We start from the raw sequence: 54,972 nt of genomic DNA on the forward strand, positions 1-54,972 counted from the left end.
GCGGATCTTGTCGGTTTCATTGCCCAGCAGGATGTCGATCAGGTGGCCGGCGCCGAACCATTCCTCGGTGCGCAGGATTGCAGACAAGGCCATGCGGACGGGCGTGGTCCCATCGAACACTTCGGGCGGGGCGTCACACAGATCGCACTTGCCGCAAGGTTCGGCCTGTTCACCGAAGTAGCCCAACAGAGTCTGACGGCGGCATACCAATGCTTCGGCCAGACCCAATAGAGAATTCAGGCGTGCATGGTCGGCCATGCGACGTTCTGGCGGGGCCAACCCTTCGTCGATTTGCGAGCGGCGCAGGCGGATATCGTCGGGGCCAAACAGGGTCAGAGTTTCGGCAGGGCCACCGTCACGGCCCGCACGACCGATTTCCTGATAATAGGCCTCGATGGATTTAGGCAGGTCCGCATGAGCGACCCATCGAATGTCGGGTTTGTCGATGCCCATGCCAAAAGCCACGGTGGCAACCACGATCAACCCGTCTTCGCGGGCAAAGCGGGTTTCGACGATACGGCGATCCTCGGCCTCCATTCCGCCATGATAGTGGCAGGCAGAGTGACCTTCCGCGCGTAAGGCTTGCGCGAGCACTTCGGTTTTGTTGCGTGTGCCGCAATAGACGATGCCAGATTGCCCTTTTCGGGCACTGGCAAAGTCGAGGATCTGTTTGCGGGGGCCATCCTTGGCCCCAAAGGCAAGGTGGATATTGGGCCGGTCGAACCCGCGTAGAAACTTGTTGGGGGGCGTGCCGTCGAACAGTTTCTCGACGATCTCGTCCTGCGTTTCGGCATCTGCGGTGGCGGTGAAGGCGGCGAGGGGGACGCCCAGTGTGCGGCGCAGTTCTCCGATCCGCAGATAGTCTGGCCGAAAATCATGGCCCCACTGGCTGACGCAATGGGCTTCATCCACGGCAATCAGACTGACGTTGATCCGGCGCAGCATCCCCAGCGCCGACCCTGCCGCCAGACGTTCGGGGGCCATGTAAAGCAGCTTGAGCCGCCCGGCCTCCAGCGCTTCCCACACGGCATCTGTTTCTTCGGGCGTGTTGCCTGAGGTCAAAGCACCTGCTTCAACGCCGGCCTCTTGCAGCCCGCGAACCTGATCGCGCATCAGGGCGATCAGCGGGGAAATCACCACCGTCACGCCATCCCGCATCAACGCAGGCAGTTGGAAACACAGGGATTTACCGCCGCCCGTCGGCATGATCGCCAGCACGTTTTCACCTGCGGTCACGGCATCGACGATCTCTTCCTGCCCGGGACGGAAGTCGTCGAATCCAAAGACATCTCGCAGCATCGGTGCGGCGTCGAACATGTGCGGGGTTGCCCTGTTTTAAGGTTTATCTGCTCTTAAGACAGGACAATCACATACTAAGATTCGGTGAACAAGAGGGATCAGACTCAGCTCAGGGCCAGAAAGAGTTCCGGCAGGACGTAGCTTCGCAGTGAAATGATGATGATCAACACGACCAGTGGCGTCAGATCGATGCCGCCAAGATCGGGCAGCACTTTGCGAATAGGGCGATAAATCGGCTCCAGAATCCGATTCAACCCGTACCAAATCTGGGCAACGAATTGCTGGTGAAGGTTCAGAACCTGAAAGTTGATCAGCCAGCTCATTATGACCTGAATCAAGACGAACCAATAGGCGATGCTCAATACCAAGTCGATCGGGCCGAAAATTGCCATCATATTCGTATTCTCCAAGTCACGTTTCGCGAGAGGTAGTAGCTAGCGCGGCAAAGAGCAAGTGTGCGCTAACAGAACCCTTGCGAAATAGGCCAAAGACCCGTCTTATGAAAACAACGATAAACAGGGGCAGTCATGGCAGAAATTTCCAAGCGCAAGCGCATTTGGGGTTGGTGGTTTTTCGACTGGGCCAGTCAACCGTATCATACATTGCTGGTTACCTTTGTCTTTGGTCCCTACTTCGCCGGAGTTGCGGCAGAGTATTATCTGACGTCAGGTCTGGATGCTGATGCGGCCGATGCGCGGGCGCAGACGGTGTGGGCGAATTGCATGACCATCATTGGGTTGATCATCGCCTTTGGCGCACCGTTGATGGGGGCCATGGCGGATGTTTCGGGTCGCCGAATGCCATGGATTTTCGCGTTTTCGGTGATGTATGCGGTGGGGTCCGCCGCGCTTTGGTACACGATGCCCGACGGGTCGAATATGTGGCTGATGTTGTCGGCCTTTGGTCTGGGCTTTGTTGGCGCGGAATACGCTCTGATCTTCATCAATTCGCAGCTGCCCGATTTGGGGGACGAAAATGAGGTTGGTGAGATTTCGGGGTCAGGATTTGCCTTTGGCTATTTTGGTGGGCTGATCTCACTTGCGATCATGCTGGCGCTGTTCGTCGAGCAGGCCAACGGCAAGACCCTGATCGGGATGGATCCGCTGTTTGGGCTGGATGCCTCAATGCAGCAGGGCACACGTTTCGTGGGGCCATTCACGGCGGTTTGGTTCGTTCTGTTCATGATCCCCTACTTCTTTTGGGTCCGGGATGATGCGCCGACCGACAAAAAAGGCAATGTGGGCGACGCCCTGCGCCTGTTGGTCAAGTCGATTTCCAATCTGCGCCACCGGGTCAGCCTGGCCACCTACCTTGGATCATCTATGTTCTATCGTGACGCGTTGAACGGGCTTTACACCTTTGGCGGTGTTTATGCGCGACTGGTGCTGGAATGGGACCTGATCAAGATCGGAGTCTTTGGTATCGTCAGCGTTCTGGCTGCGGCTGCGTTTTCGTGGGTCGGCGGTAAACTGGACAAGAAATACGGCCCTAAGCCAGTGATTTTGGTGGCTATCTGGGTGCTGATCTTTGTTTGCATCACCATCGTGTCGATGGACCGCACACAGATCTTTGGCATGTCTTTACCCGAAGGGTCCGGCCTGCCTGATCTGGTGTTCTTTGGCTGCGGGGTTCTGATCGGCGGTATGGGCGGTATTCTTCAATCCGCCAGCCGTTCGATGATGGTGCGTCACACCGACCCCAAAGCCCCGGTCGAAAGCTTTGGGCTTTATGGATTGTCGGGGCGTGCCACAGCCTTTGCCGCCCCCCTGCTGATCGGAATAGCCACAACTGTAACCGGCAGTGCAAGACTGGGGGTGTCACCCATCGTTCTGTTGTTTATTCTGGGGCTAATACTGATGCGCTGGGTGAAACCGGAAGGGGATCAGAGCAGATGATTTTATTACGTTTTTTGACAATACTGGCCGCGATTGTTCTGACGAACACTGCTACGGCGCAGCCTCTGGCAAAGCAGTTGTTCGGGGCGCAGAAAGCAAGTTCGCAGCAAAAATCGGCAGCCTTCGGCAGTTATTCGCGTGGATGCGCTGCAGGGTCGGTGCAATTGCCCGAAACGGGACCGACATGGCAGGCGATGCGGCTGTCACGCAATCGCAATTGGGGACATCCTGAGGCGATTGATTATGTGCAGGACCTCAGCAAGTTCGCGGCAAAGCAGCCCGGGTGGAACGGGCTATATGTCGGCGATATCAGCCAGCCGCGCGGTGGGCCGATGACATCCGGGCACCGCAGCCATCAACTGGGTCTGGACATCGATATCTGGATGCTGCCCGGCGACAACATGCGCTTAAGCCGCAAGGCGCGTGAGAATATCTCGTCGATTTCATTGCGCCGATCGAATGGCGCGTTCGTCAACGGTAACTGGACAAAACAACACCATGCTGTGCTGCGTGCGGCGGCCAAGGACAAACGTGTTGCGCGAATTTTCGTCTTTCCCGGCGCCAAGGTTGAGATGTGTAAAAACGAGAAGGGCAATCGTGCCTATTTGCGCAAGATCAGGCCCTGGTGGGGACATCATTATCATTTCCATGTCCGTCTGAAATGCCCACGCGGCTCTAAAGGTTGCGTTAATCAGGATCCTCCGCCAAAAGGGGATGGCTGTGCCGAGGCGCAGCAATGGGTGAAAAACATTCTTAATCCACCCCCACCCGACCCAAATGCCCCAGCGCCCAAGAAACGGCGTGAATATCGATTGGCCGATCTTCCTCAGCAATGCACACAAGTTCTGCAATCCAACTGATCGCCGCGGTATTGCTGGCCGGGGCGGCTTGGGCAGTTGATCTCAAGACACCCAACCACCTTGGCAGTTTCACTTGGCGTCACACGGCCGAGTGGTTTGGTGGGTTTTCTGCCGTCCACCTCTCTGATGATGGCCGCCATTTGATTGGAATGACCGATCGTTCGACACTGATTACCGCACGGGTCGAGCGTAACGATGACGAAATTTCCGACATTCAGATCACTGAAAATTGGCCTCTTATTTCCAGCAGAGGGCGCCATCTGACAGGTCGGGCCGGGGATTCCGAAGGCATAGCCATTGCCCCCGATGGCGCTCTGTTCGTCTCGTTCGAAGGCATCCACCGCGTGGTATATTACCCCGCGCCAGGGACCAAAGCGCAGGTTCTGCCGCGACCCAAGGCGTTTGACGGCTTTGAGGTCAACGGCTCGCTTGAGGCGTTGGCCATTGATCAACGCGGTCACCTTTTCACAATGCCCGAGGAAAATCGAACAGCGACGGGTGATATCCCTGTCTATCGGTGGGACGGTCAGGCGTGGTCGACGCCTTTCGTTCTGCCGCAACGGGGGGACTTTCTGCCAGTTGCAGCAGATTTCGGACCGGATGGCAGGCTTTACGTTTTGGAACGGGATGTCGGTTGGATCGGGTTCCGTTCGCGCCTGCGGCGATGGGAGTTGGACGGTGACACCCCAAGCGCCGAAGAGGTTCTGTTCCAAACTGGGACCGGTGCGCATGACAACCTCGAGGGTTTGTCTGTCTGGCGCGACGACGAGGGCCGCTTGCGGGCCACTATGGTGTCGGATGACAATTTTCTGGCGCTGCAGCGTACTGAACTGGTCGAGTATGCCCTGCCTGATTGACTCGCCCAAAGCAAAGGTCTAGAAGCGCGGCTTGCCTTGGGACGGTCCCTTGGCCAAGTCGCCGCTACCTTGTCAAAACGGGCATCTGAAAATGCAACGCGCTTATATTCCCGGCATCATTGCCATGGCTACCATTGTTGTGGCCTCGAACATTCTGGTCCAGTTTCTTCTGCTGGACGGCCTCCTGACCTGGGGTGCCTTTACCTTCCCCGTGGCCTTTCTGGTCACGGACATCATGAACCGTGTCTACGGCGTGCAGGCTGCCCGCAAGGTGGTATTCGCCGGTTTCGTCACCGGTATCATCTGCTCGCTGATCGGCACCCAGATCATTTTGCAGGGTGACGGGTTCACCTATGCCGCCGTACCGTTGCGGGTCGCGGTTGCGTCGGGCACCGGTTTCCTGATCGCTCAGCTGACCGATGTTGCGGTGTTCAACAGACTGCGCGGCGGTCGCTGGTGGCGTGCGCCGCTGGCCTCGACGCTGGTTGGGTCAGCGCTGGATACGGCGCTGTTCTTCACCATCGCCTTCTCGGCCTCTGTCACAATCTTTGGTGCCGACGCCGACGCGGCAATCAGCTGGGCATGGGAACCCGTTCCCTTCATGCTGACCGGCCCGATGGCACCCCTATGGGTATCGCTGGCCTTTGCGGATTGGCTGGTAAAACTGTCGCTGGCCCTGATCGCGCTGATCCCGTTCAAAGTGATTGTGGCGCGACTGACGGCCCAGCCCGCGTAAAAAAGTGCTTTGCGTTTCGCGCAACTCGTGGCACGATTCCGGGTAACGGAAACAGATTGAAAGGAGGTGATCCAATGTCGAGAAAGGGATTGGAGAGAGGTGTTGGAACAACCGGGGGGATCGCCTGTTAAGGCAGCCCTTGGCGGAGCGCTCGCTTCGGCTGGTCGATTGATCTAACCGACCCAACCTCCTGAGCTTTCGAAGGGCCGTCCCATGCGGGGCGGCCCTTTTTGTTTTTGGATCAGGCTTGTAAGGTCAGCCTCATGTTGCGCATCACCGACGATATCACCCTGCAAGACTGGGAAATGACCGAGAGCTTTGTTCGCTCATCCGGTCCCGGCGGGCAGAACGTGAACAAGGTGTCCACCGCCGTCGAATTGCGGTTCGAGGCGGCGCGCTCACCTTCTTTGCCTGATCCCGTCAAATCGCGGCTCAAGCGTCTGGCGGGGCGACGCTGGACCAAAGAGGGCGCGATCATCATTCAATGCGACGAAACCCGCAGCCAGGCGCGCAACCGCGAAATCGCGCGCAATCGGCTGGCCGAGTTGATCACCCGCGCTATGGTTAAACCCAAGCGCCGTATCGCCACCAAACCCACCTACGGTTCGGTCAAGCGACGTCTGGCGGCCAAGAAAGCACGGTCGGGCGTCAAATCCCTGCGCGGTAAAGTTTCCGAAGATTGATCTGGTATCTTTGCGGCGCATCGCTACTCTGACCCGGCGCAGTTGCAAGAGGACAAGATCATGAGGTTAGAGGGAAAAACCGCCATTGTAACCGGCAGCGCATCAGGCTTTGGTGCCGGTATCGCGCGGAAATTCCTGTCCGAAGGTGCGCGGGTCATGATTGCCGATATCAACGGCGATGCGGCAGAGGTTCAAGCCAATCAACTGGGCCCGAACGCCTTTGCACATCAGGTCGATCTGGCCAACGGCGCATCGGTTGAGGCGATGGCAGACGCAGCCTTTGATCGACTGGGGCATCTCGATATCCTAGTCAACAACGCCGGCGTCACCCACCTTCCCACCCCGCTGGAGGATGTGAGCGAAGAGGATTTCGACCGCGTTTTCAACGTGAACATGAAATCTGTCTATCTGACGGCCCGTGCATTGGTTCCGCATATGAAATCGCGTGGTACCGGTGCGATCCTAAACGTGGCCTCGACGGCTGGCCTGTCGCCGCGTCCGAATCTCAACTGGTACAACGCCTCCAAGGGGTGGATGATCACCGCGACCAAGACCATGGCGGTCGAACTGGCCCCATCGGGTGTCCGGGTAAACGCCATCTGCCCGGTTGCGGGGGAAACGCCCCTGCTCAAGTCCTTCATGGGCGAGGATACGCCCGAAATTCGCGCCAAGTTCCTGTCGACCATCCCGCTGGGTCGTTTCTCGACACCCGAGGATATGGCCAACGCCGCCTGTTTCTTATGTTCCGACGAGGCGAGCATGATCACCGGCACAGCATTGGAGGTCGACGGTGGCCGCTGCATCTGATCCGCTCTTTAATTGGCAAAAAATATCTCGACCGGAGGCAGTGCGCTTGCGTGCTCTTCTGTTCCAACATCTGAAGACGCAATGACCTCCGGACCCCGAAACTTGATCACCGATGTTCCCGGTCTTTTGGTTGGAAACGCTCAGGATGACGCGCTCAAATCCGGCGCAACCGTTCTGACGGCACCCAATCCCTTTACGGCCTCCGTTCACGTGATGGGCGGTGCGCCGGGCACGCGGGAAACCGACTTGCTGGCACCTGACAAATCTGTGTCGCGCGTGGATGCCATCGCTCTGTCCGGTGGTTCGGCCTTTGGCCTGGACGCCTGTTCCGGGGTAGCTGACGCGCTTAGGGCGCAACACCGCGGGTTTGAGGTTGGCAATGTCGTAGTCCCCATCGTTCCGGGTGCAATCCTGTTTGACCTGCTTAACGGTGGCGACAAAGCCTGGGCCGAGAACCCCTATCGCGCGCTGGGGCGTCACGCATTCGAGGGCGCGTCCGATCAGTTCGATCTGGGTACTGCTGGCGCAGGGACTGGTGCCTTGGCTGCCATGCAAAAGGGTGGGCTCGGATCCGCCTCGTTTGTGATGGAAAACGGGGTCACGGTTGGCGCATTGGTTGCTGCCAATCCGCTCGGCAGTGTCACCACGCCGGGTGACCGTCATTTCTGGGCCGCTCCGTTTGAAATCGGCGACGAATTCGGAGGATTAGGGCCTGATTCCAACACGGGTCTTGGTCGTGTCTTGACCAGTCGCAAGGCCAAAGCAATGCGACCCGCCCAGCCGGACAAGGCCAACACCACCATCGCAATTGTTGCCACTGACGCGGCGCTGTCCAAGCCGCAATGCCATAGGTTGGCGGTGGCTGCCCATGACGGAATCGCGCGGGCGATTATTCCCGCGCACACACCAGGCGATGGCGATCTGGTGTTCGGCGTCAGCACAGGCAATCACGACCTTCCAGAGGCTGAACTGGGGCTTCTTGGTCATGTGGCTTCGATCTGTCTGTCGCGGGCCATCGCGCGGGCCGTATTTCTTGCCTCGCCAGCGGCGGGGGATCTTTTACCCTGTTGGTCCGGCTTACATGACTTAAGTTAAGGACGGCCTATATGCCGCAGTGGCACAGTGCCCTCGCGCGGCAATCTGCGCGTTGACTCTTTTTTGCGCCGACGGTCCATTCGGTGCAGCCAATTCGTATCGGAGCAAAAGCTATGAATCGCATTCTCGCGACCGCAATCGTCGGCCTTCTGGCCCTTCCCGCATATGCCGAAGGCGACGCCGAAGCCGGCAAGAAGACCTTTAACAAGTGCAAATCCTGTCACCAGATTGCCGACTCTGAGGGTGAAGTCATCGTAAAGGGCGGTAAAACCGGTCCGAACCTGTATGGGATTGCAGGCCGGACCGCAGGCACCGTCGAAGACTTCAAATATGGCGATAGCATCGTTGCCGCTGGTGAAAACGGTCTGGTCTGGGACGAAACGACATTCGTTGAATACGCAAAGGACCCCAAGGCGTTTCTGAAAGATTATCTGGGTGAAACCTCGGCCAAATCCAAAATGACCTTCAAGCTGAAGAAGGGTGCCGAGGATGTTTACGCCTATATCGTAAGCGTGTCTGGCGAATAAAGCCGCAGACCAAACACCGTTTGAGGTTACAAAAGGCCGCAGCCCCTGCGGCCTTTCGTGCGCTTGATAACCGCGTTGAACAGCGCCAATTTGAAAGCGCGCGGTTTTTCATGCATTTCACGCATAAATTCGCAGAGCCAAGCCGACCCGGTGGCAGCCAATTTCGAATTTCCGGCCCTTCGGGTGGATCGGCAGCAGGAGACGACAGATGGGAATCATGATCCCGGCCTGGGTTGATGGCGAGTTGACCCCAGTGGACAAGCTTGAGGCGCATGAAAAAGGCCTGCGGCACAAGGCGGTGTCGGTCTTTGTCGTGCGCGGGACCGAAATTTTGATGCAGCGTCGGGCTTTAGGAAAATATCACACCCCTGGCCTTTGGGCGAATACCTGCTGCACCCACCCCGATTGGGGTGAGACGCCGTCTGTCTGCGCCGTGCGCCGACTGCGCGAGGAATTGGGAATTACCGGGCTTTACCCGGAATACCGTCACCGGTTGGAATATCACGCTGATGTTGGCAACAACATGATCGAGCATGAAGTGGTCGACATCTTTCTGGCCCATGTGCGCGGCCCGCTGAAGATTGAGCCCAACCCGGAAGAGGTCATGGAAATTCGCTGGATCGATTACCACGATCTTCTGGCCGAAGTGCAGCGCTATCCCGAGCGATTTACACCGTGGCTCAAGATCTATTTGCACAATCACGCCGACACGATATTCGGACCTGATCTGATTATCTCGGCCACCTCCTGACGGCTACGCCTTGCAAGGGCCGCCCAAGCCGCATAGATCAACGCGTCATGGCTAAGCAAAAGACAGACCCGAATTACAAAGTCATCGCCGAAAACCGGCGCGCACGCTTCGATTACGCAATCGAGGACGATCTTGAGTGTGGCATTATGCTGGAAGGGTCCGAGGTTAAATCCCTGCGTGTAGGTGGGACGAACATCGCCGAAAGCTATGCCTCGGTCGATGATGGCGAGCTGTGGCTGGTCAACAGCTATATCGCCCCCTATGAGCAAGCGAAATCGTTCAAACACGAGGAACGCCGTCGGCGCAAACTGCTGGTGTCACGCAAGGAATTGTCTAACCTGTGGAACGCGACCCAGCGCAAAGGCATGACACTGGTGCCGCTGGTTCTGTATTTCAACCACAAGGGCAAGGCCAAGATCAAAATCGGTATCGCCAAGGGTAAGAAGAACCATGACAAGCGCGAAACCCAGGCCAAGCGTGACTGGTCACGTCAAAAGCAGCGGTTGATGAAGGATCATAGCTGATCCTTCATACCTCTCAGAACGCCATCGCAGCTGATACCGCACGTTTCCATCGGTCATAGGCGGCATCACGCTCTTTGGCGGAGAGTTCCGGTTCGAACCGGCGATCCAGCGCCCAGGTTTCCGCAAATCCCTGTTGATCCGGATAAACGCCTGCGCGCATACCGGCCAGCCAGGCCGCGCCCAATGCGGTGGTTTCCTGCATAACCGGTCTGTCGACCTCGGCGCCAAGGTAGTCCGACAATCCCTGCATCGCCCAGTTCGATGCACTGGCCCCACCGTCTACACGCAGGATGACGTCGGTATCTGCACCCCAGTCGCCCTGCATGGCGTGCCACAGATCGCGTGTCTGATATGCGATACTTTCCAGCGTGGCCTTGGCAAACTCGGCACGGCCTGAATTCCGGGTCAGACCGAACACCGCGCCACGGCAATTCGGCTTCCAGTAAGGCGCGCCGAGGCCGGTAAAGGCAGGCACCAGCACGACATGCTGGTTCGGGTCTGCCTTTTGTGCCAGCTCGCCGCTTTCTGGCGCGGATTCGATGATCTGCAATGCATCGCGCAGCCATTGCACGGCAGCCCCGGCCACAAAGATCGACCCTTCCAGCGCATAGGTTCTTTTACCGTCCAATTGATAGGCGATGGTGGTCAACAGGCGGTTCTTCGACTCGACCGGCTTATCCCCTGTGTTCAGAAGAGCAAAACAACCGGTGCCATAGGTGGATTTCATCATGCCGGGTTGGAAGCAGGCCTGACCGATGGTGGCGGCCTGTTGATCACCGGCAACACCAAGAATCGGGATATTTCCCCCAAACAGGGTCGTATTTCCAAAATCCGACGCGCAATCATGCACCTCGGGCAGCATGTTCATCGGCACGTCCAGCAGATCACAGATTTCGGCGCTCCATTCGCCCTTGTGGATGTCGAACAGAAGCGTGCGCGCGGCGTTCGTGGCATCGGTGGCGTGGCTGCGCCTTTCTGTCAGGCGCCAGATCAGAAAGCTGTCGATGGTGCCGAACATCAGCTCTCCGGCCTCGGCCCTTTCCCGCGCGCCGGGCACGGTGTCCAGCAACCATTTGACCTTGGTACCCGAGAAATAGGGGTCCAGCAGCAGCCCGGTCTGGGCGGTCACGTCATCCTCGCACCCGGCCTGCTTGTAGCGCGCGCAGATCTCGGCGGTACGGCGGTCCTGCCAGACGATGGCGTTGTGGATTGGTGCGCCAGTAGCGCGGTCCCAAACTACTGTTGTTTCGCGCTGGTTGGTGATGCCGATGCCCGCGATCTGATCAGAGGTTACCCCGACACTGTCCATAACTTCGCGGCAAACCCGCAGGACGCTGTCCCAGATTTCCTCTGCGTCGTGTTCGACCCAGCCTTCCTGCGGGAAGTGCTGGGTGAATTCGTGCTGCGCGGTGCCTGCGCGCTGCATTTCTGCGTCGAACAGAATTGCCCGCGATGATGTGGTGCCCTGATCAATGGCAAGAATGTAGGTCACGCCTCATGCCCCCTCTTTTGGTTTTGCGGGACTTTAGCGCAAACAATGACGAACGTGCCAGTACGTTCAGACAGGAATGTTGTCGATCAGTCTCACGCCATCTGCCCAGGCCGCAGCAAACAGGCGTGCAGGGCGGTTTGCGTGGGTGAGAGGTTCCAGCGTTTCGGCACATCGCAGTTGAATATATTCTACCTGCTTGAAGCCCGCGGCCAGTAGGTCGATCTCGGCCTGAGCAGCCAAAGGATCAAACGGCGCCCCGTCTTTCAGGGCGGCTGCCAATTCCCGCATGATCCGGTTTTTGTGGGCGGCAATATCCAGCCCCTCGGGCGTCAGTCGCAGATTGCGCGATGACATGGCCAGACCCGAGGGCTCGCGCACTGTGGGGCATCCGACAACTTCGGTCGGAATGTTCAGATCGCGCGCCATTCGGGTCACAATCATCAGCTGTTGATAGTCTTTTTCTCCGAAATAGGCTCGATCTGCCTGCGTTTGCAGGAACAGTTTGGCCACAACTGTGGCAACGCCGTCGAAATGGCCGGGGCGGAACTCGCCCTCCATCACATCGGTCAGGCCCGCGACGGAAACGGTGGTGGCAAAGCCCTGCGGGTAAATCTCTTCGGGTTCCGGGACATAGATCGCATCAACGCCGTATGGGGCCAATTTCTGCGCATCCTCGTTCTCGGTGCGCGGGTATTTTGCCAGATCCTCGGGGTTGTTGAACTGTTTGGGATTCACAAAGATCGTGACGATCACGCGGTCGCAACCTGCCTTGGCGGCCTCAACCAGCGACAGATGCCCCTGATGCAGCGCGCCCATAGTCGGAACCACGCCGATCTCTTCACCCTTCCGCGTCCATTCCGAGGTCAAGGCACGCAGGTCGGCCAGACGGCGAAAGATTGGGGCGGTCATGTCTTGGGTCCTTTGGTCGGGGCCTGATCGGAAAAAACGTGTTCGTCCGCCGGGAATGTTCGGGCGCGCACCTCGGCTGCGTATTCGGCGATGGCGGCTTCGGCCAATGGGCCAAGCTCAGCATAGCGTTTGACGAATTTCGGTTTGAAGGCGGTGAAAAAGCCAACCATGTCGTCGACAACCAGAATCTGGCCGTCGCACCCGGCAGAGGCCCCGATGCCAATGGTCGGGATCGCGATTTCCGCTGTAATCTGATCGGCCAGCTTCTGCGGTACTTTTTCAAGAACGACCGAGAATGCGCCCGCCTCGGCCACAGCACGGGCGTCGGCAAGAACCGCCTCGGCCTGTTCGTCGCGACCTTGAACCTTGTATCCGCCAAGTGTGTTGATCGACTGCGGGGTCAGGCCAATATGCGCCATCACCGGAATCCCGCGCTTGACCAGAAAGCGGATGGTCTCGGCCATTTCGACGCCGCCTTCCAGCTTAACCGCGCCTGCGCTGGTTTCGGACATCAGCCGGGCGGCGTTCCGGAATGCCTCGGAAGGCGAATGCTCGTAACTGGCGAAGGGCATGTCGATGACCATCATCGCACTTTCCAGACCGCGCGACACGGCCTGACCATGCATCACCATCATCTCCATCGTCACGCCCAGCGTCGATTCCAGCCCGTGCAACACCATGCCGACGCTGTCGCCCACCAAAACGAAATCACAATGATCATCCATCAACCGCGCCATCGGCGTGGTGTAGGCTGTCAGACTGACCAGCGGCTCGCCGCCTTTGCGGGCGCGAATATCCTGCGCATTCGGGGCTTTTTTACGGGCGGTGGCGCTCATTGTCGCTCCTCCGGTTGTCATGTTGCAGCGCGGCATAACAGATGGGAGCGGGCTATAGAAACCCCGGTTGCGCGAACATTTCCTTGAATGACCTAAGGTTTAAAGGGAAGTTGGGTGCAGTACGGCCCAAAAAATCGCAGGTTTCCATTTTCAGTGGGGAGTAATTTACATGACAAAGCAGACATTTCGGTCCTTTGCTTCGGTGCTGGCGGTTAGCGCCAGCCTGTTTGGTACACAGGTTTTCGCTAAATCCGACGTTACCATAGCGTTGCAACTAGAGCCGCCGCATCTGGACCCGACCAGTGCCGCAGCGCAGGCCATCGATTCGGTGGTTTACACCAATATCTTCGAAGGCCTTACCCGGTTTATGGGTGACGGATCGGTGGTTCCTGGTCTGGCTGAAAGTTGGGAAATCTCGGAAGATGGCAAGGTCTATACCTTCAAGCTGCACGATGGGGTTACCTTCCACGACGGCACCACGATGGATGCCGAGGACGTCAAGTTCAGCCTAGACCGCGCCCGATCCGAGGATAGCGCAAATGCGCAAAAAGCCCTGTTTGCCGGGATTGAAAACATCGAGGTGGTCGACCCGTTGACCGTCAAGGTGATCCTGTCTGAGCCAAACGGGAACTTCCTGTTCAACCTGGCTTGGGGTGATGCGGTTATTGTCGCGCCCGAAAGCATCGAGGGCATCAAGACCAACCCCGTCGGAACCGGCGCTTTTACCTTTGGTGAATGGGTGCAGGGCGACAGTATCACTCTGAATCGCAACCCGGACTATTGGGGCGATCAGCCTGCGTTAGAGACTGCTACGTTCAAGTTCATCTCGGACCCGACGGCGGCTTTTGCGGCCATGATGGCCGAAGATATCGACGTGTTCGACAACTTCCCTGCGCCAGAAAACCTGCCGCAATTTGAAGCTGATCCGCGCTTTCAGGTGCTTGTCGGTTCGACCGAAGGGGAAACCATTCTGTCCACCAATAACAAGATGCCACCTTTCGATGATATCCAAGTGCGTCAGGCATTGGCCCACGCGATTGACCGTCAGGCGATCATCGATGGAGCGATGTTTGGCTACGGCACGCCCATTGGCACGCATTTCGCGCCACACAATCCGGCTTATGTCGATCTGACCGAGAACTCGGCCTACGACCCCAAAAAGGCCGCCAAGATGTTGGCCGATGCTGGATATGCAGAAGGGTTTGAAACGACGCTGCATTTGCCGCCCCCATCCTATGCCCGCCGCGGGGGTGAGATTGTGGCCGCCCAACTGGCCGAGGTCGGGATCACGGCCAATATCATCAACGTTGAATGGGCTCAGTGGCTGGAATCGGTGTTCAAGGGCAAGGATTTCGGGCTGACCATCGTCAGTCATACCGAGCCTATGGATATCGGGATCTATGCGCGCCCTGACTATTACTTCCAGTATGACAGTACGGATTTCCAGGCACTGATGGACACGCTGAATTCGACGACAGACCCCGAAGAACGCACCCGTCTGCTGGGTGAGGCACAGCGCCTGATCGCAGACGACTACGTCAACGGGTACCTGTTTCAACTGGCCAAGCTGGGCGTGGCCAAGGCTGGAGTTCAGGGCCTGTGGGAAAACGCGCCCACGGCCGCAATCGATCTGACGCAGATCAGCTGGTCCGAGTGACTCAAGGCAGGGGCCGCTGGTTCACGGCCCTTGCATTTAATGTTGTCGAGTGAGCCAAGGATGATTTTGTTTCGTGTCCTGTTTCTGGTTTTTGTGACCGTTGCCCTGGCGGCAACGACTGTGGAACCGGTTGTGGCGCAGAACATTCTGGACAGTCGGTTGGATACACCTATCGGGACGCCAGAGAACCCGCTGGATGTTGGCATCGGTATTAGAATCGATCAGATCACCACCGTTGACCAGAAGGCCGAAAACTACGGTGCCGTGGTTGTGCTGCGTGTTGAGTGGACCGACCCTGCGTTGGCTTTTGACCGGCAAGAGCTGGGGCGCGATTTCCGGGTTTTCAACCCCCCGGCGCTGGCCGATCATGCCGCTGAGATCGGGACGGTGGTACCAGCATTCGTCATTCACAACCAACAATCCAACAAGTGGATTCACGAAGCCGCCGCCTCTCTGCGATATGACGGGCGGGTGTTGTATGTCGAGAAATCCTCGCTGACATTACAGGCCCCACATTTCGATTTTCGGAAATACCCTTTCGACACACAGGAGTTTCATTTCGAGGTCGTTTCGATCTTTCCATCCCAATATGTGTCCTATCATCCGATGAACGAGTTCTCGGGCCTTGGTGACCTGCTGGGCGAAGAAGAGTGGATTCTGGACAATGCGCGGCTTGAAACCTCTCAGGTCACGGGCCTTTCCGGTCAGGACAGCGATCAGGTTGCGCTGATCTTCGAAGGCCACCGGCATCTGACCTACTATGTCATTCGGGTGTTTCTGCCGATGCTGGTGCTGATCTCGGTTGGCTGGGCACTGTTCTTTCTTGATGAATACCGCAAAAGGATCGAAATTGCCGGAGGAAACTTGCTGGTATTCGTAGCTTTCAACTGGGCGATTTCTGCTGATCTGCCAAAGCTTGGATACCTGACATTTCTGGATTTCGTTCTGCAATGCATGTTCCTGATGACCGGGGCTTTGATTGTGTTCAATGTCGCCTTGCGCAGGCTCAAAGTCTCGGGTCGCGAATCCGGGGCGCGCAAGTTGGATAACTACGCCATCAAGTGGATTTACCCGCTGGGTTACGCTGCAATCGTTGGCTATGCAGTTTTTGCCTATCTTCTGGTTCCATAGGTGCTGGACCGGGAGGGCGCGCACCCCTAACGTGGCCTCGATGCTTCGCTATGCCCTCAAACGACTGATATCGCTGGTGATCAGCCTCGCCGTCGCCTCGGTCGTTATATTTGCCGTGATTGAGGTAGCGCCCGGTGATCCGGCGTCATTCATGTTGGGCGTCAATGCGCAAGAGGATACGCTTGCCGCTCTGCGGGCCGAGTTGGGTTTGGATGTATCCAAGGTGCAGCGGTATTTCAATTGGGTTGGCGGGATGATGGTGGGGGATTTCGGAACCTCTTACACCTATCGCACGCCCGTGTCGCAGATGATCGCGGATCGGCTGTGGGTCTCGCTGCCCTTGGCGCTGTATGCGCTAACTCTGTCCACCGCGATTGCGTTTCCGGTAGGCATCTATGCTGCCGCGCGCCGGGGAAGACCGGGCGATCTGACGGTAATGGGGGCAACACAGCTGGGCATTGCAGTGCCGAATTTCTGGTTCGCGATGATGCTGGTCCTAATCTTTGCCATCAACCTGCGCTGGTTCAATGCCGGAGGGTTCGCAGGCTGGGCTATGGGGTTCTGGACCGGAATGCATTCCCTGACACTGCCCGCAATCGCGCTGGCCCTGCCGCAGGCGGCCATTCTGGCGCGAGTCATGCGGTCGTCTTTGTTGGATATATTGGGTGAAGACTTCATGCGTACCGCGCGCGCCAAAGGGCTTTCGCGTCGTCAGGCCCTGTGGCGGCACGGGGTGCGCAACGCGCTGATCCCGGTTCTGACCATCATCGGGTTGCAGTTTTCCTTCCTGCTGGCGGGATCTATTATTATCGAACAGGTCTTTTATCTGCCCGGTCTTGGGCGATTGGTGTTTCAGGCAATCTCGGCCCGCGATCTGATTGTAGTGGAATCCGTGGTAATGCTGCTGGTCTTTGCGGTCATTACCGTGAACTTTCTGGTCGATCTGGCCTATGCAGCCGTTGATCCAAGGTTAAGGAGCCGGACATGAGCCGGAGCCTGATCCTTGGGGCTTGTCTGTCCTCGCTGGTGCTGCTGGCGGCGGCGGTTTCATTTGTCTGGACGCCCTATGACTACGCCGCACTGAACATCCCAGACAAACTGCAGCCCCCCAACGTGCTGCATTGGTTTGGTACGGATCATTTCGGACGCGACATGTTCTCGATGATCATGGTCGGTGCCCGTACCTCGATTGCCGTGGCTTTGGTGGCGGTGGGGATTGGCATGGCGCTGGGCGTGCCTTTGGGCCTGACAGCGGCTGCGCGCAAAGGGTCGTGGCTGGACGAGCTGATCATGCGCGGCAACGATCTGGTCTTTGCTTTCCCGTCTCTGGTCATCGCCATCCTGATCACTGCTGTGTTCGGTGCTGGTGCGATAAATGCGATCATCGCCATTGGCATTTTCAATATCCCGGTTTTTGCACGCATCACTCGCGGCGCAGCGCTATCTCTATGGGAACGGGAGTTCATCCTAGCCGCGCGCGTTTCGGGCAAAGGTGCGGCACGGATATCGGCTGAGCATATCCTGCCTAACGTCGCCAACCTCCTGATCGTTCAGGGCACCATCCAGTTCTCTCTGGGCATTCTGGCTGAGGCTGGCCTGTCCTATGTCGGTCTGGGCGCGCAACCGCCCACGCCAAGTTGGGGCCGGATGCTGGCAGATGCGCAGACAATGGTCAGTTTTTCCCCACATTTGGCTCTGATTCCGGGTCTGGCGATCATTGTCACGGTGCTTGGGTTGAACCTGCTGGGAGATGGGTTGCGCGATTGGCTGGACCCCCGGATCAGGGTGGCGCGCACATGAGTTTACTTGAGATCGAAAACCTGTCGCTGTCCATTCACGGCACGAACATCCTGAAACAGGTCAATCTGTCCATTGCGCCCGGTCAGATCGTGGCCGTGACCGGGGAAAGCGGATCGGGCAAATCGATGACCGCGCTCGCGGTGATGCAGCTTTTGCCGGACGGGGCCAAGACGACCGGGGTCATCCGGCTGAACGGCTTAGATCTGCTGGACCGCGACGAAAACGATATGTGTACTCTGCGCGGTGCCGCGATCGGTATGGTGTTCCAAGAACCTATGACCGCACTGAACCCAGTTAAAACCATCGGCGATCAGGTGATGGAGACCATCCTGATACACAAGGCCATGCCGCCCAGACAGGCGCGAGACCGGGCGGAGGAAGTTCTGACCCGTGTTGGCCTACCGCCGGATCGTTTCCCGCTGTCCCGCTTTCCGCACGAACTGTCCGGCGGGCAGCGTCAGCGTGTCGTGATTGCGATGGCGATCGCGTTGCGTCCCAAGCTGTTGATCGCGGATGAGCCGACCACAGCGCTAGATGTGACAACGCAGGCGCAAATCCTCAAGCTTCTAAAAGGGCTGGTGTCGGAATACGACATGGGGCTGTTGATGATCACCCATGATCTTGCGGTGGTCGCGGATATGGCCGACCAAATTGTTGTTATGCGCCATGGCGAAGTCGTCGAATCCGGGGCCACTGACCACCTGCTACACCACATGCAACATCCATATACCCGTATGCTGTTCAAGGCTTCGGGGTATCAGGTATCCCTGCCCGAACTCGCGCAATCCCGCCCTTTGCTTGAAGTGACAAATGTCATTCGCGACTATCGTCTGCCTCGCAAGGGGCTGTTTGATACACCGGGGCACCACAGGGCAGTGGACCAAGTCAGCTTTACGCTCAATAGCGGAGAACGTCTGGGCCTGGTCGGCGAGTCGGGGTGCGGAAAATCGACCCTAACAAAGGCGATTCTGGGCCTTGAAGAAGTTCAGGGTGGTGACATTCGTCTGGATGGCCAGCCTGTCTTTTCGGGTCACAAACCCAACCTCGCCGTGCGGCGCAAGATGCAGGTGGTCTTTCAGGACCCCTATGGTAGCTTCAATCCACGTCACCGCGTGGCCCGGCTGATCACTGAACCGTTCCATCTGCTCGATGCTCCTGTAATGGGGTCCGAGGGGCAGGACCGGATCGCTGAAATGTTGACAGCGGTGGGTCTTAGCCCGGATGACGCTGGTAAGTATATCCATGAATTCTCGGGCGGTCAGAGACAGCGCATCGCCATCGCCCGTGCCTTAATCATCCGGCCCGAACTGATCTTGTTTGACGAGGCTGTTTCGGCCCTTGATGTGTCGGTCCGGGCCCAGATCCTCGACCTGCTGGCCGAACTATGTGAGGCCTATGATCTGACTTATCTGTTCATCAGCCATGATCTGAGCGTCGTGCGCACCATCACTGACCGCGTTATGGTGATGCGGGCCGGAAAGATCGTCGAAGAAGGCGATACCGAAAGCGTCTTCTCTGACCCACAACACCAATACACAAAAGACCTGATTAATGCCGCGCCAGTGCTGCCAGACATTGGTCGGGATGTGGCGTGAACCACATATTAGAGCCGAATATAGGAGTATCTCATGCCCAGCCCCCTTTGGTTTGATCCAAGCCTGTGTCTGATCGGCGGCAATTGGGTGCCGCCAGCCTCAGAACAAACATTGCCTTTGATCAATCCTTCTGACGGTTCAGAGATCTGCCAGATCGCAAGGGGTGGCGCGCATGATGTTGATGCTGCGGTCAAGGCGGCTCAGACTGCGATTGACGGGGATTGGGGACGAAAGACTGCGCTGGAGCGGGGCCGTATCCTTACGCGTATGGGAAGGATGGTTTTGGAGCGTGTCGAAGACCTGGCCACGCTAGAGGCCATGGATGTCGGCAAGCCCCTGACGCAGGCACGCGCAGATGCGGTTGCGTTGGCACGGTATTGCGAATTCTATGGTGGGGCCGCGGACAAGGTCATGGGCGAGACCATCCCGTATCTGGATGGCTACACCGTCTATACTTTACGGGAACCGCACGGCGTGACGGGGCATATCGTGCCGTGGAACTATCCGATGCAGATCATCGGGCGGTCGGTTGGGGCTGCGCTGGCGATGGGCAATGCCTGCGTTCTGAAACCTGCGGAAGAAGCTTGCCTGACCGCGCTGGCCTTTGCGCATCTGGCGCAAGAGGCCGGTTTGCCCGCCGGTGCCCTGAACGTCGTACCCGGGTTGGGGGCCGAGGCGGGGGCGAGTTTGGCGGGCCATCCGGGCGTGCACCATGTCTCGTTCACTGGGTCAGTTGCCACTGGGGCGCTGGTGCAGCAGGCAGCGGGGCAAAACGTGGTTCCTGTGACGCTGGAGCTTGGGGGGAAATCACCTCAACTGGTGTTTGACGATGCTGACCTGGATGCTGCCCTGCCGTTTTTGGTCAATGCGGGGGTTCAGAATGCCGGACAAACCTGCTCTGCCTCGTCACGTATTTTGGTACAGCGCGGGGTTTATGATCAGGTCAAGCAACGCATGGCAGCGGCTTATGCATATTTGACCGTTGGTCCCGCGCAGGATGATCTGCGCGTTGGCCCGCTAATATCGGGCCGTCAAAAAGAGATCGTGTCGGGCTTTCTGGCCAGGGGCGCAGACCTGACTGTCGCAGGGCAAGGTCGGATTGTAGACGGTGCCCCGTCTGAGGGGGCCTATGTTGTGCCGACGCTGTTTGCGGACGTTCCGCCCGATCACGGTCTGGCCAAGGATGAGATTTTCGGCCCGGTTCAGGTGCTGATCCCATTCGACACTGAGGAAGACGCGGTAAAGATCGCCAACAGCACCGAATACGGGTTGGTTGCGAGCATCTGGACCCGCGACGGGGCACGACAGATGCGGCTGGCAAAGCAACTTCGCTCCGGTCAGGTGTTCATCAACAACTACGGTGCGGGTGGTGGCGTAGAGCTGCCCTTTGGTGGTGTCGGAAAATCCGGACACGGCCGCGAGAAAGGGTTCGAGGCCCTTTATGGCTTTTCACAGTTGAAAACGGTCGCGGCGTGCCATGGTTAGAGCCTAAACGATCACCTCGATTGCCTCTTGCGCGCCTACGCCGAACACTCGTTTGTAGCGTTCGATCTGATCCTTCGGTCCCATCGCCTTTTCCGGGTTGTCCGACAGTTTCACGGTCGGCTGGCTATTGGCGGACACAGCCTTGCAGACCAGTGAGAACGGCGCCAACGCGTCGTTTGGCACGAGTCCGCGGAAGTCGTTGGTCAGCAAAGTGCCCCACCCGAACGAGACTTTGGTTCTGTGGGCGAATTGAGTGTGCAGTTCCCGAATTTTGTCGACATCCAGACCATCCGAGAAAATCACACGCTTTTCCAGGGGGTCTTCTCCTCGAGACTGCCACCACTTGATAGCGGTTTCCGCGCCTGTTGCGGGATCACCGCTGTCGATGCGAATGCCGGTCCATCCGGCCAGCCAATCGGGCGCGCGATCCAGAAAGCCCTGCGTGCCATAGGTGTCCGGCAGAATGATGCGCAGATTGCCGTCATGTTCGTCGTGCCAGTCGCTCAGCACGTCATAAGGCGCTTGCGCCAGTTCGGCATCGTCTTTGGCAAGGGCACTGTAGACCATCGGCAGTTCGTGCGCGTTGGTGCCGATGGCCTCAACTTCGCGCCGCATCGCGATCAGACAGTTAGATGTACCAGTAAAGGACGGTCCCAGACCCTCGATCATGGCCTGCACGCACCAGTCCTGCCAAAGAAAGCTGTGTCGACGCCGGGTTCCGAAGTCAGCGATCCCAAGCCCGTCAATATCCCGCAGTTGTTCGATCTTCTTCCAAACGCGGGTCATGGCCTGGGCATATAGCACTTGCAGCTCAAACCGCCGCATGTTGTTCAGCACCGCGCGCGAGCGCAGTTCCATCAGAACCGCAAGCGCCGGGATTTCCCACAGCATGACCTCGTGCCATTTGCCCTCAAAGGTCAGCTCGTACTGATCGCCCTTCCGTTCCAGGTGATAGGGCGGCAGGCGCATGTTTTCGAACCATTCCATGAAATCCGAACGGAACATCTGGCGTTTGCCATAGAATGTATTGCCCCGCAGCCACGTGCTTTCGCCCCGGCTGAGGCTAAGCGACCGGATATGATCCAATTGCTCGCGCAGTTCGCCTTCATCGATAAGTTTTGCCAATGGGGTGTGATTCGACCGGTTGATCAGGGAAAAAGCCACATCTGTTTGGGGCTTATTTCGAAACACTGACTGGCACATCAGCAGTTTGTAGAAGTCCGTGTCGATCAAAGACCGTACAATCGGGTCAATCTTCCATTTATGATTGTACACGCGTGTCGCAATATCGACCATGGGGAACTCCTGCGATTTCCGTTGTTAGATCAATCAGTGCGTGGAATGGCAAGAGTCGCTGGAATGATGACAATGACAAGGTCAGGTCACATTGCGAGCATATTGTGTGTTCTTTTCACAGTTTAGTGAAAAGAAAGGGATGGTTGAACGAGGTTAATTTGGTGAATGGTTCTCGAGTACGATTTTGACATCGTTGTTAACGAACAAGCGGATGAGGAAACCGGTTCCGAGCAATTGGACCAGTGCGCCACACGCGCGCGATTCCGTCATGTGAAAACGGCTGACGCGCTCAGATCGGCGTCACCTAAGATTCGTTTGATTTTTCAGGAAGCCGGGTTCGATCTGGATTCGACTGACAGCGACATTATGCACGGGTATTACCCTACACGGGATGTAGCCGAACGCGAGCGGATTTTGCGCGCGTTGTTCACGAATATTCGGGAACTTGGCATCAGTGGCGAATATTGCGGTGAGTTCGATTTTCATCGCTTTTTGGACAATGTCAAAACGGCCAAACCGCGCAACGATCAGCGCCCAAAAGTCGAGAATTGGACGCCGAACCCGCGCTACAAATCACCTGCAACGCCCGAGCGCCGCACATTGCCCGGACGAATTGGCGTTGCATTGGGACTGGCGGTGATCTTGTTCGCAGTGCTCAGGTATCTTGCCGAAAAAGGCGCTACGCCTTAGATCAGCGCAACACCGGCGTCACGCATCGCGGCCTTGGCGGCTGCCAATGATCCATCCATGTCGATCGCCCGACATGCGTCCATGCGCACGGTGACATCAAATCCCAAGCGGGCAGCGTCAACAGCCGAAAAATGAACACAGAAATCTGTGGCAAGCCCAACTAGGGTCAGTTTGGTGATCCCGCGTGATTTCAAGTAACCTTCTAAACCGGTCGGTGTCTTTTGGTCGTTCTCAAAAAATGCGGAATAGCTGTCGATACCTCGTCGAAAGCCCTTGCGAATGACAAGATCGGCATGGGTCTTCAGGTCCGGGTGGAATTCCGCACCTTCGGTGCCCTGCACACAGTGATCTGGCCACAAGACTTGAGGCCCGTAATGCATGTCGGTTGTTTCAAATGGGGACTTGCCGTCATGTCCGCTAGCAAAGGACGAATGCCCCTCAGGGTGCCAGTCCTGTGTCAGGATCACGGTGTCAAACTCAGCCATCATAGCGTTGATGTGGGCCACGATCTCGTCACCTCCAGGCACAGCCAGCGCACCACCGGGGCAAAAATCGTTCTGAACGTCAACTACAATCAGGGCATGGGTCATCAGGGTCTCCTCACATTGCCCTATCGGTAGGGGGCTGGGCGGGGGGCGTCAATCCGGTCCCTTGCGACTCTGGCCCAGCGGGTTTAGACCGCGCGCATGTATACGATCGCTGCTCTCTATCACTTCACCCGTTTTTCGGATCACGTGTCCCTGCGCGACCCGCTGCTGGACCTTTGTCGCGCGCAGTCAGTTAAGGGCACCTTGTTGCTGGCTGCCGAAGGGATCAACGGAACCATCGCAGGCCCGCGTGGCGGGATCGATGCCGTGCTGGCCCATATCAAGGCTTTGCCCGGTTGTGCGGATCTTGAGTGGAAAGAGGCCACATCCGATCACCCGCCCTTTGGCAAAATGAAGGTGCGTCTGAAAAAAGAGATCGTGACCATGGGCCAGCCGGACGTCGATCCGCGTGCCCGCGTCGGCAATTATGTCGAGCCTGAAGACTGGAATGATCTGATCCGCTCTGACGACGTGGTCGTGATCGACACTCGCAACGATTACGAAGTGGCGATTGGTACTTTTGAGGGCGCAATAGACCCTGAAACAGCCAGTTTTCGTGATTTCCCGGCCTGGTGGGAAGAAAACAAAGACCGCTTTCACAACAAGCGGGTTGCCATGTTCTGCACCGGCGGCATCCGTTGTGAGAAATCCACCAACTACCTGTTGGGGCAGGGGGTCGAGGATGTGTACCACCTGAAAGGCGGCATCCTGCGGTATCTCGAAGAGATGCCCGCCGAGGACAGCAGCTGGCAGGGTGAGTGCTTTGTTTTCGATAATCGCGTCTCGGTCGGACATGGGTTGGTCGAAGGACCACACAACCTGTGCCACGGCTGCCGCCGCCCGATTCTGCCCGAGGATATGAAACGCGCGGAATACGAGCACGGCGTGTCCTGCTATCGGTGCATCAATGAGACTTCGGATGCGGACAAGACGCGTTTCAGGGAACGTCAGAAACAGATCCTGTTGTCGCGTCAGCGCGGGCAAGAGCATATGGGCGCTGAATGACAGGCGAATGATTTGGGTTGCGGGTACAGGCCGGAACCCTGATGATCGCGGAAAAACCTAGGTCATCGGAGGTTTTATGCACCGCGAACCTACAACACTGGAAGAGTGGAAATCGACGCTTATCGCAGCGGTCGGACTGGTTATTGCCAGTTTTTTCGCGTGGTATGGTCTGTCGCGCCTGAGTGAGGCGGCCGCAGGCGAAACCATCGGTACTATTGTGTCGGTCTGCCTGGTGGTTTGGGTCGCATCGCAATCTTGGTACTACATGACACAGGTGAAACTGCCGCATCGACGCTTGTTTCTGATGGGTGTGTCCTTCATTCAGGTCGTGCCGTTCTTGTTCGCGGCGGCGTATGGCGCGTTCGGCTACGCCGACAATTGCGTGGTAGGTGCAGATGCTCCAGCAGATTTCCTGTATTTTTCATACGTCACCTTCACCACTGTGGGATATGGCGACATGATCCCAACAGGTTTATGTCGCGGGCTGGCCGTCGCTGAGGCTGTTACCGGCTACATCCTCTTGGGTATGTTTGTTGCTGCTACGGTTGCGCTCTATACCCGCCACCATAAACATTAGACGGCCATCATTTGTTCTGATCAATCCAGCGGGACATCATCTGTTTGTCGCGGAAACACTCGGACGGGATAGGCCTGCGCTTGCTACGGGAAATGCGTTCGGCAAAGGCAACCTGCTTACCGGTTGGATAGTCCGCAAAGGGCGATGGATCGGTTGGCTTGTGCGCCGAAATCCAGGCAGACATCGACTTGCGATCCCGTTGTGCCTCGACCGGGATTTCCAAGGCCGACTGCTGGGCAATTGCACGAGCGTATCGCATTTGCCGGTCTGTGACGGGCAACAGGTGATAGTCGTTTGATGGGCCATCCATGGCCGGGTTGCGGGCGTGGTAAGACATCGGATTGTTTCTCTGACTATGTAGAACATAAATGGAACATTAAGCTTTTTATTCAAGAGGGAGCCGATTCACATCAGCGGGAGTCCGCCGTGAATTGCTTTTATTGACTGGTCAATCAATAAAATATAAATGCGAAAGAAAGGACTTCTAAGAAGGAAATCGGCATGAAGTTTCAGCCCAAAGCGAGCCATTTCATCAACGGCGCATATGTTGAAGATACCAACGGCGCCCCTATCGACGTGATCTACCCGGCCACCGGTGAAATCATCGCCCGGCTGCACTCTGCCACGCCGGATATTGTTAATCAGGCTCTAACAAGTGCCAAAAACGCTCAGGCAGAGTGGATGGCAATGTCCGGGACCGAGCGTGGTCGCATCCTGAGACGGGCATCTGACATCATGCGTGACCGCAATCGCGCGCTTTCGATCCTCGAAACCCACGACACCGGTAAACCCTTGCAGGAAACCCTGGTGGCCGACGCCACATCGGGTGCGGATGCGTTGGAGTATTTTGGGGGGCTGGCTGCGTCATTGACGGGTGAGCATATCCCGCTGGGCGGCGGAGACTTTGTCTACACCATCCGCGAGGCGCTGGGCGTTTGCGTCGGTATCGGGGCATGGAACTACCCGACCCAGATCGCATGCTGGAAAGGAGCCCCTGCGCTGGCCTGCGGCAACACGATGGTCTTCAAACCGTCCGAGACCACGCCCCTGTCGGCGTTGCAGGTGGCCGAGATCCTGATCGAAGCGGGCGCGCCAAAGGGCGTCTATAACGTGATCCAGGGCTACGGCGATGTTGGCGCATCGCTTGTGACCGATCCGCGCGTGGCCAAGGTTTCGCTGACCGGGTCCGTTCCGACCGGTCGCAAGGTCTATGCCGCGGCCGCTGATGGTATGAAGCATGTCACCATGGAACTGGGCGGCAAGTCCCCGATGATCGTGTTCGACGACGCTGATATCGAAAACGCTGTTTCGGGTGCGATCCTGGGCAACTTCTATTCCTCGGGTCAGGTCTGTTCGAACGGCACCCGTGTCTTTGTGCAGAAAGGCGTCAAAGAGGCATTCCTCAAGCGCCTCTCAGAACGTCTGGCCACTGCGAAAATTGGTGATCCGCTGGATGAGGACGTCAACTTTGGCCCTATGGTCAGCGAAAACCAACTGAACATCGCGCTGAGCTATGTCGAAAAGGGCAAGGCCGAAGGTGCGCGCTTAGTATTTGGCGGTGAGCGGATCGACGGTGACGGCTTCTACATGCAGCCCACAGTGTTTGCGGATGTGACGGACGATATGGCCATCGCGCGCGAAGAGATCTTTGGTCCGGTCATGTCTGTGCTGGATTTCGATACCGAAGAAGAGGTGATGGCCCGCGCCAACGACACCGAGTTTGGATTGGCAGCCGGTGTCTTCACCAACGACCTGACGCGCGCGCACCGCATTGTGGCCGGGTTCGAGGCGGGCACCTGCTATATCAATACCTATAATCTGGCTCCGGTCGAGGCCCCGTTTGGTGGATCCAAAATGTCGGGTGTCGGGCGCGAAAACTCGAAACTGGCGATCAATCACTTCAGCGAGATGAAGACGGTCTATGTTTCGATGAACGACGTAGAAGCGCCTTACTAATCAAAACCGGCCATTCAAGCTCTGTTCCCGACATTTCGCGTCGGGAACAGAGCATAAGCCACATAAGACATGTGGCTGACTTCCTCCAAAGGGTGCCGTTTTTGGTTCCGTCGGTGGGAGATCAAGTTCATGAAAACGCATGCACAGGCCGTGGTCATCGGCGGAGGATTGGCTGGCTGTTCGATCCTGTACCATTTGGCAAAGCTTGGTTGGCGGGACGTTGTCCTGCTTGAACGGGATGAACTGACCAGCGGATCAACCTGGCACGCAGCGGCCAATATCCACGGGTTGCATGACAACAACAACATCACCCGCATCCAGCATTACACAATGAACCTGTATAAAGAGCTGGAGCAGGAAACCGGCCAGAGTTGCGGAGTGTTCCAGCCCGGTTCCCTCTATCTGGCGCAGACAGAAGAACGCGAGCACCAGTTGCGTTTGCAAGAGGCCAAGGCTCGATTCTATGGGCTGAATTTCCACGAGGTAAGCCGGGAGCAGGCGAAGGAACTGCACCCTCTGGCACAATTCGACGATATCCGCTGCATCATGTACGAACCTGACGGCGGAAACGTCGATCCCTCAGGCGTACCGCATGCTTATGCTGCGGGCGCGCGCGCGATGGGCGCGACGATTGAGCGGTTTTGCCCAGTATTAGGCACCGAACAACAGCCCGATGGGTCTTGGATCGTGCGCACGGAAAAGGGTGACATCCATACTCAGTGGGTGGTGAATGCCGCAGGGCTTTGGGGACGTGAAGTGGCGGCGCTGGCTGGACTGACGCTGCCGTTGCAGCCAACCGAACACCAGTATTTCGTAACCGAATCCATCGACGAAGTCGCCAATCTGGGCCGCCGCCTGCCCTCGATTGCGGATCGGGATGGCGAGTACTATTTCCGGCAGGAAGGCAACGGGCTGCTGATAGGTGCCTATGAGAAGGACATGAAGTTCTGGGCCGAAGACGGTACGCCGCTGGACTTCGCCCATGATCTGTTCCCCGACGATCTGGACCGGATTATGGAGAACGTGATCCGCGCCACCGAACGTGTGCCAGTTGCCGCCACCGCTGGGGTCAAACGGGTGATCAACGGACCGATGATCTGGTCTCCGGACTCCAGCGCCTTGTGGGGTCCGGTGCCTGAGTTGAAGAACTATTTCCTTTGCGGCGGTCTGATACCGGGCTTTTCTCAATCAGGCGGTCTGGGTCTGCTGGCGGCGCAATGGATGATCGAGGGAGAGCCTCAATACGACATGTTTGCCTGGGATCTGGCGCGGTTTGGCGACTGGGCGGACAAGAAATTTACCAAGGCCCGGGTTGAGGACCAGTATACCCACCGGTTCGCCATCCACTTCCCCAACGAGGAACGCAGCGCAGGCCGTCCGGCCCGCGTGCGCCCGGCCTATGAAATGCAAAAGGACATAGGCTGCGTCTTTGGTCTGAACTGCGGCTGGGAGCATCCGCTGTGGTTTGCCGATCAGCCCGACACAGAAGAAACGATCGGCTTTACCCGCCAGAACTGGTGGGACCCGGTGGGCCGCGAGGTAAAAATGCTGCGCGAGAGCGTCGGCGTGATCGACATCTCGAACTTCGCCAATTACGTCATCAAGGGGCCGGGCGCTTATGAGTGGCTGGACAAGCTGGTGGCCAACCGGGTGCCGACCGTGATCGGGCGGTCCTGCCTGACGCCGCTGATCTCGGTGCGCGGGGGTGTGGCCGGCGACTTTACCATCACCAAGGTGGCCGAGGACGAATACATGATGATCGGCTCGGGTATGGCCGAGCGCTATCATCAGCGTTTTTTCAACATGATCGACCTGCCCGAAGGCACCACGTTCGAGGCGGCGACGGACCGGATTGCGGGCTTCAACGTCGCAGGGCCTAAATCGCGTGACCTGCTGCAGCGGCTGACCAATGCGGATTTGACGAACGAGGCGTTCCGCTTCATGCGCTCGGCTACGATCGAGGTTGCCGGCGTCACCTGCCTTGCGATCCGTGTCAGCTTTACCGGTGATTTGGGGTGGGAGTTACACTGCGCAGAAGAGGACCAGATCAGGCTCTACTCAGCACTGCTTGTGGCTGCGAAGGAGTGCGACGGTGGTCCGGTGGGCGGCCGCGCGTTGGGGTCACTGCGGATCGAGAAGGGTTATGGCTCCTGGGGCCGCGAGTATTCTCAGGAATACTGGCCGCAGGAGGTCGGGCTGGCAGGTCTGATCAAGCTGGATAAGGACTTCCTGCACAAGGACGCCTACCTGGCCGTCAAGGATAACGCCCCGCGCGAGGTTCTGTCGATTTTTGAGGTCGAGGTGACGAATGCTGACGCGTCCGGTGGCGAACCTATTTTTACACCAGATGGCGCACCGGTCGGACGTGTGACCTCAGGGGCCTATGGCTATTCAGTCGGCAAATCCCTGGCCATCGGTTATGCAAATCCGGCAGTCGTACAGCCGGGGGATATGGTGGAAATCTTCATCCTCGGCAAACCGCATAAAGCCAGAGTTTTCGCCGAACCGCCCTTTGATCCATCGGGTCTCCGGCTGCGCGATGTCCAACCCAAGGTGATGGAGGCAGCCAAATGACCGGCACGCTTGATCGGGTCACGGATTTTGCCCTGAACCTTTCAGCGCACGAGATGCCTGACAGCGCGAAAGAGGCCGCTGCCCTGATGATGCTCGACACAATGGGCATCCTGATCGCCTCCGGCCCGATGGAGGCCGGCGTGATCGCGCGCGATACTGCCGCGCTACTCTACGCAAGCACTGATGCGGCATTCAGCGTTCCGATGATGTTTGATGGCCGCCCCGTCAGCATGGCGGGCGCTGCCTACGCAGCAGCCACACAAACCGACAATTTGGACGGGCATGACGGCTACAACCCGACTAAGGGGCATATCGGTGTCGTCGTCCTGCCTGCGTTGGTTTCACTTGGTGCGCCTTGCCCTGACTTGTCCGGCCCCGAAGCCCTGGCTGCCGTCGTCACAGGATATGAAATTGCGGGACGTGCGGGGCTGTCGCTGCACGCATCGGTCAGCGATTATCACACGTCCGGCGCGTGGAACGCACTGGGTGTGGTGGCCATGGCCGCGCGCATGCGCGGGTACACGCCAGAGCAATTTCGACAAGCGTTGGGAATAGCAGAATACCACGGACCTCGAAGTCAGATGATGCGCGAGATTGCAAATCCGACGATGCTGCATGACGGATCGGGTTGGGGCGCGATGGTTGGCATATCATCTGCGATCCTGGCTGAACGTGGTTTCAAGGGCGCCCCGGCCATCACAATCGAAGATGCTGATGTTGCGTCGTTTTGGGATGATTTGGGTCAGTTCTGGCAGGTCGAACACCAATACGTAAAACCTTATCCGATTTGTCGCTGGGCTCATGCGGCAATTGATGGCGTTCGGGCTGTGATGATGGAGAATGACCTAGCCCACGACCAGATCCGATCCATCCATATCAACAGTTTTCAAGAAGCGGCCTGCCTGTATGGCGGGATGCCTGATACCACGTCTCAGGCCCAATATTCTCTGCCTTTTGCTGTGGCGGTTCAGGCGATCCATGGCCGGATAGGGGTCGAACATATCTCGGGTGCGGGTCTGTCTGATCCGGCGGTGGCAGAGTTGGTGTCGCGTATTCACGTTCTGGAAGATGCGCGCCACAGTGCACGCTTCCCGCAGGGGCGGTGGGCCGATGTCACCTTGAAATCGACCGATGGGCTTGTGTTCGAATCCGGCGACACTCACGCGCGCGGAGGGCCGGAGGCCCCGCTCAGCAGCGGAGATGTGATCGCCAAGTACACCGAGTTTGCCGCGCCAATTGTCGGTTCAGACCGCGCGGACGCGATCCGCGCGGCCATATTGGGTTGGGTCGAGCCTACATCCAGATTGTCGGACCTGATGCCGTTGGTCTTTGATCCGTAAAAGCGGCCGATGCGGGCTGCGGGCCGACGCTCAGCGGGCACCTATTGAAAGACAAACCGTGAATGCAGGTGGCGGCGACCTGATCCGCTATTGGTCCACCTTCGCAAGCAAATCCAGAATGTGCTGGCGTGTTTTTGCGCTGTCATCCAACAAGCCCTTCGCGTCAGCTAAAGGTTTATCCTGCATTCGTGTTGGCGGAACGGACAGGAGCTGCGTTGTTTGCTGAACTGCGAGGAACTTTGTGTCGCGTTCGGGCTCGACCGTTTCCGGATGATCGGCCAACCAAAAGAACCGATCGGCTTTTTCGTCTGCACCCACAGCCCGCAAAAGCTGACCAGCTGCCACGTAATCGTCCGTCATCTGCAATGCTTGCCCTCGCAAAAGCTGGGCCGCGTCTGATGGATCGTCGGCCAGCTCCAACATCGCTTGATGTGGTCGGCGTTGCAGTAAGGCAGCGCGCGCGCGTAACCGTGCCCTTTCTGCGCGTCGGACCTTGTCCTGTGGCCGGCTGGCCAACTCCAGCGCCGCGTCCGCAAAACCAAGGGTGACCAAACGCTCGGCCATCGCCACGCTTGTATCTGTGACTAGCGCCAGTTTCTGCTCGGGTGTCAGGGTAACGACCCGTCTAAGGAATGTCGCGTCGTCGGCGCGTTCGGTCAGGATTTGGGCGACGCGGTTCAACGTTTCGATGGCATTGGCCTGTGTATCTTGGGCGCTCAGCAGATCCATCGCCATGTCGAACTCATGGCTTAAGCTTAACGCAACGATCTGTGTTTGCAGCATGCGCGGCCCGATTTCAGACCGGCGAAACTCCACGACGTAAGAGGCCGCAAGATCAAGTTCTTGCGGAGATATTGCCCCACGTTCCGACCATCGCTTGTCGACCAGTCGCGTAAGCGCAATCGGTGCCTCCAACTCTGCACTCGACGCGGCGATGATCTCGTTCAACAGAGCTTCTGACTTCGGGCCGTCGCCTTCGGCAGCCGCGACCTTGGCCTTGGCTTGGGACGTATCGGCGCTGTCCTCAGTCGCAACGCGGTCGACCGCGCGCAACACGCGCCTTGCTGGTTCAAGTTTCCCAGCATCTGTCAGAATTTCCGCCAATGTCGGCCCAACATGACGGCGCAGATGGGCGGGCAAGCGCGCAAAAGACTGTTCGATCGATTGCAAATGGGCCTCTTCCTGCAGCACTCCTTCGATCAAAAGAGCCCAAAGCGCGGCGTCGCTTTCACACCGCTGAAGACTGGTAAACGGGTTCGGATGGGACGGCTGTGCGCCATCAAGGTACCGGGCTATGGCGGCAACCCGATCTGTGTCCGGCGCATGCCGCCCAAGCAATTCAAGCGTCCGAAGAGCCTCTGCGCCGAACCCGAAATTGGCGTATAGCTGCGCCAGCTTCAGCGTTTCATCTTCGTCGAGATGATCGAATTCTTTGAACAAGGCGGCGCGCAACGAAGCCACCTGTTCCGGAAAGGGAGTTGCCCCAGACCAACGGTCAAACCCAAGCTCAGCGCTTGAGATGCAGGGTGGGCGTTGTTCAAGCTGCGGCAGGGATGGCCCTAAAAGTTCATTCAAGCCGTCCAGAACGGATGTCACATGAATATTCGCATTAAGATCTGAGGGGCTAAAGGGATCGTTCTTGGGGACCGACAGCCTTGGTCCGACTGGAGCAAGCCTCAAATCAACGACTTCCCGGTCAGAACCGCGCAGTAGCAGGGTAGAGAGCTGTTCTTCAAATCGTTTTGCGTTCAGGCTTAGCAGTGGCAATTCGAGACTCTGCAGATTTTGCGCAACCAACGGGTCTTTCTCTTTGGACGCTTTGGGCAAAACAGGCGACGGTATATCAGTGCTGATTGTGGGTGGCGCCGAGCCTGGTGCAATATCCACCACGATCATCGTGCCCTTGAACAGAAAGGCATTGGCAACACAGTCGCAGCCAAATTGCATATCAAGTGCCGCGCCCGGTTCGAACTGAGAGATCGCGGCCAAGCGGTTTTGCGTCAAACGCTGGAAAACGGCTGCTGTGTCGAAGTTTACCTTTTCCAGTTGGACACTCAGACGCGCACCATTTTTCTTGTGCGACAGCATCCATTTAGTGCCCGGTGGAACCTGTGCGACCAGTCGCGTATACCCATCATGTTCGCCCGAGCGTACCTGCACATTTTGTGCTTGAACCTGCGCTGCCGCGGCGGTTAGCGCCAAAGCAAGAAAAACTGTCCGGATCATGCCGCTGCCTGTTTGAGTTCCTTCAACGCATCTTCCAGCTCAGAAAATCCGGGTCGGTTATGTGTCGGCGTGTTCTGGCGGCCAACTTCAATGCACATGGCTGCGTTATGGTTGTGCAGGTTGGCGACCAGAACCTCTTTGATCAGCTGATAAAAATGGTTGTCCTCTTCGACCACCGCTTTCAGCTTGCCCGCGAACGGGCCAACCAGCCCATAGGCCAGAAACACGCCCAGGAATGTCCCGACCAAAGCGCCACCGATCAGTTTACCCAGCACTTCGGGTGGTTGGTCAATGGACCCCATCGTCTTGATTACGCCCAAAACGGCGGCCACGATCCCAAGTGCGGGCAAACCATCGGCGACGGTTTGCAGCGCGTGGCTGGAATGCATGGCGTGGTGAAAATTGGTCTCCATCCGTTTTTCCAGCACTTCTTCAACTTGATGTGGATCGTCGTAATTCATCGACGCGGATCGCATGGTGTCGCAGATCAGATCGACAGCTTCCTTGTCCTTTTGAATCTTCGGATAGGCCGAGAACAGGGTTGAGTTCCCAGGGTCTTCGATGTGCTGTTCCACTTCGACCGGATTGGCCTTGGCGATGCGGATCAGAGAAAACAAAAGGCACAGCAGATCGCGGTAGTCTTCGGGTTTCCATTTCGGGCCTTTAAAAACTTTACCCATGTCCTTGATCGTATCTTTGACCGCGCTCAAGTCGTTGCTGATCATGAATGCGCCAACGGCCGCGCCGCCGATCATCATCATCTCGAAAGGGAGCGATTTCATAATGATCGTCATCTTGCCCCCGGCGGCAAGATATCCGCCAAACACCATGGCGAAAATGACGACGATTCCGATGATTCCGATCATGGGCGGTCTCCTGCAATGTCAGATGCGGGGGTAAAGTACATGTGCGCTACTCCTGCGGAGCCGCAGCATTGCGACCGGCCATGATCACACTGATCGTATAGGCGGCTTCGGGGCTGAGACCGGCCAGAACACCTGCTGCTGCGTCAGGTGGCATCCGCGACAGAAAGCCAGCCGCAAAGCCGGGGTCCATGGTTTCGAACAGGGCGGCTGCGTCCTTGGGCTTCATGCTCTGATACACATCCGTCAGGCGCGTCAGATCGGTCTCGGCGGCTTTTTCGGCGAAGGCCAGTGTCTGTCGCAGCGACTCTTCGGCCTCCTGCAAGGCAGCCAGGCGCGTTTCAATCGCCTGATCCGCGATATCGAGCGCCTTTTCCTTGTCTTCCAAAGCGGCCTCTCGTTTTTTGAGTGCGTCTTCGCGGCGTAGCAATTCAGTCAACAATTCTTGCGCACCGGGCTGTTCGGGTTGGCTGCCCCTCGCCAGCGATGGGGCGAGATCGGATCCTTTAGCCAGCGCGGGGCCGGCCTCGAATCCTATTCTGATCGCGGCGGAACCGATCATAAGCATCGCGATCACCGCAAGAACGCCGCCTTTGGGGCGATTTTCCGCCCGCTTCCGCCTCATGTCGCGGCCTCGCTGCGGCTGTGACGCAGGAACATCAACCCACCTGGACGTTTGACCTGAGTCTCGGCTGGCGCGTCTTCTTCAATAACGGGCACTGAGGTGGTTTGGGACTGTTCTTCTGAAACAACCGGCTCAGGTTCTGGTGTAGGGATCTCGGTCGCCTCATCATCGTCCGGCACTACGTCATGCATCGAGGCCATCATCAGCTCAAGCCGCTGCGCCACTGTTTCGGCGCGCTCGGTTAAATCCTTCAGCGCGACGCCAGATTGATCCGAGGCGTCGCGCGCTGAATCCAGTGACCGTTTCAACTCTTCCGCTTGGGATGACAGCACGCTCACGGCACCACCGACGCCTCTTTCAAGGTCGGTAAAGCGTTTCAACCGTCTGGACAGGACGAAACAATAAAGACCCGCACCCAAGGCACCTGCCACCAGCAAAATATCTGCAATCAGCTCCAACTTCGCCTCCTAGTTCAGTACGAATTCCATGACGAGAACATCGCGCACACGGCCTTCACCGACGACGATTTCGACACGCCGTAACAGATGTCCTCGGATGCGCATAAGCGCGAGCGAATCCTCAAGATCCGTTACCTCAATCGCGCGTAGATATCCGTTCAGCACGTCCATGATTCGCGGTTTCATCTTTTCCACATCCGCCATGTACGGCGCGTTCACCTCGAGCTGGGCGTGAAACTTCAGATGTCGCGAATCGCTGGCGTTTACCGACACGACGACTGGGGCAAGGTCAACGAATCCAACCTTTGGCAGAGCCTTGGCAGGCTTGCTTTTCTCTGTTTCCTCGGCGTTTTGTACAACGGGTCTTCCACCTATTGGCAACAGGCCGGTGGTGGTCAGGAAATACCCGCCCGCAGCACCGGCTATCGCCAGAATCGCGCCTATTATCATTCCCTTTTTCCCAGATTTTTCCTGGACTTCTGCCTGTTCTGCAGTCGCGTCGGTCATGACGTCCTCATTCCTACAATCTGCAATCGTCATAACCCGACAGGGACTAACCGATTGTTAAGGGTAATCGTCCAAACAAGGGATGCGTCGCACAGAATGTCGGCGAGTCGGAGGTGATCGTGCAGCAGATCGGAACTGTCTGGGCAAATTTGGACAGGCGTAAACAAATCATTGTCGCGGGCGCAGTCGTGCTGGTGTTTTTGGGGATCCTTGCGATGTCGCGTCTGGTGACAACGCCGTCGATGACCCTGCTTTACGCCGGATTAGAAAGCGGCGCTGCGGGGGATATCGTCCGTTCATTGGATCAGCGCGGGGTGCAGTATGAGATTCGCGGTGGCTCAATCTATGTGCCGGGATCACAACGGGATGAATTGCGCTTGACGCTGGCCAGCGAAGGCCTGCCTGCAACGGGAAACCGGGGCTACGAGCTGCTGGATTCGCTCAGCGGGTTTGGCACAACATCGCAGATGTTTGACGCCGCATATTGGCGCGCCAAGGAAGGTGAATTGGCCCGAACCATTGTAGGCAGCCCCCATATCAGTCAGGCGCGCGTGCATATTGCCAATGGATCAGCCAATCCGTTCCAGCGCAGTGTTGCACCAACCGCATCGGTCTATCTGGTCGCATCAGGCACGGACATCACGTCGGATCAGGCAAAGGCGATCCGGTTCCTGGTGTCGTCCGCAGTCAGCGGACTGGCGCCCGAGAACGTCACCGTCATCGATTCGAATGGCGCAGTGATCGGGGCACAGGACAACCCGGTGTCCGCAGATACCGCTGACGATAAATCGCGCCAGCTGCGCGAGCGGGTTCTGCGTCTGGTCGAAGCCCGGGTCGGAGCTGGAAATGCTGTCGTCGAGGTGAGTGTCGATACGGTGACCAAGACAGAATCAATCCGCGAACGGCGTTTTGATCCCAATGGCCGTGTGGCCATCAGCACCGATGTCGAAGAGCGTTCGGACAGTGCTCGCAACCAATCCGGGGATGTGACGGTTGCGTCAAACCTGCCCGATGGCGATGGCGCGGGCGGGGACGAATCCAATTCGAACGCAACCCAGACCCGAGAACGGGTCAACTACGAGGTTTCCGAAACCGAGCTTGAGGTTCACAACGGTCCCGGCGCGATCAAGCGACTGACGGTGGCTGTTCTGGTAAACGGAACGCGATCCGTGGACGCAAACGGCAGTGAAACATTCACGCCGATGCCGCAGGCCGAGATGGATGCACTGCAAGAGCTTGTGGCCTCGGCAGTGGGCTACGATGCCGAGCGGGGCGACGTTATTACGCTGAAATCGCTGGATCTTCCGGTGGTGGAGCCGCAGGGCAGTTTGGCAACCGCCTCGCTGTGGCAGAAATTTCATATTGACGCGATGTCGCTAATTCAAATGGCAGTGCTGGCGCTGGTTTCGTTGGTGCTTGGTATGTTTGTCATCCGCCCCATTTTGACGCAGCCGGCGACCGTTCCGGCGCTGTTGTCCGCAGGTACGGCTCAGGAACCTGACGCATACCTGACCGGCGAAATTGCGACGGAAGAGGGCGGGCAATTCACCACCTTGCCAGGGCAGGCGCCCACAGGGAACGTTCCGGCGCTTGCGACCGATGCCGGGGCGGACCCCGTGGATCGGCTCAGGGCGATGATCGGCGACAAACAGGAAGAAACAGTCGAAATCCTGCGCAGTTGGCTGGAAGAAGGTGAGGAGCGTGTGTGATGTCGATTGCCCATCTTCTTGAGGATTTCACTTTACAGGCCGGCGGTGGACAGCTGCACGTACTAGATGAGGACGCGTTAGAGGAACAAAGGCTGGCCTCGTTCGAGCAAGGCTATAGCGCCGGCTGGGAAGACGCGGTCCAGGCGCAAGAGCAGAGCCGGGGGCAGGTTTCGGCCGAATTGGCCAAATCGCTCGAAGATATGTCTTTTACCTATCATGAAGCGGTTAACCGGATGGCCCTGTCGCTGGAACCAATGTTTCAGAGCCTGACACAGCTGGTTTTGCCTGAAATGCTGGACCGAGGGTTTGCCGTTCGGCTTGTCGAGCAGCTCACCGATATAGCGCGCGGGCAGATCGGACAGCCCATGCAAATCTTCGTACCCTCAGGTCGTGTGAACGAGGTGGAAGACCTGATCCCCGCTGAGCTGTCATCACCTGTGCAGGTGATCGAAGACCCGTCGCTTGAAGCGGGGCAAGCGCGGCTCAAGGTCGGGGTTTCCCAGCGCGAGGTGGATTGCAGCGGTTTGCTTGCTGCAATCGATCAAGCCTTTCAGGCGTATGTTTTTCAGGCAAAAGAGGCAGTGACCAATGAGTGATCCGCAAACCCCGAAATCCGAGAAGCCCAACCCGTTTGAGGCCGTTCCGATTGAAGTCACCGTATCGGTTGGCCGGGCGCGCCCTTTGATCCGTGATCTGCTGAACATGGGGGAAAACGCCGTGCTGATGCTGGACAAACGCATTGAGGATCCGGTTGACCTGTATGTCGGCGACCAGCTTGTCGCACGCGGTCTGCTAGAGGAGATGGAGGGCGAGCACGCCGGTCAGCTGGCCGTGCGACTGACTGAAATCGCGGATCTGCAAAACGGGATCGGCTGATGCGCCGGTTTCTAATTCTGGCGGTCGCGTTTGCGGTTTTGACCCCGTCTTTGACCACGGCGCAGGAGTTGTCTGTTTCGCTGGGCGAGGGCGGTTCGATTTCTGCGCGCACGATTCAGTTGATCCTGTTGATCACCGTGCTCAGCCTGGCTCCGGGATTGGCGATCATGATCACCTGTTTTCCGTTTCTGATCACCGTTTTGGCGATCCTGCGCCAAGGTATCGGGTTGCAGCAATCTCCTCCCAATATGCTGATTGTCAGCCTGGCGTTGTTTCTGACTTATTTCATCATGGAGCCGGTCTTTTCCGAAGCCTGGACAACAGGAATTCGGCCGTTGGTCGATGAAACGATGGAGGTCGAGCCTGCATTGGAGCGTGCATTACAGCCGTTTCGCGGTTTCATGGCTGCGCGATTGGACCCCGATTCGTTTCACGCCATGGCCGCCCTGCGCCCCGGTGGTGATGCCACAACGCTGTCGCCCGACGCGCCGCTGTCCATCCTGATGCCATCCTTCATGCTGTCCGAAATTGCGCGCGCTTTTCAGATCGGGTTTCTGGTCTTTCTGCCATTTCTGATCATCGACCTTGTGGTTGCGGCGGTGCTGATGTCGATGGGGATGATGATGGTGCCGCCAGCCACAGTGTCCTTGCCGTTTAAACTGGCGTTTTTTGTCATCGCCGACGGGTGGTCCCTGATCGCCAGCGCGCTTGTGCGCAGCTATACCACCTAGTTTTTTACTGCCGGGCGATTTGCAGACAGGCGCGCAGGCCGCAGTCGCCGGCCTCAAAGCGCATTTCTCCGCCATGCTGTTCGGCCACGGTGGCGGCAATTGTCAGGCCCAAACCATAGCCGTCGGACGATCCGGTGTTGGACCCACGACGAAATGGAGCCATCAGGTTTTCGATGTCCTCCACCGACAGATCGGTGCCCTTATCTTCGACCGTGATCGTCGCGGTGGTCGCATCGGTCGCCAACTGCACTTCGGCGTGTCGACCATATTTCAACGCGTTGTCGATCAAATTGGTCAGCGCACGCCTAAGCGATATGGGTCGCGCCATGACCAGGACGCGGCGTGTTTCGGTCAGCTGCCCGTGTCCGCGCCGGGACATGAAAACCGATGTAACCCCATCGACCGCGACGGGGTCGATCTTTTTTAGTGTCACGGGTAGGTCCATATCCTGATAATCGGCGACCAGAGCCTCGACCAAAGAGGTCAGAGAAATCTGGCGCGGTTCCTCAACATCCAGTTCGGATCGCGTATAGGTCAGGACACTTTCGATCATGCCCGTCATCTGATCTACATCCGCCTCGAGCTTTTCGCGTAGCTCATCGTCGGGGATCAGGGCGGCACGCAATCGCACGCGGGTCGCAGGGGTGCCCAGATCGTGGCTGACACCGGACAAGACCGTCGCCCGCTTTTCAAGCTGCGCGCGCTCGGCCTCAAGATGGGCGTTCACCGCCGAGACGATATCGCGCAGTTCATCCGGGCCATCCGCCTCATAGCTTTCCGGCCCACCAAGGCGCTGCCTTTCGCGCAACGCGCGGGCAAATCGGGTGAAGGTATCTGAGACGTTACTGACTGCGGATAAGATGATCGCCATTGCGACGATCCCCATAAGAACTGCGGGCAGACGTAAATCCATTGGGGCCGCCTGACAGCCCCAGATCTGGGTCCCGTCGACCTGATGCCAGGCCTCGCGTCCAAATTTCGCGATCAGGATCGGCTCACTGCAATATGTCGCCAGCAACCGGGTCAGGTTCCCCATCTTTTCAGGCCCGGTTTGATCATTGCCTGAAACAATGTCCGACACCGGATAAACCAACCGGTTGGACAGAATCGCCACGGTTAATTCACGCCCGCTGAGCGGCGAGGAACTGTCGGTTAGGATCGAAAGGTTGGTGACGAAACGGCGGTTTGAAAACCCGGGCAACCGCTGAAATTCACCATTTTCGGCAAGAGCAGTATCCTGGGGCGGCAAGGGCGTTATCGACAACCCCTCGGAGGGGGCCATGCCTGTTCGCAACTCTTCGTAGACGGTGAACCCTGCTACAAAGGATTGCAGCAGGTAGTCGTTCCAGGCGCGCGCCGAAGCGAACCATAACCCTGCAGACAGCAAACCGGCAGCAAAGGCTGAAAGGGTCCAAAGCCACCCCAGATTGCGCAGGCGCAGCGTCATTCTTCGACCGAAATGTCGGCGGCAAAGATATACCCGACCCCGCGTTCCGTACGCAGCATTTGCGGATCTTTAGGGTTGGTCTCGATCTTGGATCGCAGGCGACCGACCAGCATGTCGATGGCGCGGCCCTGCGCTTCGGACTTGTCACTGTCCCCTGTTACATCCAGCGCTGCGACGATTTCATCGCGGGTCAGCGGTATGTGCGGGTTGGCCAAAAGCACCTTGAGCAGGGCGGTTTCCCTTTGTGACAACGCGACCAAATAGCCTTCGGGCGAATGTAAATCATCACGCTTGCCATCATAGACCCAGCCGTCAAATCGGAAAGTGCGCGTTCGGCGTCGATAGGCCAGCGAAGACGAGCGCCGAGCGCGTTGCATCACTGCCCGGACGCGGGCAAGCATCAGTTGCGGGTTGAACGGCTTGGCAATGTAGTCGTCTGCGCCAACTTCGTATCCGGCCATACGCTGATGGTCGGCAGACAGGGCCGAGACCAGAATGATTGGCACATCCTGTTCGCGCCGCAGCCGCGCACAGATGTCGATGCCGTTTTCGTCGCCCAGCATGACATCCAGCAGGATCAGGTCTATCCGCCCGTTGGACAGGTGCGCTCGAATTTCCTGTTCAGAACTGGCGGGCAGCGCGATGAAGCCGTTTTGCTGCAGTAACTGCGTCATCATCGACCGCATCTCTGGGTCGTCATCCACCACCAGAAGCCGCGGAATGCTCACTCTGTCTTTCCTCCCGATCTTTTCCCTCTGTCGTTGTCCATTGTAACGAATGGAAACAGATTCAATGCCAACGTAACACGCTGTAACAGAAGTGGTGAAAATTTGGGCCGTTTCCGTGCTTTACTATGAATTCCGCTTTGCCAGACGGCGATCAGACCACAGTAATAGCGCCATCGCTGCTTTGGCAGTCACTGAGTTCTCAGGGAGGAGACAAAAAATGAAGCGTTTTGCATTTGCCACCGTTTCGACTTTGGCCGTTGTGGCCGGATCGTCCGTTGTGGCCGAGCCGCAGGCGGAAGTACTGCACTGGTGGACCTCGGGTGGTGAGGCCAAGTCGGTTGCCGTTCTGCAGGAAGAATTCGCCTCGAACGGCGGTACCTGGACCGACATGCCCGTTGCGGGTGGCGGTGGTGATGCGGCAATGACCGCGCTGCGCGCCCGCGTTCTGTCCGGTAACGCGCCGACCGCAGTCCAGCTGAAAGGCCCTGCCATTCAGGAATGGTACGAAGAAGGCGTTCTGGCCGACATTTCGAACGTGGCCGAGGCAGAAGGCTGGGCGGATGTCCTGCCTGCGTCGATCGCGGGCCATATGATGTGCGAAGGCACTTGGTGCGCTGCACCCGTGAACGTGCACCGCATCGACTGGATCTGGGCGAATGCCGATGTTCTGGCAGCAAACGGAATCGAAATGCCCACCACATGGGATGAGTTCAACGCAGCGGCCGAAAAACTGCAGGCAGCTGGTGTGATCCCGCTGGCCCACGGTGGTCAGGCCTGGCAGGACGCGACCGTGTTTGAGGCGGTCGTCATGGGTATTGGTGGACCAGAATTCTACCAGAAAGCCCTGGTCGATCTCGACCCCGAAGCATTGACGTCGGACACAATGGTACAGGTCTTTGACCAGATGCGTACCATGCGTGGATATGTTGACGAAAACTTCTCGGGTCGCGACTGGAACCTGGCCACCGCCATGGTGATGAATGGCGAGGCCGCTTTCCAGATCATGGGTGACTGGGCCAAAGGTGAATTCCTGGCCGCTGGTAAGAAGCCCGGCGAAGATTTCCTGTGTGCCTCGACCCCCGGTGACGGATATCTGTACAACGTCGACAGCTTTGCCATGTTCGAAGTTGAAGGTGACGACAACCGCGCCGGCCAGGAACTGCTGGCCAAACTGATCGTCGCACCGAACTTCCAGGAAGTGTTCAACCTGAACAAGGGTTCGATCCCTGCACGGACTGACGTAGCGCTGGATGCCTTTGATATCTGCGCGAAAATCTCGGCAGAAGACATGGGTACGACCTCGGCAGGTGGTTCGCTGCTGCCGTCTTACGCCCATGGCATGGCGCTGCGCGGGTCGCAGTCTGGTGCGATCACGGATGTTGTGACCGCGCATTTCAACTCGGATATGTCCTCGGCTGACGCGGTTCAGCAACTGGCGGACGCAGTGGCCAACAGCTACTGATCCAAAACGCTCTGCCCCCTATACTGAGGGGCAGAGCACTTTTCCCCGGAGGAAAAAATGTCCGAATGGCTGGAAAACCACCTGCCCAAGGTGGTGCTGGCACCGTCGTTCATCGCCGTATTGATTTTTGTCTACGGATTTATCGGATGGACCGCATGGGTGTCGCTGACCCGATCGAAACTACTGCCGAAATACGAGATCCATGGCTTCATTCAGTATGAACGCCTGTTCGATTCCCCTCGCTGGGATACGGCAATCAACAACCTGTATATCTTTGGCGCGCTGTTCATCGTGATCGCGATGGTGCTGGGCCTGCTACTGGCCATCCTGTTGGATCAGAAGATCCGCGTCGAAGGGGTCATTCGCACCATCTACCTGTACCCGATGGCACTGTCGATGATCGTGACCGGCACCGCATGGAAGTGGATCCTGAACCCAGGTCTGGGCATTGAATCCATGGTGCAGGGCTGGGGCTTTCCGAATTTTGAATTCGATTGGCTGGTGAACCCCGATTACGCCATCTACACGATCGTGATTGCCGCGATCTGGCAGAGCTCGGGCTTTGTTATGGCGCTGTTTCTGGCCGGGCTTCGTTCGGTGGATGGTGAAATCATCAAAGCCGCACAGGTCGATGGTGTCCCCACATGGCGCATCTATACGGCGATCATAATACCGTCGATGGCACCGATCTTCCTGTCTGCCTTCATCGTGCTGGCCCACCTTGCGATCAAGAGCTTTGACCTTGTCATCGCGCTGACAGGTGGCGGTCCGGGATACGCGACTGATCTGCCAGCCACATACATGTATGCCATGGCGTTTTCGCGCGGCGATATCGGTCAGGCGGCGTCTTCCGCAATGATCATGATGCTGGTCGTCTTTGCCATCGTGGTTCCATATCTTTATTCAGAGCTGAGGGCGAAAAATGACTGATCTGTCGATGCCCCAAACCCAAACTCGCTCGCAGAGCGCCACTGGCAAGATTGCCCTTCGTTGGCTGCTTTACGTCCTGCTGGGCCTGTTCGCGCTGTATTACCTGATGCCGCTGTTCGTGATGTTGACGACATCGCTGAAAAGCCTTGAGGAAATCCGCACCGGGTCCCTGATCTCACTACCGCGCGAAGTCAGCTTTGATGCTTGGAAAACCGCATGGTCCGGGGCTTGTACCGGTATCCAGTGTGAAGGTCTGCGGCCTTACTTCTGGAACTCGGTCCTGATCGCTGTGCCTGCGGTGTTTTTGTCCACCCTGATTGGTGCGCTGAACGGCTATGTCGTGGCGCAGTGGCGGTTCAAAGGCGCGAACATCATCTTCTCGCTGATGCTGTTTGGCTGCTTTATTCCGTTTCAGGTTGTTCTGCTGCCAATGGCGCGGCTGCTGGGCATGATGGGGATCGCCGGAACCATTCCGGGCCTGATCTTTGTCCACGTGATCTATGGCCTTGGCTTCACTACGCTGTTCTTCCGCAACTACTATGTCACCATTCCGGCCGAGCTGACCAAAGCCGCTCGGGTCGATGGGGCAGGCTTTCTGCGGATTTTCTGGTCGATCTTCCTGCCGCTGTCGCTGCCCATCATCGTGGTGACAGTGATCTGGCAGTTCACGCAGATCTGGAATGACTTCCTGTTCGGCGTGTCGTTCAGCCAGGCGGGCACGCAGCCCGTGACTGTGGCGCTCAACAACATCGTAAACTCCACCACCGGCGTTAAAGAATACAACGTCGACATGGCCGCCGCGATTATCGCGGGGCTGCCGACGCTGCTCGTCTATGTCGTTGCCGGTAAGTATTTCATCCGCGGCCTGACCGCCGGTTCTGTGAAGGGATAAGACCCATGGCTCCCATCCTTGATATCAACAAACTCTACAAGAATTACGGCGCAACCGAAATTCTGAAGGACATCAACATCTCGATCGAACCGGGTGATTTCCTGGTGCTGGTCGGCCCCTCGGGCTGCGGTAAATCCACCTTGCTGAACTGCATTGCGGGGTTGGAGGAAATCACCGACGGGACACTGGCGATTGGCGGCAAAGACATGACCCATGTCAGCCCCAAGGACCGCGACATCGCGATGGTGTTCCAATCCTACGCGCTGTATCCGACGATGAGCGTGGCCAAAAACATCACCTTCGGCATGAAGGTGCGCGGGGTCGATCAGGCCACGCAGGACGCCAAGCTGAACGATGTGGCCTCTCTGCTGCAAATCGAGCCGCTGCTCAACCGTCGTCCCAGCCAATTGTCGGGTGGTCAGCGCCAGCGGGTGGCGATGGGTCGGGCGCTGGTGCGCGACCCCAAGCTGTTCCTGTTCGATGAACCGCTGTCGAACCTCGATGCCAAGCTTCGGGTTGAGATGCGGACCGAGATCAAGAAGCTGCACCAAACCTTGGACGCTTCTATCGTCTACGTGACCCACGATCAGATTGAGGCGATGACGCTGGCCACCAAAATCGTGGTCCTGAAGGGCGGTATCGTGCAGCAGATCGGCAGCCCGGCCGAGATCTACAACAATCCGGCCAATCTGTTTGTCGCCGATTTCATGGGCTCGCCGGCAATGAATCTGATCCCTGCGCAGGTCACAAAAAACGGATCGGGTACACAAATCGTCATCTCGCGCGATGCCGGGGAAACTCTGGTTCTGAACGATGCGCGCGATCTGGCGTTGCCCGAGGATGTGATCCTGGGTTTGCGCCCCGAGGATATTGCCGAGGCCGGTTTCCGTGCCGGTGATGGCGTGCAGGAAGCGGCGTGCATGGTCGATATGGTCGAACCCGCAGGGGCCGATACCTATGTTGTCTCAGAACTGGGCGGCAAGCAGGTGACCGCAAGGCTGCACGCGGAAACCAGTGCTCAGGCGGGCAAGATGCTGAACCTGGCCTTCGATATGAGCAAAGTATCTTACTTCGCCAAGGAAACCGGCGAGCGCCTGAATTGAACTAAGAAACGCCGCGCGAACCCTATCGCGCGGCGTTTTTCTTATACTTAACCGGGTTGGCTGACCTTGGTTTAGCCCATGTCCTTGATCAAACGGTTCAGGTCGCCGCCACGGGCGTCCAGCATAGCGCCAACCTCGGTTCGTTCGGTCAGCAGCATATTCACCCCTTCGATGAACATGTTGAAGAACTTGTCGCGGCCTGATTTGTCCGAAACCAGGAATGTCACCTCGAACGGGGACGAGCCCTGCAGCTTAACCGAGGTGCGTACCTCGTAACCGGCCTTGATTTTCCGGGCTTTCCGGACGGTGACTTGCCCACCAATGAATTCGCGGAAACGTCGACCATACTTGTTCGAGATATAGCCCTGAAACGCTTTGGTGAACTGCTTCAACTGCGACGGGCTGGCCGAACGGGCGTCCGCCCCCAGCACATAACGTGCCATGATCGGCACATCGGCATATTGCACAAAGACCTTTTCGAAATCGCGGATCATCGCCTTTTCGGATTTGCCCGAGGCGATAATGCGGTTGATGTCATCCACGACACTGACGACCAGAGCCTTGGCGCTGGCTTCAGTCTGGGCAAAGGCGGAAAAAGGCAGGGCGGTCAGTGCCAGGCCAGCAAGGCCTGTGGCGACAAAACCGCGCCGGTTCATATGGTTACTCGGCATAGGGGTCCTCATAGGGGTCCTCGTATGGGTCTAGGTAGGGATCTCTGACAGGGTCGGTCCCATTGTCTGCATAAGGGTCGTCGTAAAGACCCAGATAGGTTTCTTCGTCGTCTCTCGCCAGTTCGAAGCGGCGATTTTGTAGGTAAATGGTCCGCGCTTGTGCATAACTGTCGGCGCTTTCATATAGGATCGAGTCGACCGTGTCTGAAAAACGCCCCCGATCACCCATCCGGCGCACGACCTCGGCATAGACACCGATATTGTCGACCGGACGGACCGGAGAGAAGTTGATCGGGTTCGAGAACAGGTTGACGATAACGCCAATCGAGTCCCGCTGCGTTGACGGACCATAGAGCGGCAGCTCGACATAAGCGCCCTCGCCAAAACCCCAGACGTGCAGCGTTTCACCGAAATCGGTATCCACAGGCGGAAGGTTCAACTCGTCGGCGGGGGCTGACAACCCCAGGCCACCAACGGTCGTGTTGATCACAAATTGCAGCAGTGCATTGCCCGACTGCTTGAGGTTGCCTTGCAGCAGGTAGTCCACGGCTTGGCCCGGCATCGTCAGGTTTTCGGCAAAATGGTTGAAACTGGTCACCATCGAGTCGGGCACGATCTTTACGTACCCTTTCGAGGCGGGACGAAACAGAAACCGGTCGACGCCAAGGTTGAACTTGTGGATGCCCCGGTTGTTGCGTTCATACGGATCAAATGCTTCACCCTGCTGAACACCCTCCGGAGGGCGTGTGGTGCAGGCGCTGAGAACTGCCAATACGGACACAACGATCAGGGGTTTTAGGTTGATTCTGCTCAACACGATCTTTGCCACTCCAAAACGTTCGGACAGTCCGCGCCCGAACACTTAATCAATACTCTTTTTGGCCGTTGTGCCCGGCCTACCCAAAGTCACATAGGCGTTTCGCCACCAATATGAAACAGATAGCGTTTAACCTGCCGAATAGGTCAACGTAAAGTGACACAGGTTCAACAGTTCAGAATAAGAAAAGTTACGCCCACAACCGGTGCAGGTCACATCGCCGTTTTCGCACTTTTCGATCCTTGCCTTCCCGGTTAGCTTCGCCCCGACTCAAATTTGGGAGGAGACCTCATGAGCATCGCGGCGAAACTGGAAAGCTTGGGTGTCAACCTACCGGACGCTCCTGCGCCGGCGGCCAACTACGTGCCCTTCGTGCGCGTGGGCAATATCGTCTATGTCTCGGGGCAGATCTCGAAGGCGGATGATCTGATCACTGGCAAGCTGGGCGACAACATGGAAGTCGAAGCAGGCGCTGCTGCGGCCAAGGTATGTGCGATCAACCTTCTGGCCCAGGTCAAAGCGGCCTGCGGTGGCGATATCGAAAAGTTGGTGCGCGTCATCAAGCTGACCGGGTTTGTGAACTCGACGGCAGATTTTACCGCGCAGCCGCAAGTCATCAACGGTGCGTCAGACTTTCTGGTCGAAGCGCTGGGTGATGCAGGCCGCCATTCGCGTTCGGCCGTCAGTGCGGCGGCACTGCCCTTGGGCGTCGCGGTTGAGATCGAAGGTATCTTCGAAGTTCAATGACGCCCGCGCTGCCTGACGTATTCCTTCAAGTCCCGTTGGCGCATCGTGCGCTGCACGACAAACAGGACAACCGCCCGGAAAACAGCCGGGCGGCCATTCGCGCCGCTGTGGACGCCGGTTATGGGATCGAGATTGATCTGCAACGGACCTCGGACAACCGGGCCATGGTGTTTCATGACTATGACATGACCCGCCTGACCGGACAGCCCGGACCGATCCAACAGATCACTTCGGCGCAGGCGTCAGGCACCACGCTGTTGCACGCAGAAGATGGCATCCCGAGGCTGGATGAGGTGCTGCAAATCGTGTCAGGTAAAGTACCGCTGCTGATCGAATTCAAAGATCAGGACGGCGCGATGGGCACATCCGTGGGCCCGCTGGAACAAGACGCCGTGCGTGCATTGTCAGGTTACGATGGGCCGGTGGCGTTGATGTCGTTCAACCCCAACTCGGTCGTTGAACTGGCGCGGCTGGCACCGCATCTGCCGCGTGGCATCGTGACAGGATCGTACCAGCCCAAGGTCGAGCTTTTACCTCAGAGTGTTTGTGACTACCTGCGCGACATTCCGGATTTCGATCGTGTCGGGGCCAGTTTCATCAGCCATGAGGTCGAAGACCTTGACCGCCCCCGCGTGGCCGAACTGAAGGCACGCGGTGTACCGATCCTGTGCTGGACCGTGCGGTCGCCTGAACAAGAGGCAGAGGCCCGCGAAGTTGCGGACAATGTGACGTTCGAAGGGTATCTGGCTGTTCAACCGGGTTGAACCAGCCCTGCAACGTCACAGATAAAGATCAGAGGCGGAGGGCAAATGGATCAGGCACAGATCGAGGTTCGGGTGCTGGGTTCGCTGTCGCAGATATCTGCGGCGGAATGGGACAGCTGCGCCTGCCCCGAGGTTGCCGATGGCGGCCGTCCGCTTGATCCGTTTACCACCCACCGGTTTCTGCTGGCACTTGAGCACAGCGGCTCGGTTGGGCGTGGAACTGGCTGGCAGCCGCAATACCTGGCGGCCTATCTGGACGGGATGCTGATCGCGGCGGCGCCGATGTATGCCAAATCCCACAGTCAGGGCGAATATATCTTCGACCACAACTGGGCGCATGCCTATGAAGGTGCCGGGGGTCGTTATTACCCCAAGCTGCAGATCGCCGTACCGTTCACCCCTGCAACAGGTCGGCGTTTTCTGGTGCGCCCCGGCTATGACTCGGTTGGCATGTCTGCGCTGGTGCAGGGGGCGGTGCAATTGGCTGCGGACAATCAGGTGTCTTCAGTCCACGCAACCTTCTGCACCGAAGCCGAGGCGCTGGCGGGCGAACAGATGGGCCTTATGCTGCGCCAGTCGCAGCAGTTTCACTGGCTGAACGACGAACACCAGGACTTCGACGGATTTCTTGCGGCATTATCGTCGCGCAAGCGCAAGAACATTCGCAAAGAACGCGCGCGGGCCGTCGATTTTGGCGGCGAAATCCGCACTCTGACGGGGGATGACCTGCGCCCCGAACACTGGGATGCCTTCTGGCAGTTTTATCAGGACACCGGGTCCCGTAAATGGGGCGTGCCTTATCTGACCCGCCAATTCTTTGATATTGCACATGAAACCATGGCGGACGATATGGCCTTGGTGCTGGCTGAACGGGGCGGATACCCCATCGCAGGGGCTTTGAACTTCATCGGCCGCGAAACGCTTTTTGGCCGGTATTGGGGTTGCATTGAACATCACGCCTGCCTGCATTTCGAACTGTGCTATTATAGGGCGATCGACTTTGCCATTGCGGAAGGTCTGGCACGGGTAGAAGCAGGCGCGCAGGGTGAACATAAGCTGGCGCGCGGTTACTTGCCCACGCGCACGCATAGCTTGCATTGGGTCAATGACCCCGGCTTTGCCGATGCGATCAAGAAATATCTGGACGCCGAGGCCCACGCAGTGGGAGAAGAGATCGAGATTCTGACGGATTATGGTCCGTTCAGAAAATCGAATCCGGAGGAACAGCAATGACGGAACTATTGTCGACCGAAACTCGCGGCCCTCTTCTTGATCCGCTGTTCGACAACGGCTGGACCATGGTCACCGACCGGGATGCTATCACCAAGACCTTCATTTTCGAGGATTTTGTCCACGCCTTTGGCTGGATGACCCAGGTGGCGATCTTTGCCGAGAAGTGGAACCACCACCCTGAATGGTCAAACGTGTACCGCACGGTTGAGGTCGTCCTGTCCACACATGATGTCGGTGGGTTATCGTCGCTGGACGCCAAATTGGCGCGAAAAATGGACAGCCTCGTTTAACGGTCTCCTCTGGATCCCATGCCGCCGGCCAGAGAAGCTATTTCACCCAGACGACGGAAATCGGCGGGTGTGACCGTGCCGTTGCTGACGTCGATATCTCGTGGAATACCGGCTGTCCGATTCCCAACCGAACGAACGCTGCGCGCCGCCGGATTGATGTCCAAACAACGCGTATCATAGCACGTCAGGCCCGAAGTGCTGATCTGGATCTGGGGCTGTCCGTTTGGTCCGGTCACCACGGGGGCCTGCGGCGCATCACAGGCGGCAAGAAACCCCAGAATGCCGAGGGCTATCCACTTTTTCATACCACGCTCCTATCGTTCAGCCCGGTCGTGCGATCAATCCAACTGGCCGTTTCCGTCCTGATCGGCGGCCAGGAAATCATCGCCCATCTGCTGGTCATACTCTGATCGTGAAATAAAGCTGTCGTTGTTGCGGTCAACGTTTTGAAACCGCTTTATGTCCAGAAACGGCTTGGCTTCTTCCAGACCCAGCGTTCCGTTCTTGTCTTCGTCCATGGCCTGAAAAGCATAATCCGAAAAAGCGTTGAACTCGTCCTTGGACAGGAAGCCATCGTTGTTGGAATCAATGGCGTTCAGTTCCTTTTCGTGCAGTTCAGCCACTGTTTCCGCCAAGGTTGCACTGGCCATCAGAATGAACGCTGTCGTCAAAATCGCTGTTTTCATCATCATTCTCTCCTCAGCACGCGTAACGCTGGCCCGAGACACCGCCCGCGACGGCCCCTGCCGCAGTCAGGATGTCCTTGCCGGACCCACCGCCGAATTGATTGCCAATCGCCCCGCCGATCAGTGCACCGCCCAATGTGCCGCCGAGGCAGGCGATCTCATGCTGTCGTGCTTGCTGCTGTTGAGGTGTCGGGGCCGGGCCACACGCTGCCAGCGCGCCTGCAGCACCCAGAATGACTGTGATGACTTTGAGCTTCATCAAAAAAACTCCCTGAATGAATGGGGCAAGTATCGACCCATCAGGAAGTTGCATCAAGTGAAATAGGGTTAACGTGGCCCCGGCTGTACCGGGGCCCGAGTGACCTAGATGGCCTCAAGCAGACCTTCGCCCGCGGAAATCTCGCAGGCACCTGGGTTTTCTTCAAGATTCAATGCAACGACTTTGCCATCTTCGACCAACATCGCATAGCGCTTTGAGCGCGCAAGCAGGCCGACGGGCGGGGCGTCGAAATCCATGCCAATGGCCTTGGTGAATTCGGATGCGGCGTCGGCCAGCATGGTCAGGCCTGCACCTGTCGCGCCAGTGGCTTCGCCCCATGCGCTCATTACAAAGGGGTCGTTGACCGAGACGCAGATGATTTCGTCCACGCCCTTGGCGTCGAACTGTTCCTTGGTGCGCATAAAGCTGGGCACATGGGCCGAGTGGCAGGTCGGCGTGAATGCGCCGGGCACAGCAAAGATCACAACTTTGCGGCCTTTGGTCTTGTCTGAAATCCGAACCTCTTCGGGCCCTTCTGCCCCCATTTGAGTCAACGTTGCGTCGGGAAGCGTATCACCGGTTGAAATCATCTTGTTCCTCCTGTCGATTGGATTTGCAGAGTCGGCCTCAGCCGCAATATAGGTGAGCCAGAGAATGAAACCACGGGAATTTGACAGGGCAGGACGAAGATGAGCCATATTGTTGTGATCGGAGCCGGGCAGGCGGGATCATCTCTTGTTGCAAGACTGCGCAAGGACGGGTTTGAAGGCGATATCACGCTGATCGGTGCCGAGCAGCATCTGCCCTATCAGCGCCCCCCACTGTCCAAAGCTTATCTGCTGGGTGAGATGGAGCTTGAACGCCTGTTCCTACGCCCTGAAGGTTTCTACGCCGAAAACAACATCACCCTGCGTCTGGGTAAACGCGTGACCGCGATCGACCCCAAGGCCAAGACCGTGACCCTGGGCGATGAGGTGATTTCTTATGACGAACTGGCCCTGACCACTGGTTCCGACCCGCGTTACCTGCCTGCTGCCATTGGCGGTGATCTCGAAGGCGTCCATGTCGTGCGCGACCTGACCCATATCGACGAGATGGAGCCCCGCGTGAAAGAGGGCGCCCGCGCCCTGATCGTTGGTGGTGGCTATATCGGGCTTGAAGCGGCCGCCGGCTGCGCCAAGCGTGGAGTCAAGGTTACTCTGGTTGAGATGGCAGAACGGATTTTGCAACGTGTCGCGGCACCGGAAACCAGCGATTACTTCCGTGCTCTGCATTCCGAATACGGTGCTGACATCCGTGAAGGCGTCGGGCTGGATCGTCTGGTCGGCGAAGACGGCAAGGTTACCGGGGCCGTCCTGACCGATGGCACCAAGCTTGAAGTTGATTTCGTCGTGGTTGGCGTGGGCATCGCACCCTCGACCCAATTGGCCGAGATGGCCGGGTTGGAACTGGACAACGGCATCAAAACGGATGCTCATGGCCGCACCTCTGATCCGGCTATCTGGGCGGCAGGCGATTGCGCGTCGTTCCCGCATTTCGGTGGTCGTATTCGGCTGGAAAGCGTACCGAATGCCATCGATCAGGCCGAGATTGTTGCTCAGAACATGCTGGGTGCCGCCAAAGACTATGTGGCGACGCCGTGGTTCTGGTCGGACCAGTATGACGTCAAACTACAGATCGCAGGTCTGAACACCGGCTATGACCGCGTGGTGACCCGCAAGGGCGACGGGCAGACGGTGTCCTTCTGGTATTACAAAGGCGATCAGCTGATTGCGGTAGATGCCATGAACGACCCGCGCGCTTACATGGTCGGCAAACGCCTGATCGATGCAGGCAAAACGGCCGACCCGGCGGTCGTGGCCGACCCAGACGCGGACTTGAAACCGTTGCTCAAAGCGTGAGGATCATCGCCGGAGAGTTCCGAGGTCGCGCCTTGGCCTCGGTCGGCAAAGGCGATGCCGGGGCGCATCTGCGTCCCACCACTGACCGCGTGCGTGAAAGCCTGTTCAATGTGCTGAGCCATCAGATCGACTTTGATGGGCTGCGTGTTCTGGACCTTTTTGCCGGCACCGGAGCACTGGGGCTTGAGGCGCTGTCGCGCGGCGCGGCGCATGTGACTTTCGTTGATGACGGGCGTGTGGCGCAGGGACTGATCCGTAAGAACATTGATCTGACCCACAGCAAGGATCGTACCGATCTGATCCGCCGCGACGCGACACGGTTGGGTGACAATCCGGGCGCGCCTTGTGATCTGATTTTTCTCGATCCGCCTTACGGCAAAAGCCTGGGACAAAAGGCGCTTGCGACGGTCACTCAAGGGGGGTGGCTGGCAAAAGACGCCTTGATCGTCTGGGAAGAAAACGCCCCCATTGAGGCGCCAGAAGGGTTTGACCTGCACAATACGCGTAAATACGGCGACACGCATATTTCGCTGATGTGGCGGGCAGAGGTCTGACATGCACGATCTGGTCATTTTCGATTGCGATGGTGTGCTGGTCGATAGTGAGGTTCTGTCCAACCAGGTTTTGATCGACAGCTTTGCGAGATATGGGCTGAACCTGTCTTTGGCGGAATGCATGGCGCTTTTCGTAGGCGGTACGATGACCGGTGTCCGCGAAAAGGCCCGGGCGCTGGGCGCGGACCTGCCGAATAATTGGATCGAACAAATCTATTCGGAAACCTATGAGGTTTTGCGTGCCGGTACACCTTTGGTTGCGGGTGTTCCCGAGCTGTTGGCGCAGTTGGATTCATTAGGTATTCCGTATTGCGTCGCCTCGAATGGCCGCCCGGAAAAGATGCAGATCACCCTGAGCCAGAACGGGTTGTGGGACAGGTTCCGGGATGTGATGTTTTCGGCGCATGTTCTGGGGGTGGGTAAACCCGACCCTGCTTTGTTCATTGCAGCAGCGCAGCATTTCGGTGCCAAGTCCCCCGTCGTCATCGAAGACAGCGAAAACGGCGTCACCGCTGCCAAGCGCGCCGACATGCGGTGCCTGGGGTATGCGGCCCATGACGACGGTGCGCGGTTGGTTGCACTAGGTGCCGAGGTCTTTGACGACATGGCCCAAGTGCCAAAGCTTTTGGGCTTATAAATCAATTATGCTAGGATTGGCGGATGGACCGCACCGCCACTTCTCTGTTCTGGACCCATTCACAGGCCGCTGAATCCCACACTGGACCCGCGCCCAAGCCTTTGCGCGCGCCTGTGTTCATCCACGACGCGATTACGCCGTGGGGAACGGAAACATTGCTGCTGAAACTGCTGCGCGAGCAGGCCGCCGATCAGGACGAATAGGTCGGATGGAACTTGTTGCCCGGTGACAGGGTAAAGATATCGACGCCATCAGCCGTCACACCCACAGAGTGTTCGAACTGCGCTGACAGTGACTTGTCGCGGGTCACCGCAGTCCAGTCATCGGCAAGTGTTTTCGTCTCAGGACGGCCAAGGTTCACCATCGGTTCGATGGTGAAGAACATGCCCTCTTCCAGAACCGCGCCAGTGCCCGGACGGCCATAGTGCAGCACGTTTGGCGGCGCGTGGAACACCCGGCCCAGGCCGTGACCACAGAAATCGCGCACGACGCTCATCCGATGCGCCTCGACATATGCCTGAATCGCGTGGCCGATATCACCGAAGGTGTTGCCGGGCTTGACCGCCTCGATGCCTTTGAACAGGGCATCATGTGTCACTTGGACCAGACGCTCAGCCTTGCGGGGCAGTTTGCCCGCAACATACATGCGCGAAGTATCGCCGAACCAGCCGTCTACGATGACCGTAACGTCGATGTTCAGAATGTCGCCATCCTTCAGCTTCTTGTCACCGGGAATGCCATGGCAGACCACGTGATTCACGCTGATACAGCTGGCATGCTGATAGCCCTTGTAGCCAATTGTTGCCGATGTCGCGCCTGCATCCTCGACCATCTGCGTGATCATGCCATCAATCGCGCCAGTGGTCTGGCCCGGAAAGACATGTTCTGCAAT

Annotated in this window: 60 protein-coding genes (2 of these 60 running past the window's edge); 38 read left to right on the top strand and 22 right to left on the bottom strand. The window is 57.7% G+C overall.

Annotated elements, in window-relative coordinates; all coding sequences use genetic code 11:
* Together recQ and AC2FFP_RS08075 are read right to left on the bottom strand one after the other, a co-directional pair.
* Positions 1-1,317: the 5' portion of a DNA helicase RecQ gene (recQ, locus tag AC2FFP_RS08070; RefSeq protein WP_496765649.1), read on the bottom strand. The gene continues 723 nt to the left of window position 1, outside the view; the window shows 1,317 of its 2,040 coding nt (coding positions 1-1,317); its start codon is at positions 1,315-1,317; the stop codon falls past the left edge of the window.
* Positions 1,318-1,403: 86 nt separating this feature from the next.
* Complete coding sequence (locus AC2FFP_RS08075; protein ID WP_108860000.1) at positions 1,404-1,694, bottom strand: YggT family protein; 291 nt, start codon at positions 1,692-1,694, stop codon at positions 1,404-1,406.
* 132 nt (positions 1,695-1,826) lie between these two features.
* On the opposite strand from AC2FFP_RS08075, the gene AC2FFP_RS08080 reads away from it, so the two are divergent.
* The 10 genes from AC2FFP_RS08080 (at position 1,827) to smpB (ending at position 10,034) form a co-directional block, all read left to right on the top strand.
* Positions 1,827-3,194, top strand: a complete 1,368-nt coding sequence (locus tag AC2FFP_RS08080; RefSeq protein WP_496765647.1) for an MFS transporter — start codon at positions 1,827-1,829, stop codon at positions 3,192-3,194.
* Complete coding sequence (gene mepA / locus AC2FFP_RS08085) at positions 3,191-4,054, top strand: penicillin-insensitive murein endopeptidase (protein ID WP_496765645.1); 864 nt, start codon at positions 3,191-3,193, stop codon at positions 4,052-4,054. The genes AC2FFP_RS08080 and mepA overlap by 4 nt, the downstream gene beginning before the upstream one ends.
* Positions 4,027-4,911 (top strand): esterase-like activity of phytase family protein, encoded by an 885-nt coding sequence (locus AC2FFP_RS08090; protein WP_496765643.1) that lies wholly within the window; start codon positions 4,027-4,029, stop codon positions 4,909-4,911. Before mepA ends, AC2FFP_RS08090 begins: the two co-directional genes overlap by 28 nt.
* A gap of 91 nt (positions 4,912-5,002) precedes the next feature.
* On the top strand, positions 5,003-5,647 hold the full coding sequence (locus tag AC2FFP_RS08095; protein WP_496765641.1) for a queuosine precursor transporter: 645 nt from the start codon (positions 5,003-5,005) through the stop codon (positions 5,645-5,647).
* 263 nt (positions 5,648-5,910) lie between these two features.
* A complete protein-coding gene (arfB, locus tag AC2FFP_RS08100) occupies positions 5,911-6,330 on the top strand; it encodes an alternative ribosome rescue aminoacyl-tRNA hydrolase ArfB (RefSeq protein ID WP_496735080.1) in 420 nt (139 codons plus the stop codon).
* A gap of 60 nt (positions 6,331-6,390) precedes the next feature.
* The gene (locus AC2FFP_RS08105; protein ID WP_058279346.1) at positions 6,391-7,137 is read left to right on the top strand and encodes an SDR family oxidoreductase; all 747 of its coding nucleotides are present in this window, start codon (positions 6,391-6,393) and stop codon (positions 7,135-7,137) included.
* Between the two features lie 81 nt (positions 7,138-7,218).
* Positions 7,219-8,232 carry a P1 family peptidase gene (locus AC2FFP_RS08110; protein ID WP_496842183.1) on the top strand — a complete coding sequence of 338 codons (1,014 nt, stop codon included), beginning with the start codon at positions 7,219-7,221 and terminating at the stop codon, positions 8,230-8,232.
* Positions 8,233-8,345: 113 nt separating this feature from the next.
* Complete coding sequence (locus AC2FFP_RS08115) at positions 8,346-8,759, top strand: c-type cytochrome (protein WP_496842185.1); 414 nt, start codon at positions 8,346-8,348, stop codon at positions 8,757-8,759.
* Between the two features lie 208 nt (positions 8,760-8,967).
* Entirely contained in the window at positions 8,968-9,510 is a 543-nt protein-coding gene (idi, locus tag AC2FFP_RS08120; RefSeq protein ID WP_496739495.1) for an isopentenyl-diphosphate delta-isomerase, read from the top strand.
* Between the two features lie 47 nt (positions 9,511-9,557).
* Positions 9,558-10,034: an SsrA-binding protein SmpB gene (smpB, locus tag AC2FFP_RS08125; protein ID WP_058272887.1), complete on the top strand. Its 477-nt coding sequence runs from the start codon at positions 9,558-9,560 to the stop codon at positions 10,032-10,034.
* Between the two features lie 13 nt (positions 10,035-10,047).
* Here the strand turns inward: smpB and glpK are convergent, their stop codons facing one another.
* The 3 genes from glpK to panB form a co-directional block, all read right to left on the bottom strand.
* Positions 10,048-11,526 carry a glycerol kinase GlpK gene (glpK, locus tag AC2FFP_RS08130; protein WP_496765638.1) on the bottom strand — a complete coding sequence of 493 codons (1,479 nt, stop codon included), beginning with the start codon at positions 11,524-11,526 and terminating at the stop codon, positions 10,048-10,050.
* A 66-nt stretch (positions 11,527-11,592) separates the two neighbouring features.
* Positions 11,593-12,435 carry a pantoate--beta-alanine ligase gene (gene panC, locus AC2FFP_RS08135; RefSeq protein ID WP_496765636.1) on the bottom strand — a complete coding sequence of 281 codons (843 nt, stop codon included), beginning with the start codon at positions 12,433-12,435 and terminating at the stop codon, positions 11,593-11,595.
* Positions 12,432-13,271: a 3-methyl-2-oxobutanoate hydroxymethyltransferase gene (gene panB, locus AC2FFP_RS08140; RefSeq protein WP_496765633.1), complete on the bottom strand. Its 840-nt coding sequence runs from the start codon at positions 13,269-13,271 to the stop codon at positions 12,432-12,434. The genes panC and panB overlap by 4 nt, the downstream gene beginning before the upstream one ends.
* A gap of 169 nt (positions 13,272-13,440) precedes the next feature.
* On the opposite strand from panB, the gene AC2FFP_RS08145 reads away from it, so the two are divergent.
* Genes AC2FFP_RS08145 through AC2FFP_RS08170 form a run of 6 tightly spaced genes read left to right on the top strand, consistent with a single transcriptional unit; the run spans position 13,441 to position 20,939 of the window.
* A complete protein-coding gene (locus AC2FFP_RS08145; protein ID WP_496880886.1) occupies positions 13,441-14,928 on the top strand; it encodes an ABC transporter substrate-binding protein in 1,488 nt (495 codons plus the stop codon).
* Positions 14,929-14,988: 60 nt separating this feature from the next.
* Positions 14,989-16,059, top strand: a complete 1,071-nt coding sequence (locus AC2FFP_RS08150) for a ligand-gated ion channel (protein WP_282170148.1) — start codon at positions 14,989-14,991, stop codon at positions 16,057-16,059.
* A 40-nt stretch (positions 16,060-16,099) separates the two neighbouring features.
* Positions 16,100-17,047, top strand: coding sequence for an ABC transporter permease (locus tag AC2FFP_RS08155; RefSeq protein WP_496765628.1), 948 nt, complete (start codon positions 16,100-16,102; stop codon positions 17,045-17,047).
* Positions 17,044-17,859, top strand: coding sequence for an ABC transporter permease (locus tag AC2FFP_RS08160; protein WP_496765625.1), 816 nt, complete (start codon positions 17,044-17,046; stop codon positions 17,857-17,859). Before AC2FFP_RS08155 ends, AC2FFP_RS08160 begins: the two co-directional genes overlap by 4 nt.
* Positions 17,856-19,454 (top strand): ABC transporter ATP-binding protein, encoded by a 1,599-nt coding sequence (locus AC2FFP_RS08165; RefSeq protein WP_496765622.1) that lies wholly within the window; start codon positions 17,856-17,858, stop codon positions 19,452-19,454. Before AC2FFP_RS08160 ends, AC2FFP_RS08165 begins: the two co-directional genes overlap by 4 nt.
* A gap of 33 nt (positions 19,455-19,487) precedes the next feature.
* On the top strand, positions 19,488-20,939 hold the full coding sequence (locus AC2FFP_RS08170) for an aldehyde dehydrogenase family protein (protein WP_496765620.1): 1,452 nt from the start codon (positions 19,488-19,490) through the stop codon (positions 20,937-20,939).
* Between the two features lie 3 nt (positions 20,940-20,942).
* Here AC2FFP_RS08170 and pncB read toward each other — a convergent pair whose 3' ends face one another.
* On the bottom strand, positions 20,943-22,235 hold the full coding sequence (gene pncB, locus AC2FFP_RS08175) for a nicotinate phosphoribosyltransferase (RefSeq protein ID WP_496765616.1): 1,293 nt from the start codon (positions 22,233-22,235) through the stop codon (positions 20,943-20,945).
* A 165-nt stretch (positions 22,236-22,400) separates the two neighbouring features.
* On the opposite strand from pncB, the gene AC2FFP_RS08180 reads away from it, so the two are divergent.
* On the top strand, positions 22,401-22,925 hold the full coding sequence (locus AC2FFP_RS08180; RefSeq protein WP_496765612.1) for a hypothetical protein: 525 nt from the start codon (positions 22,401-22,403) through the stop codon (positions 22,923-22,925).
* Here AC2FFP_RS08180 and pncA read toward each other — a convergent pair.
* Entirely contained in the window at positions 22,922-23,515 is a 594-nt protein-coding gene (gene pncA, locus AC2FFP_RS08185) for a bifunctional nicotinamidase/pyrazinamidase (RefSeq protein WP_496726424.1), read from the bottom strand. The genes AC2FFP_RS08180 and pncA overlap by 4 nt on opposite strands.
* A 96-nt stretch (positions 23,516-23,611) precedes the next feature.
* Here pncA and trhO point away from each other — a divergent pair, with 96 nt between their 5' ends.
* Together trhO and AC2FFP_RS08195 are read left to right on the top strand one after the other, a co-directional pair.
* Entirely contained in the window at positions 23,612-24,517 is a 906-nt protein-coding gene (trhO, locus tag AC2FFP_RS08190; RefSeq protein ID WP_496765609.1) for an oxygen-dependent tRNA uridine(34) hydroxylase TrhO, read from the top strand.
* Between the two features lie 76 nt (positions 24,518-24,593).
* A complete protein-coding gene (locus tag AC2FFP_RS08195; RefSeq protein WP_058275022.1) occupies positions 24,594-25,094 on the top strand; it encodes a potassium channel family protein in 501 nt (166 codons plus the stop codon).
* 7 nt (positions 25,095-25,101) lie between these two features.
* Here AC2FFP_RS08195 and AC2FFP_RS08200 read toward each other — a convergent pair whose 3' ends face one another.
* Entirely contained in the window at positions 25,102-25,431 is a 330-nt protein-coding gene (locus tag AC2FFP_RS08200) for a hypothetical protein (RefSeq protein WP_282170153.1), read from the bottom strand.
* A gap of 164 nt (positions 25,432-25,595) precedes the next feature.
* On the opposite strand from AC2FFP_RS08200, the gene betB reads away from it, so the two are divergent.
* The 3 genes from betB to AC2FFP_RS08215 all read left to right on the top strand — a co-directional run bounded on the left by betB (position 25,596) and on the right by AC2FFP_RS08215 (position 30,964).
* The gene (betB, locus tag AC2FFP_RS08205; protein WP_496765607.1) at positions 25,596-27,050 is read left to right on the top strand and encodes a betaine-aldehyde dehydrogenase; all 1,455 of its coding nucleotides are present in this window, start codon (positions 25,596-25,598) and stop codon (positions 27,048-27,050) included.
* A gap of 129 nt (positions 27,051-27,179) precedes the next feature.
* Positions 27,180-29,624, top strand: coding sequence for a GcvT family protein (locus AC2FFP_RS08210; RefSeq protein WP_496765602.1), 2,445 nt, complete (start codon positions 27,180-27,182; stop codon positions 29,622-29,624).
* Positions 29,621-30,964 carry an MmgE/PrpD family protein gene (locus AC2FFP_RS08215; RefSeq protein WP_496765600.1) on the top strand — a complete coding sequence of 448 codons (1,344 nt, stop codon included), beginning with the start codon at positions 29,621-29,623 and terminating at the stop codon, positions 30,962-30,964. Before AC2FFP_RS08210 ends, AC2FFP_RS08215 begins: the two co-directional genes overlap by 4 nt.
* An 87-nt stretch (positions 30,965-31,051) precedes the next feature.
* Here the strand turns inward: AC2FFP_RS08215 and AC2FFP_RS08220 are convergent, their stop codons facing one another.
* The 5 genes from AC2FFP_RS08220 to AC2FFP_RS08240 are packed head-to-tail and all read right to left on the bottom strand — an operon-like array spanning position 31,052 to position 35,643.
* The gene (locus tag AC2FFP_RS08220; RefSeq protein ID WP_496844943.1) at positions 31,052-33,190 is read right to left on the bottom strand and encodes a hypothetical protein; all 2,139 of its coding nucleotides are present in this window, start codon (positions 33,188-33,190) and stop codon (positions 31,052-31,054) included.
* Positions 33,187-34,056 carry a flagellar motor stator protein MotA gene (gene motA / locus AC2FFP_RS08225; protein ID WP_496765596.1) on the bottom strand — a complete coding sequence of 290 codons (870 nt, stop codon included), beginning with the start codon at positions 34,054-34,056 and terminating at the stop codon, positions 33,187-33,189. Before motA ends, AC2FFP_RS08220 begins: the two co-directional genes overlap by 4 nt.
* Before the next feature lie 46 nt (positions 34,057-34,102).
* Positions 34,103-34,678 (bottom strand): MotE family protein, encoded by a 576-nt coding sequence (locus tag AC2FFP_RS08230; RefSeq protein ID WP_496765591.1) that lies wholly within the window; start codon positions 34,676-34,678, stop codon positions 34,103-34,105.
* Positions 34,675-35,136, bottom strand: coding sequence for a hypothetical protein (locus AC2FFP_RS08235; RefSeq protein ID WP_496844944.1), 462 nt, complete (start codon positions 35,134-35,136; stop codon positions 34,675-34,677). The genes AC2FFP_RS08230 and AC2FFP_RS08235 overlap by 4 nt, the downstream gene beginning before the upstream one ends.
* Before the next feature lie 9 nt (positions 35,137-35,145).
* Positions 35,146-35,643 (bottom strand): flagellar basal body-associated FliL family protein, encoded by a 498-nt coding sequence (locus tag AC2FFP_RS08240; protein ID WP_496765584.1) that lies wholly within the window; start codon positions 35,641-35,643, stop codon positions 35,146-35,148.
* Positions 35,644-35,762: 119 nt separating this feature from the next.
* Here AC2FFP_RS08240 and fliF point away from each other — a divergent pair, with 119 nt between their 5' ends.
* From fliF to fliP, 4 genes are read left to right on the top strand one after another with little or no spacing between them, the layout of a single operon-like run.
* Positions 35,763-37,352, top strand: coding sequence for a flagellar basal-body MS-ring/collar protein FliF (fliF, locus tag AC2FFP_RS08245; RefSeq protein WP_496844946.1), 1,590 nt, complete (start codon positions 35,763-35,765; stop codon positions 37,350-37,352).
* On the top strand, positions 37,352-37,948 hold the full coding sequence (locus tag AC2FFP_RS08250; protein WP_496880887.1) for a FliH/SctL family protein: 597 nt from the start codon (positions 37,352-37,354) through the stop codon (positions 37,946-37,948). Before fliF ends, AC2FFP_RS08250 begins: the two co-directional genes overlap by 1 nt.
* Positions 37,941-38,228, top strand: coding sequence for a FliM/FliN family flagellar motor switch protein (locus AC2FFP_RS08255; protein WP_496765577.1), 288 nt, complete (start codon positions 37,941-37,943; stop codon positions 38,226-38,228). The genes AC2FFP_RS08250 and AC2FFP_RS08255 overlap by 8 nt, the downstream gene beginning before the upstream one ends.
* Positions 38,228-38,959, top strand: coding sequence for a flagellar type III secretion system pore protein FliP (gene fliP / locus AC2FFP_RS08260; protein WP_496880888.1), 732 nt, complete (start codon positions 38,228-38,230; stop codon positions 38,957-38,959). The genes AC2FFP_RS08255 and fliP overlap by 1 nt, the downstream gene beginning before the upstream one ends.
* 4 nt (positions 38,960-38,963) lie before the next feature.
* Here the strand turns inward: fliP and AC2FFP_RS08265 are convergent, their stop codons facing one another.
* Positions 38,964-40,406, bottom strand: coding sequence for a sensor histidine kinase (locus AC2FFP_RS08265; protein WP_496765570.1), 1,443 nt, complete (start codon positions 40,404-40,406; stop codon positions 38,964-38,966).
* The gene (locus tag AC2FFP_RS08270) at positions 40,403-41,134 is read right to left on the bottom strand and encodes a response regulator transcription factor (protein WP_496739520.1); all 732 of its coding nucleotides are present in this window, start codon (positions 41,132-41,134) and stop codon (positions 40,403-40,405) included. The genes AC2FFP_RS08265 and AC2FFP_RS08270 overlap by 4 nt, the downstream gene beginning before the upstream one ends.
* Before the next feature lie 217 nt (positions 41,135-41,351).
* Here AC2FFP_RS08270 and AC2FFP_RS08275 point away from each other — a divergent pair, with 217 nt between their 5' ends.
* From AC2FFP_RS08275 to AC2FFP_RS08290, 4 genes are read left to right on the top strand one after another with little or no spacing between them, the layout of a single operon-like run.
* A complete protein-coding gene (locus AC2FFP_RS08275) occupies positions 41,352-42,596 on the top strand; it encodes an ABC transporter substrate-binding protein (protein WP_496777257.1) in 1,245 nt (414 codons plus the stop codon).
* Positions 42,597-42,653: 57 nt separating this feature from the next.
* Entirely contained in the window at positions 42,654-43,526 is an 873-nt protein-coding gene (locus tag AC2FFP_RS08280; RefSeq protein WP_496765563.1) for a carbohydrate ABC transporter permease, read from the top strand.
* Positions 43,519-44,418, top strand: a complete 900-nt coding sequence (locus tag AC2FFP_RS08285) for a carbohydrate ABC transporter permease (RefSeq protein ID WP_058279072.1) — start codon at positions 43,519-43,521, stop codon at positions 44,416-44,418. The genes AC2FFP_RS08280 and AC2FFP_RS08285 overlap by 8 nt, the downstream gene beginning before the upstream one ends.
* Positions 44,419-44,423: 5 nt before the next feature.
* Positions 44,424-45,521, top strand: coding sequence for an ABC transporter ATP-binding protein (locus AC2FFP_RS08290; RefSeq protein WP_496880889.1), 1,098 nt, complete (start codon positions 44,424-44,426; stop codon positions 45,519-45,521).
* A gap of 71 nt (positions 45,522-45,592) precedes the next feature.
* On the opposite strand, the gene AC2FFP_RS08295 is transcribed toward AC2FFP_RS08290, so the two are convergent.
* Both AC2FFP_RS08295 and AC2FFP_RS08300 read right to left on the bottom strand, forming a co-directional pair.
* The gene (locus tag AC2FFP_RS08295) at positions 45,593-46,192 is read right to left on the bottom strand and encodes an MlaC/ttg2D family ABC transporter substrate-binding protein (RefSeq protein ID WP_496726405.1); all 600 of its coding nucleotides are present in this window, start codon (positions 46,190-46,192) and stop codon (positions 45,593-45,595) included.
* Positions 46,182-47,009 (bottom strand): MlaA family lipoprotein, encoded by an 828-nt coding sequence (locus tag AC2FFP_RS08300; RefSeq protein WP_496844954.1) that lies wholly within the window; start codon positions 47,007-47,009, stop codon positions 46,182-46,184. The genes AC2FFP_RS08295 and AC2FFP_RS08300 overlap by 11 nt, the downstream gene beginning before the upstream one ends.
* Before the next feature lie 291 nt (positions 47,010-47,300).
* Here AC2FFP_RS08300 and AC2FFP_RS08305 point away from each other — a divergent pair, with 291 nt between their 5' ends.
* From AC2FFP_RS08305 to AC2FFP_RS08320, 4 genes are read left to right on the top strand one after another with little or no spacing between them, the layout of a single operon-like run.
* On the top strand, positions 47,301-47,756 hold the full coding sequence (locus AC2FFP_RS08305) for a RidA family protein (protein ID WP_058275010.1): 456 nt from the start codon (positions 47,301-47,303) through the stop codon (positions 47,754-47,756).
* On the top strand, positions 47,753-48,520 hold the full coding sequence (locus AC2FFP_RS08310) for a glycerophosphodiester phosphodiesterase family protein (protein WP_496844955.1): 768 nt from the start codon (positions 47,753-47,755) through the stop codon (positions 48,518-48,520). Before AC2FFP_RS08305 ends, AC2FFP_RS08310 begins: the two co-directional genes overlap by 4 nt.
* Positions 48,521-48,565: 45 nt before the next feature.
* Positions 48,566-49,753, top strand: coding sequence for a GNAT family N-acetyltransferase (locus tag AC2FFP_RS08315; RefSeq protein WP_496844956.1), 1,188 nt, complete (start codon positions 48,566-48,568; stop codon positions 49,751-49,753).
* Positions 49,750-50,043, top strand: coding sequence for a 4a-hydroxytetrahydrobiopterin dehydratase (locus AC2FFP_RS08320; RefSeq protein ID WP_170411625.1), 294 nt, complete (start codon positions 49,750-49,752; stop codon positions 50,041-50,043). The genes AC2FFP_RS08315 and AC2FFP_RS08320 overlap by 4 nt, the downstream gene beginning before the upstream one ends.
* Here the strand turns inward: AC2FFP_RS08320 and AC2FFP_RS08325 are convergent.
* The 4 genes from AC2FFP_RS08325 to AC2FFP_RS08340 form a co-directional block, all read right to left on the bottom strand.
* Positions 50,040-50,348 (bottom strand): hypothetical protein, encoded by a 309-nt coding sequence (locus AC2FFP_RS08325; protein ID WP_496765558.1) that lies wholly within the window; start codon positions 50,346-50,348, stop codon positions 50,040-50,042. The two genes, AC2FFP_RS08320 and AC2FFP_RS08325, sit on opposite strands and share 4 nt — an antisense overlap.
* A 33-nt stretch (positions 50,349-50,381) precedes the next feature.
* Positions 50,382-50,732, bottom strand: coding sequence for an EF-hand domain-containing protein (locus AC2FFP_RS08330; protein WP_496880890.1), 351 nt, complete (start codon positions 50,730-50,732; stop codon positions 50,382-50,384).
* A 10-nt stretch (positions 50,733-50,742) separates the two neighbouring features.
* Positions 50,743-50,988, bottom strand: coding sequence for a glycine zipper 2TM domain-containing protein (locus AC2FFP_RS08335; protein ID WP_496721120.1), 246 nt, complete (start codon positions 50,986-50,988; stop codon positions 50,743-50,745).
* A gap of 104 nt (positions 50,989-51,092) precedes the next feature.
* The gene (locus AC2FFP_RS08340) at positions 51,093-51,578 is read right to left on the bottom strand and encodes a peroxiredoxin (RefSeq protein ID WP_058279067.1); all 486 of its coding nucleotides are present in this window, start codon (positions 51,576-51,578) and stop codon (positions 51,093-51,095) included.
* 99 nt (positions 51,579-51,677) lie between these two features.
* On the opposite strand from AC2FFP_RS08340, the gene AC2FFP_RS08345 reads away from it, so the two are divergent.
* From AC2FFP_RS08345 to AC2FFP_RS08360, 4 genes are read left to right on the top strand one after another with little or no spacing between them, the layout of a single operon-like run.
* Complete coding sequence (locus AC2FFP_RS08345) at positions 51,678-52,889, top strand: NAD(P)/FAD-dependent oxidoreductase (RefSeq protein WP_496880891.1); 1,212 nt, start codon at positions 51,678-51,680, stop codon at positions 52,887-52,889.
* The gene (rsmD, locus tag AC2FFP_RS08350; RefSeq protein ID WP_496765551.1) at positions 52,886-53,443 is read left to right on the top strand and encodes a 16S rRNA (guanine(966)-N(2))-methyltransferase RsmD; all 558 of its coding nucleotides are present in this window, start codon (positions 52,886-52,888) and stop codon (positions 53,441-53,443) included. The genes AC2FFP_RS08345 and rsmD overlap by 4 nt, the downstream gene beginning before the upstream one ends.
* Position 53,444: 1 nt before the next feature.
* A complete protein-coding gene (locus AC2FFP_RS08355) occupies positions 53,445-54,080 on the top strand; it encodes an HAD family hydrolase (RefSeq protein WP_496765549.1) in 636 nt (211 codons plus the stop codon).
* 23 nt (positions 54,081-54,103) lie between these two features.
* Positions 54,104-54,283 carry a hypothetical protein gene (locus AC2FFP_RS08360; RefSeq protein WP_109313628.1) on the top strand — a complete coding sequence of 60 codons (180 nt, stop codon included), beginning with the start codon at positions 54,104-54,106 and terminating at the stop codon, positions 54,281-54,283.
* Here the strand turns inward: AC2FFP_RS08360 and map are convergent.
* Positions 54,271-54,972, bottom strand: partial view of a type I methionyl aminopeptidase gene (gene map, locus AC2FFP_RS08365; RefSeq protein ID WP_058274999.1) — the 3' portion only. Its footprint extends 111 nt past the window's final position; only the last 702 of its 813 coding nucleotides appear in the window; its start codon lies beyond the right edge, outside the window; its stop codon occupies positions 54,271-54,273. The genes AC2FFP_RS08360 and map overlap by 13 nt on opposite strands.

Source organism: Ruegeria sp. YTSC004 (genome assembly GCF_059609805.1).

Bases quoted from the DNA above. Each gene is read 5' to 3' on its own strand.
- AC2FFP_RS08075 (WP_108860000.1), bottom strand. From the start codon at position 1,694: ATGATGGCAATTTTCGGCCCGATCGACTTGGTATTGAGCATCGCCTAT.
- AC2FFP_RS08080 (WP_496765647.1), top strand. From the start codon at position 1,827: ATGGCAGAAATTTCCAAGCGCAAGCGCATTTGGGGTTGGTGGTTTTTC.
- mepA (WP_496765645.1), top strand. From the start codon at position 3,191: ATGATTTTATTACGTTTTTTGACAATACTGGCCGCGATTGTTCTGACG.
- AC2FFP_RS08090 (WP_496765643.1), top strand. From the start codon at position 4,027: ATGCACACAAGTTCTGCAATCCAACTGATCGCCGCGGTATTGCTGGCC.
- AC2FFP_RS08095 (WP_496765641.1), top strand. From the start codon at position 5,003: ATGCAACGCGCTTATATTCCCGGCATCATTGCCATGGCTACCATTGTT.
- arfB (WP_496735080.1), top strand. From the start codon at position 5,911: ATGTTGCGCATCACCGACGATATCACCCTGCAAGACTGGGAAATGACC.
- AC2FFP_RS08105 (WP_058279346.1), top strand. From the start codon at position 6,391: ATGAGGTTAGAGGGAAAAACCGCCATTGTAACCGGCAGCGCATCAGGC.
- AC2FFP_RS08110 (WP_496842183.1), top strand. From the start codon at position 7,219: ATGACCTCCGGACCCCGAAACTTGATCACCGATGTTCCCGGTCTTTTG.
- AC2FFP_RS08115 (WP_496842185.1), top strand. From the start codon at position 8,346: ATGAATCGCATTCTCGCGACCGCAATCGTCGGCCTTCTGGCCCTTCCC.
- idi (WP_496739495.1), top strand. From the start codon at position 8,968: ATGGGAATCATGATCCCGGCCTGGGTTGATGGCGAGTTGACCCCAGTG.
- smpB (WP_058272887.1), top strand. From the start codon at position 9,558: ATGGCTAAGCAAAAGACAGACCCGAATTACAAAGTCATCGCCGAAAAC.
- panC (WP_496765636.1), bottom strand. From the start codon at position 12,435: ATGACCGCCCCAATCTTTCGCCGTCTGGCCGACCTGCGTGCCTTGACC.
- panB (WP_496765633.1), bottom strand. From the start codon at position 13,271: ATGAGCGCCACCGCCCGTAAAAAAGCCCCGAATGCGCAGGATATTCGC.
- AC2FFP_RS08145 (WP_496880886.1), top strand. From the start codon at position 13,441: ATGACAAAGCAGACATTTCGGTCCTTTGCTTCGGTGCTGGCGGTTAGC.
- AC2FFP_RS08150 (WP_282170148.1), top strand. From the start codon at position 14,989: ATGATTTTGTTTCGTGTCCTGTTTCTGGTTTTTGTGACCGTTGCCCTG.
- AC2FFP_RS08155 (WP_496765628.1), top strand. From the start codon at position 16,100: ATGCTTCGCTATGCCCTCAAACGACTGATATCGCTGGTGATCAGCCTC.
- AC2FFP_RS08160 (WP_496765625.1), top strand. From the start codon at position 17,044: ATGAGCCGGAGCCTGATCCTTGGGGCTTGTCTGTCCTCGCTGGTGCTG.
- AC2FFP_RS08165 (WP_496765622.1), top strand. From the start codon at position 17,856: ATGAGTTTACTTGAGATCGAAAACCTGTCGCTGTCCATTCACGGCACG.
- AC2FFP_RS08170 (WP_496765620.1), top strand. From the start codon at position 19,488: ATGCCCAGCCCCCTTTGGTTTGATCCAAGCCTGTGTCTGATCGGCGGC.
- pncB (WP_496765616.1), bottom strand. From the start codon at position 22,235: ATGGTCGATATTGCGACACGCGTGTACAATCATAAATGGAAGATTGAC.
- AC2FFP_RS08180 (WP_496765612.1), top strand. From the start codon at position 22,401: ATGGTTCTCGAGTACGATTTTGACATCGTTGTTAACGAACAAGCGGAT.
- pncA (WP_496726424.1), bottom strand. From the start codon at position 23,515: ATGACCCATGCCCTGATTGTAGTTGACGTTCAGAACGATTTTTGCCCC.
- trhO (WP_496765609.1), top strand. From the start codon at position 23,612: ATGTATACGATCGCTGCTCTCTATCACTTCACCCGTTTTTCGGATCAC.
- AC2FFP_RS08195 (WP_058275022.1), top strand. From the start codon at position 24,594: ATGCACCGCGAACCTACAACACTGGAAGAGTGGAAATCGACGCTTATC.
- AC2FFP_RS08200 (WP_282170153.1), bottom strand. From the start codon at position 25,431: ATGTCTTACCACGCCCGCAACCCGGCCATGGATGGCCCATCAAACGAC.
- betB (WP_496765607.1), top strand. From the start codon at position 25,596: ATGAAGTTTCAGCCCAAAGCGAGCCATTTCATCAACGGCGCATATGTT.
- AC2FFP_RS08210 (WP_496765602.1), top strand. From the start codon at position 27,180: ATGAAAACGCATGCACAGGCCGTGGTCATCGGCGGAGGATTGGCTGGC.
- AC2FFP_RS08215 (WP_496765600.1), top strand. From the start codon at position 29,621: ATGACCGGCACGCTTGATCGGGTCACGGATTTTGCCCTGAACCTTTCA.
- AC2FFP_RS08220 (WP_496844943.1), bottom strand. From the start codon at position 33,190: ATGATCCGGACAGTTTTTCTTGCTTTGGCGCTAACCGCCGCGGCAGCG.
- motA (WP_496765596.1), bottom strand. From the start codon at position 34,056: ATGATCGGAATCATCGGAATCGTCGTCATTTTCGCCATGGTGTTTGGC.
- AC2FFP_RS08230 (WP_496765591.1), bottom strand. From the start codon at position 34,678: ATGAGGCGGAAGCGGGCGGAAAATCGCCCCAAAGGCGGCGTTCTTGCG.
- AC2FFP_RS08240 (WP_496765584.1), bottom strand. From the start codon at position 35,643: ATGACCGACGCGACTGCAGAACAGGCAGAAGTCCAGGAAAAATCTGGG.
- AC2FFP_RS08250 (WP_496880887.1), top strand. From the start codon at position 37,352: ATGTCGATTGCCCATCTTCTTGAGGATTTCACTTTACAGGCCGGCGGT.
- AC2FFP_RS08255 (WP_496765577.1), top strand. From the start codon at position 37,941: ATGAGTGATCCGCAAACCCCGAAATCCGAGAAGCCCAACCCGTTTGAG.
- fliP (WP_496880888.1), top strand. From the start codon at position 38,228: ATGCGCCGGTTTCTAATTCTGGCGGTCGCGTTTGCGGTTTTGACCCCG.
- AC2FFP_RS08265 (WP_496765570.1), bottom strand. From the start codon at position 40,406: ATGACGCTGCGCCTGCGCAATCTGGGGTGGCTTTGGACCCTTTCAGCC.
- AC2FFP_RS08275 (WP_496777257.1), top strand. From the start codon at position 41,352: ATGAAGCGTTTTGCATTTGCCACCGTTTCGACTTTGGCCGTTGTGGCC.
- AC2FFP_RS08280 (WP_496765563.1), top strand. From the start codon at position 42,654: ATGTCCGAATGGCTGGAAAACCACCTGCCCAAGGTGGTGCTGGCACCG.
- AC2FFP_RS08285 (WP_058279072.1), top strand. From the start codon at position 43,519: ATGACTGATCTGTCGATGCCCCAAACCCAAACTCGCTCGCAGAGCGCC.
- AC2FFP_RS08290 (WP_496880889.1), top strand. From the start codon at position 44,424: ATGGCTCCCATCCTTGATATCAACAAACTCTACAAGAATTACGGCGCA.
- AC2FFP_RS08295 (WP_496726405.1), bottom strand. From the start codon at position 46,192: ATGCCGAGTAACCATATGAACCGGCGCGGTTTTGTCGCCACAGGCCTT.
- AC2FFP_RS08305 (WP_058275010.1), top strand. From the start codon at position 47,301: ATGAGCATCGCGGCGAAACTGGAAAGCTTGGGTGTCAACCTACCGGAC.
- AC2FFP_RS08310 (WP_496844955.1), top strand. From the start codon at position 47,753: ATGACGCCCGCGCTGCCTGACGTATTCCTTCAAGTCCCGTTGGCGCAT.
- AC2FFP_RS08315 (WP_496844956.1), top strand. From the start codon at position 48,566: ATGGATCAGGCACAGATCGAGGTTCGGGTGCTGGGTTCGCTGTCGCAG.
- AC2FFP_RS08320 (WP_170411625.1), top strand. From the start codon at position 49,750: ATGACGGAACTATTGTCGACCGAAACTCGCGGCCCTCTTCTTGATCCG.
- AC2FFP_RS08325 (WP_496765558.1), bottom strand. From the start codon at position 50,348: ATGAAAAAGTGGATAGCCCTCGGCATTCTGGGGTTTCTTGCCGCCTGT.
- AC2FFP_RS08330 (WP_496880890.1), bottom strand. From the start codon at position 50,732: ATGATGAAAACAGCGATTTTGACGACAGCGTTCATTCTGATGGCCAGT.
- AC2FFP_RS08335 (WP_496721120.1), bottom strand. From the start codon at position 50,988: ATGAAGCTCAAAGTCATCACAGTCATTCTGGGTGCTGCAGGCGCGCTG.
- AC2FFP_RS08340 (WP_058279067.1), bottom strand. From the start codon at position 51,578: ATGATTTCAACCGGTGATACGCTTCCCGACGCAACGTTGACTCAAATG.
- AC2FFP_RS08345 (WP_496880891.1), top strand. From the start codon at position 51,678: ATGAGCCATATTGTTGTGATCGGAGCCGGGCAGGCGGGATCATCTCTT.
- AC2FFP_RS08355 (WP_496765549.1), top strand. From the start codon at position 53,445: ATGCACGATCTGGTCATTTTCGATTGCGATGGTGTGCTGGTCGATAGT.
- AC2FFP_RS08360 (WP_109313628.1), top strand. From the start codon at position 54,104: ATGGACCGCACCGCCACTTCTCTGTTCTGGACCCATTCACAGGCCGCT.